The organism is Roseovarius sp. Pro17, assembly GCF_035599575.1.
GTDB lineage: Bacteria > Pseudomonadota > Alphaproteobacteria > Rhodobacterales > Rhodobacteraceae > Roseovarius.
Genome location: NZ_CP141179.1, coordinates 2,399,031 through 2,456,027, shown reverse-complemented (window position 1 = coordinate 2,456,027; position 56,997 = coordinate 2,399,031). Strand labels below are relative to the sequence as shown.

53 protein-coding genes (2 of these 53 running past the window's edge) are annotated in these 56,997 nt (G+C 63.0%); 37 read left to right on the top strand and 16 right to left on the bottom strand.

From position 1 onward, the window contains the following. Positions 1–251 carry the 5' end (the start) of a LysR family transcriptional regulator gene (locus U3654_RS11925; protein WP_324751771.1) on the bottom strand. The gene continues 712 nt to the left of window position 1, outside the view, so the window shows 251 of its 963 coding nt (coding positions 1–251); the start codon lies at positions 249–251; its stop codon lies beyond the left edge, outside the window. A gap of 88 nt (positions 252–339) precedes the next feature. Here U3654_RS11925 and U3654_RS11920 point away from each other — a divergent pair, with 88 nt between their 5' ends. The 5 genes from U3654_RS11920 to U3654_RS11900 all read left to right on the top strand — a co-directional run bounded on the left by U3654_RS11920 (position 340) and on the right by U3654_RS11900 (position 9,069). Then, complete coding sequence (locus tag U3654_RS11920) at positions 340–1,920, top strand: trimethylamine methyltransferase family protein (protein ID WP_324751770.1); 1,581 nt, start codon at positions 340–342, stop codon at positions 1,918–1,920. A gap of 1 nt (position 1,921) precedes the next feature. Further along, positions 1,922–4,321 carry a GcvT family protein gene (locus U3654_RS11915; RefSeq protein WP_324751769.1) on the top strand — a complete coding sequence of 800 codons (2,400 nt, stop codon included), beginning with the start codon at positions 1,922–1,924 and terminating at the stop codon, positions 4,319–4,321. Continuing rightward, on the top strand, positions 4,318–6,723 hold the full coding sequence (locus tag U3654_RS11910) for an FAD-dependent oxidoreductase (protein WP_324751768.1): 2,406 nt from the start codon (positions 4,318–4,320) through the stop codon (positions 6,721–6,723). Before U3654_RS11915 ends, U3654_RS11910 begins: the two co-directional genes overlap by 4 nt. A gap of 3 nt (positions 6,724–6,726) precedes the next feature. Then, positions 6,727–8,040, top strand: coding sequence for an aspartate aminotransferase family protein (locus U3654_RS11905; RefSeq protein ID WP_324751767.1), 1,314 nt, complete (start codon positions 6,727–6,729; stop codon positions 8,038–8,040). A gap of 90 nt (positions 8,041–8,130) precedes the next feature. Beyond that, positions 8,131–9,069, top strand: coding sequence for a helix-turn-helix transcriptional regulator (locus U3654_RS11900; protein ID WP_324751766.1), 939 nt, complete (start codon positions 8,131–8,133; stop codon positions 9,067–9,069). Between the two features lie 5 nt (positions 9,070–9,074). On the opposite strand, the gene U3654_RS11895 is transcribed toward U3654_RS11900, so the two are convergent. From U3654_RS11895 to U3654_RS11885, 3 genes are read right to left on the bottom strand one after another with little or no spacing between them, the layout of a single operon-like run. After that, positions 9,075–11,135, bottom strand: coding sequence for an ABC transporter permease (locus U3654_RS11895; protein ID WP_324751765.1), 2,061 nt, complete (start codon positions 11,133–11,135; stop codon positions 9,075–9,077). Beyond that, on the bottom strand, positions 11,132–12,202 hold the full coding sequence (locus tag U3654_RS11890; RefSeq protein WP_324751764.1) for a betaine/proline/choline family ABC transporter ATP-binding protein: 1,071 nt from the start codon (positions 12,200–12,202) through the stop codon (positions 11,132–11,134). The genes U3654_RS11895 and U3654_RS11890 overlap by 4 nt, the downstream gene beginning before the upstream one ends. A 58-nt stretch (positions 12,203–12,260) precedes the next feature. Next, positions 12,261–13,223 (bottom strand): ABC transporter substrate-binding protein, encoded by a 963-nt coding sequence (locus tag U3654_RS11885; RefSeq protein ID WP_324751763.1) that lies wholly within the window; start codon positions 13,221–13,223, stop codon positions 12,261–12,263. A 258-nt stretch (positions 13,224–13,481) separates the two neighbouring features. Here U3654_RS11885 and U3654_RS11880 point away from each other — a divergent pair, with 258 nt between their 5' ends. Genes U3654_RS11880 through U3654_RS11870 form a run of 3 tightly spaced genes read left to right on the top strand, consistent with a single transcriptional unit; the run spans position 13,482 to position 16,810 of the window. Then, the gene (locus U3654_RS11880; protein ID WP_324751762.1) at positions 13,482–14,237 is read left to right on the top strand and encodes a hypothetical protein; all 756 of its coding nucleotides are present in this window, start codon (positions 13,482–13,484) and stop codon (positions 14,235–14,237) included. A gap of 32 nt (positions 14,238–14,269) precedes the next feature. Then, positions 14,270–15,985: a bifunctional sulfate adenylyltransferase/adenylylsulfate kinase gene (locus U3654_RS11875; RefSeq protein ID WP_324751761.1), complete on the top strand. Its 1,716-nt coding sequence runs from the start codon at positions 14,270–14,272 to the stop codon at positions 15,983–15,985. A 36-nt stretch (positions 15,986–16,021) separates the two neighbouring features. After that, positions 16,022–16,810, top strand: a complete 789-nt coding sequence (locus U3654_RS11870; RefSeq protein ID WP_324751760.1) for an SDR family NAD(P)-dependent oxidoreductase — start codon at positions 16,022–16,024, stop codon at positions 16,808–16,810. A 158-nt stretch (positions 16,811–16,968) separates the two neighbouring features. Here U3654_RS11870 and U3654_RS11865 read toward each other — a convergent pair whose 3' ends face one another. Together U3654_RS11865 and U3654_RS11860 are read right to left on the bottom strand one after the other, a co-directional pair. Beyond that, the gene (locus tag U3654_RS11865; RefSeq protein WP_324751759.1) at positions 16,969–18,279 is read right to left on the bottom strand and encodes a glutamine synthetase family protein; all 1,311 of its coding nucleotides are present in this window, start codon (positions 18,277–18,279) and stop codon (positions 16,969–16,971) included. After that, positions 18,276–19,148, bottom strand: a complete 873-nt coding sequence (locus U3654_RS11860; RefSeq protein ID WP_324751758.1) for a MurR/RpiR family transcriptional regulator — start codon at positions 19,146–19,148, stop codon at positions 18,276–18,278. The genes U3654_RS11865 and U3654_RS11860 overlap by 4 nt, the downstream gene beginning before the upstream one ends. A 161-nt stretch (positions 19,149–19,309) precedes the next feature. On the opposite strand from U3654_RS11860, the gene U3654_RS11855 reads away from it, so the two are divergent. From U3654_RS11855 to U3654_RS11815, 9 genes are all read left to right on the top strand, one after another. Next, on the top strand, positions 19,310–20,119 hold the full coding sequence (locus U3654_RS11855) for an N-formylglutamate amidohydrolase (RefSeq protein WP_324751756.1): 810 nt from the start codon (positions 19,310–19,312) through the stop codon (positions 20,117–20,119). Continuing rightward, on the top strand, positions 20,116–20,766 hold the full coding sequence (locus U3654_RS11850) for an isochorismatase family cysteine hydrolase (protein ID WP_324751755.1): 651 nt from the start codon (positions 20,116–20,118) through the stop codon (positions 20,764–20,766). Before U3654_RS11855 ends, U3654_RS11850 begins: the two co-directional genes overlap by 4 nt. A 50-nt stretch (positions 20,767–20,816) precedes the next feature. Beyond that, positions 20,817–21,992, top strand: coding sequence for an ABC transporter substrate-binding protein (locus U3654_RS11845; protein ID WP_324751754.1), 1,176 nt, complete (start codon positions 20,817–20,819; stop codon positions 21,990–21,992). A gap of 62 nt (positions 21,993–22,054) precedes the next feature. Then, a complete protein-coding gene (locus tag U3654_RS11840; protein WP_324751753.1) occupies positions 22,055–22,801 on the top strand; it encodes an ABC transporter ATP-binding protein in 747 nt (248 codons plus the stop codon). Further along, positions 22,794–23,501 (top strand): ABC transporter ATP-binding protein, encoded by a 708-nt coding sequence (locus tag U3654_RS11835; protein WP_324751752.1) that lies wholly within the window; start codon positions 22,794–22,796, stop codon positions 23,499–23,501. The genes U3654_RS11840 and U3654_RS11835 overlap by 8 nt, the downstream gene beginning before the upstream one ends. 3 nt (positions 23,502–23,504) lie before the next feature. After that, positions 23,505–24,395, top strand: coding sequence for a branched-chain amino acid ABC transporter permease (locus tag U3654_RS11830; protein ID WP_324751751.1), 891 nt, complete (start codon positions 23,505–23,507; stop codon positions 24,393–24,395). Between the two features lie 4 nt (positions 24,396–24,399). Then, positions 24,400–25,425: a branched-chain amino acid ABC transporter permease gene (locus U3654_RS11825; RefSeq protein WP_324751750.1), complete on the top strand. Its 1,026-nt coding sequence runs from the start codon at positions 24,400–24,402 to the stop codon at positions 25,423–25,425. Further along, a complete protein-coding gene (locus tag U3654_RS11820) occupies positions 25,422–26,099 on the top strand; it encodes an isochorismatase family cysteine hydrolase (protein WP_324751749.1) in 678 nt (225 codons plus the stop codon). The genes U3654_RS11825 and U3654_RS11820 overlap by 4 nt, the downstream gene beginning before the upstream one ends. Further along, on the top strand, positions 26,099–27,412 hold the full coding sequence (locus U3654_RS11815; RefSeq protein WP_324751748.1) for an aspartate aminotransferase family protein: 1,314 nt from the start codon (positions 26,099–26,101) through the stop codon (positions 27,410–27,412). Before U3654_RS11820 ends, U3654_RS11815 begins: the two co-directional genes overlap by 1 nt. Positions 27,413–27,758: 346 nt before the next feature. Here the strand turns inward: U3654_RS11815 and U3654_RS11810 are convergent, their stop codons facing one another. The 4 genes from U3654_RS11810 to U3654_RS11795 form a co-directional block, all read right to left on the bottom strand. Next, on the bottom strand, positions 27,759–28,496 hold the full coding sequence (locus tag U3654_RS11810) for an SDR family oxidoreductase (RefSeq protein WP_324751747.1): 738 nt from the start codon (positions 28,494–28,496) through the stop codon (positions 27,759–27,761). A gap of 341 nt (positions 28,497–28,837) precedes the next feature. Then, the gene (locus U3654_RS11805) at positions 28,838–30,085 is read right to left on the bottom strand and encodes a TRAP transporter large permease (RefSeq protein WP_324751746.1); all 1,248 of its coding nucleotides are present in this window, start codon (positions 30,083–30,085) and stop codon (positions 28,838–28,840) included. A 1-nt stretch (position 30,086) separates the two neighbouring features. Continuing rightward, positions 30,087–30,599, bottom strand: a complete 513-nt coding sequence (locus U3654_RS11800) for a TRAP transporter small permease (RefSeq protein ID WP_324751745.1) — start codon at positions 30,597–30,599, stop codon at positions 30,087–30,089. A 1-nt stretch (position 30,600) separates the two neighbouring features. Further along, positions 30,601–31,584, bottom strand: a complete 984-nt coding sequence (locus tag U3654_RS11795; RefSeq protein WP_324751744.1) for a TRAP transporter substrate-binding protein — start codon at positions 31,582–31,584, stop codon at positions 30,601–30,603. A gap of 271 nt (positions 31,585–31,855) precedes the next feature. Here U3654_RS11795 and U3654_RS11790 point away from each other — a divergent pair, with 271 nt between their 5' ends. Together U3654_RS11790 and U3654_RS11785 are read left to right on the top strand one after the other, a co-directional pair. Continuing rightward, complete coding sequence (locus U3654_RS11790; protein WP_324751743.1) at positions 31,856–32,560, top strand: GntR family transcriptional regulator; 705 nt, start codon at positions 31,856–31,858, stop codon at positions 32,558–32,560. 149 nt (positions 32,561–32,709) lie between these two features. Beyond that, positions 32,710–33,672: a dihydrodipicolinate synthase family protein gene (locus U3654_RS11785; RefSeq protein ID WP_324751742.1), complete on the top strand. Its 963-nt coding sequence runs from the start codon at positions 32,710–32,712 to the stop codon at positions 33,670–33,672. Between the two features lie 58 nt (positions 33,673–33,730). Here the strand turns inward: U3654_RS11785 and U3654_RS11780 are convergent, their stop codons facing one another. Further along, complete coding sequence (locus U3654_RS11780; protein ID WP_324751741.1) at positions 33,731–34,762, bottom strand: Ldh family oxidoreductase; 1,032 nt, start codon at positions 34,760–34,762, stop codon at positions 33,731–33,733. Positions 34,763–34,875: 113 nt separating this feature from the next. On the opposite strand from U3654_RS11780, the gene U3654_RS11775 reads away from it, so the two are divergent. From U3654_RS11775 to U3654_RS11720, 12 genes are all read left to right on the top strand, one after another. Further along, on the top strand, positions 34,876–36,393 hold the full coding sequence (locus U3654_RS11775; RefSeq protein WP_324751740.1) for an aldehyde dehydrogenase (NADP(+)): 1,518 nt from the start codon (positions 34,876–34,878) through the stop codon (positions 36,391–36,393). A 236-nt stretch (positions 36,394–36,629) separates the two neighbouring features. Further along, complete coding sequence (gene dctP, locus U3654_RS11770; protein ID WP_324751739.1) at positions 36,630–37,691, top strand: TRAP transporter substrate-binding protein DctP; 1,062 nt, start codon at positions 36,630–36,632, stop codon at positions 37,689–37,691. 16 nt (positions 37,692–37,707) lie between these two features. Next, positions 37,708–38,229 carry a TRAP transporter small permease subunit gene (locus U3654_RS11765; RefSeq protein WP_324751738.1) on the top strand — a complete coding sequence of 174 codons (522 nt, stop codon included), beginning with the start codon at positions 37,708–37,710 and terminating at the stop codon, positions 38,227–38,229. A gap of 1 nt (position 38,230) precedes the next feature. Beyond that, complete coding sequence (locus tag U3654_RS11760) at positions 38,231–39,544, top strand: TRAP transporter large permease subunit (RefSeq protein ID WP_324751737.1); 1,314 nt, start codon at positions 38,231–38,233, stop codon at positions 39,542–39,544. A gap of 137 nt (positions 39,545–39,681) precedes the next feature. Then, the gene (locus tag U3654_RS11755) at positions 39,682–40,491 is read left to right on the top strand and encodes a transporter substrate-binding domain-containing protein (protein WP_324751736.1); all 810 of its coding nucleotides are present in this window, start codon (positions 39,682–39,684) and stop codon (positions 40,489–40,491) included. 78 nt (positions 40,492–40,569) lie between these two features. Beyond that, positions 40,570–41,235 carry an amino acid ABC transporter permease gene (locus U3654_RS11750; RefSeq protein ID WP_324751735.1) on the top strand — a complete coding sequence of 222 codons (666 nt, stop codon included), beginning with the start codon at positions 40,570–40,572 and terminating at the stop codon, positions 41,233–41,235. A 10-nt stretch (positions 41,236–41,245) separates the two neighbouring features. Beyond that, entirely contained in the window at positions 41,246–41,899 is a 654-nt protein-coding gene (locus U3654_RS11745; RefSeq protein ID WP_324751734.1) for an amino acid ABC transporter permease, read from the top strand. Then, positions 41,892–42,614, top strand: coding sequence for an amino acid ABC transporter ATP-binding protein (locus tag U3654_RS11740; RefSeq protein WP_324751733.1), 723 nt, complete (start codon positions 41,892–41,894; stop codon positions 42,612–42,614). The genes U3654_RS11745 and U3654_RS11740 overlap by 8 nt, the downstream gene beginning before the upstream one ends. Continuing rightward, positions 42,614–43,849, top strand: a complete 1,236-nt coding sequence (locus U3654_RS11735) for an FAD-binding oxidoreductase (RefSeq protein WP_324751732.1) — start codon at positions 42,614–42,616, stop codon at positions 43,847–43,849. The genes U3654_RS11740 and U3654_RS11735 overlap by 1 nt, the downstream gene beginning before the upstream one ends. After that, positions 43,846–44,847, top strand: coding sequence for a 4-hydroxyproline epimerase (locus tag U3654_RS11730; protein ID WP_324751731.1), 1,002 nt, complete (start codon positions 43,846–43,848; stop codon positions 44,845–44,847). The genes U3654_RS11735 and U3654_RS11730 overlap by 4 nt, the downstream gene beginning before the upstream one ends. A 12-nt stretch (positions 44,848–44,859) precedes the next feature. Next, entirely contained in the window at positions 44,860–46,539 is a 1,680-nt protein-coding gene (locus U3654_RS11725) for an aconitase family protein (RefSeq protein WP_324751730.1), read from the top strand. A 13-nt stretch (positions 46,540–46,552) separates the two neighbouring features. Further along, the gene (locus tag U3654_RS11720) at positions 46,553–47,581 is read left to right on the top strand and encodes a trans-3-hydroxy-L-proline dehydratase (RefSeq protein ID WP_324751729.1); all 1,029 of its coding nucleotides are present in this window, start codon (positions 46,553–46,555) and stop codon (positions 47,579–47,581) included. Here the strand turns inward: U3654_RS11720 and glp are convergent. The 4 genes from glp to U3654_RS11700 are packed head-to-tail and all read right to left on the bottom strand — an operon-like array spanning position 47,578 to position 51,663. Further along, positions 47,578–49,674, bottom strand: a complete 2,097-nt coding sequence (gene glp / locus U3654_RS11715; protein ID WP_324751728.1) for a gephyrin-like molybdotransferase Glp — start codon at positions 49,672–49,674, stop codon at positions 47,578–47,580. The two genes, U3654_RS11720 and glp, sit on opposite strands and share 4 nt — an antisense overlap. Next, the gene (gene mobB / locus U3654_RS11710) at positions 49,671–50,162 is read right to left on the bottom strand and encodes a molybdopterin-guanine dinucleotide biosynthesis protein B (protein WP_324751727.1); all 492 of its coding nucleotides are present in this window, start codon (positions 50,160–50,162) and stop codon (positions 49,671–49,673) included. Before mobB ends, glp begins: the two co-directional genes overlap by 4 nt. After that, entirely contained in the window at positions 50,159–50,761 is a 603-nt protein-coding gene (gene mobA / locus U3654_RS11705; RefSeq protein WP_324751726.1) for a molybdenum cofactor guanylyltransferase MobA, read from the bottom strand. The genes mobB and mobA overlap by 4 nt, the downstream gene beginning before the upstream one ends. After that, positions 50,758–51,663 (bottom strand): formate dehydrogenase accessory sulfurtransferase FdhD, encoded by a 906-nt coding sequence (locus U3654_RS11700; RefSeq protein WP_324751725.1) that lies wholly within the window; start codon positions 51,661–51,663, stop codon positions 50,758–50,760. The genes mobA and U3654_RS11700 overlap by 4 nt, the downstream gene beginning before the upstream one ends. A gap of 60 nt (positions 51,664–51,723) precedes the next feature. Here U3654_RS11700 and U3654_RS11695 point away from each other — a divergent pair, with 60 nt between their 5' ends. The 3 genes from U3654_RS11695 (at position 51,724) to U3654_RS11685 (ending at position 53,723) form a co-directional block, all read left to right on the top strand. Next, complete coding sequence (locus tag U3654_RS11695; protein WP_324751724.1) at positions 51,724–52,440, top strand: AzlC family ABC transporter permease; 717 nt, start codon at positions 51,724–51,726, stop codon at positions 52,438–52,440. Next, positions 52,437–52,769 carry an AzlD domain-containing protein gene (locus tag U3654_RS11690; protein ID WP_324751723.1) on the top strand — a complete coding sequence of 111 codons (333 nt, stop codon included), beginning with the start codon at positions 52,437–52,439 and terminating at the stop codon, positions 52,767–52,769. The genes U3654_RS11695 and U3654_RS11690 overlap by 4 nt, the downstream gene beginning before the upstream one ends. A gap of 237 nt (positions 52,770–53,006) precedes the next feature. Further along, positions 53,007–53,723 carry a Crp/Fnr family transcriptional regulator gene (locus tag U3654_RS11685; protein ID WP_324751722.1) on the top strand — a complete coding sequence of 239 codons (717 nt, stop codon included), beginning with the start codon at positions 53,007–53,009 and terminating at the stop codon, positions 53,721–53,723. A gap of 3 nt (positions 53,724–53,726) precedes the next feature. On the opposite strand, the gene U3654_RS11680 is transcribed toward U3654_RS11685, so the two are convergent. After that, complete coding sequence (locus U3654_RS11680) at positions 53,727–54,176, bottom strand: hemerythrin domain-containing protein (RefSeq protein ID WP_324751721.1); 450 nt, start codon at positions 54,174–54,176, stop codon at positions 53,727–53,729. A gap of 168 nt (positions 54,177–54,344) precedes the next feature. Here U3654_RS11680 and U3654_RS11675 point away from each other — a divergent pair, with 168 nt between their 5' ends. The 3 genes in view from U3654_RS11675 to ccoN are tightly spaced (each overlapping or abutting the next) and all read left to right on the top strand, a layout consistent with a single transcriptional unit that may run on beyond the window. Then, positions 54,345–56,636 carry a heavy metal translocating P-type ATPase gene (locus U3654_RS11675; RefSeq protein ID WP_324751720.1) on the top strand — a complete coding sequence of 764 codons (2,292 nt, stop codon included), beginning with the start codon at positions 54,345–54,347 and terminating at the stop codon, positions 56,634–56,636. After that, positions 56,633–56,833 carry a cbb3-type cytochrome oxidase assembly protein CcoS gene (ccoS, locus tag U3654_RS11670; RefSeq protein ID WP_324751719.1) on the top strand — a complete coding sequence of 67 codons (201 nt, stop codon included), beginning with the start codon at positions 56,633–56,635 and terminating at the stop codon, positions 56,831–56,833. Before U3654_RS11675 ends, ccoS begins: the two co-directional genes overlap by 4 nt. Beyond that, positions 56,830–56,997, top strand: the beginning of a protein-coding gene (gene ccoN, locus U3654_RS11665) for a cytochrome-c oxidase, cbb3-type subunit I (RefSeq protein ID WP_324751718.1). 1,485 nt of this gene lie beyond the right edge of the window; only the first 168 of its 1,653 coding nucleotides appear in the window; it begins with the start codon at positions 56,830–56,832; its stop codon lies beyond the right edge, outside the window. Before ccoS ends, ccoN begins: the two co-directional genes overlap by 4 nt.

Below are 56,997 nucleotides of genomic sequence, written 5' to 3'. Positions count from 1 at the left end.
ACCAGATCCTCGACCCCGCCAAGGATGCGCAGCGCGTGCCGGTGCAAAAGCGTGCCTGCAGGGGTCAGTTGCAGCGGGCGAACCGAGCGATCAAAGATCGTCACGTCGAACGTACGCTCCAGCAGGCTTAGGTGCTGCGAGACCGCCGATTGGCTAAGGCCCATCACCTCGGCTGCAACCGTCGTCTTGCCCGTTTCAACCAACGCGACAAAGATCTCGATTGATTTGATGATGTTGGTGTCGAAGGACAATGCGCGCGCCTCTCTGAAAATTCCCTGAACTATTAGTTATACTGATACTGATCGAATTAATTTGCAATTATGCCAAGCGCGCCCAAGCATGATCGCTGTCTTGGAGGGATTGCAGGTGACCATTTCGGAACCGATAGAGCGCCGCAAACGCAGCGGAGGGCGCGAGGGCCGCAGCGCGCGCCGCGCCGGCGAGGCACCCCCTCGCATCCCGTATATCCAACGCAAGGTCGGCTGCATGGAAATCCTGTCCCAAGAGGGGCTGGAACTGATTGAGCATAACGCAGATCTGATCCTGCGCGATACAGGGATGGAATTTCACGACGATCCCGAGCTGTTACAGATCTTTCGCGATGCCGGGTGCGATGTGCAGGGCACCCGCGTGCGGTTCGATCCCGGTTTCTGCCGCCAGACCATTCAGGCGACCGCCCCGGCGGAATTCACCCAAGCGGCGCGCAACCCCGAAAATTCAGTGCGGATCGGCGGGCGCAATACGGTGCTTTGCCCGTCATGGGGTCCGCCTTTCGTGCATGATCTGGACAACGGGCGACGCTATGCGACATTCGGCGATTTCACGCGACTGGTAAAGCTGCACCAGATGATCCCGCATCTGCACCATTCCGGCGGCGTGGTGTGCGAGCCTGTCGATCTGCCCGCGAACAAGCGGCATCTGGACATGCTCTATGCCCATATTCGCTGGTCCGACCGCCCCTTTATGGGCGCGTTCATCGGGGCCGAGCGGGCGGGCCACGCCATAGACATGGCGCGTATTTTGTTTGGCGAGGATTACGTGGCCAATAACGCGGTGCTTTATTGCGTGTCAAACACCAACGCGCCGCTGGTGATGGATAGCCACATGTCTGGCGCGCTCAAAACCTATGCCCGAGCGGGTCAGCCAGTCGCTTGCACCCCTTGGGTGCTATCGGGTGCGATGAGCCCCTGCACAGTCGCCGGCACCATGACGCAGGTTCTGGCCGAGGCGCTGGCGACGCTGGCGCTGGTCCAGCTGATCGCGCCCGGCGCACCGTGCCTTATGGGCAGTTTCGCGTCGACCTTGTCGATGCAGAACGGCGCGCCCACCTTTGGCACGCCCGAGGCGGGGCAGATGGTGCTGGCGGCGGGTCAACTCGCGCGCCGGTTGGGCGTGCCGCTGCACACGGTCGGCACGCTGTCGGCCAGCAAGCTGCCAGATGGCCAGAGCCAGCAGGAGGGCACATGGGGGCTGATGATGTCGATGTTCGCAGGTGCCAACGTTATCAACCACGCGACCGGCTGGCTGGAGGGCGGGCTGGTGACGGGGTTCGAGAAAACCATGCTGGACGCCGATGTCTGCGGCAAGGTTGCGCGCTTTTTCGACGGCATCGATCTGAGCGAGAATGCGCAGGCGATGGATGCGATTGCGCAAACCGGACCGGGCAAGCATTTCCTAGGGGCCGATCACACGCAGGCCAACTTCCTTAATGCGTTTTTCCGTCCCGATACGCCGGACAACAACTCGTTTGAGCAATGGAGCGTCGATGGTGGTCTGGATTCCGCACAGCGGGCCAACATCCTATGGAAGGACCGGCTGGAGAATTACGTCGACCCCGGCCTCGATCCGGCCATAGACGAGGCCTTGCAAGCCTATATCGCCCGCCGCAAGGCCGAGAAACCCGACGCGAATTACTACTGACATGAGCCGCACGATCATTATCGGCGGCGGTGTCATCGGCCTCAGCCTTGCCTATCATCTGGCCCAGCGGGGCGAGGCGGACGTGACGCTGTTGGAACGCGGCGCGCTGACTTCGGGCACCAGCTGGCACGCCGCTGGTATCGTCGGGCCGTTGCGTGCAACGCCCAATATGACGCGACTGGCGATGTATGCGACCGAGCTTTTCCCCGCGCTCGAGGGGCTGACGGGGCAGGCGACCGGCTACCGGCGCACCGGCGGTTACTGGCTTGCCCGCGCGCCCGAGCGGATGGACGAGCTGCACCGCATCGCATCGCTTGGTCGCCATTTCGGCCTGACGCCTGAAATCATCACGCCTGCCGCGCTGGCCGGGCTGATGCAGGATTTGGCGACCGGCGGCATAGTCGGTGCGATGTCGGTGGTCGAAGACGCCAGCGTGAACCCCGTCGATCTGTGCATGGCCTATGCGCGCGGCGCCCGCGCGAAAGGTGCGCAAATCCGTGAGAACGTGAGCGTGGCCGCGATCCTGACCGAGGGCGCGCTTGTCACCGGCGTGCGTCTGGTGGACGGCACTGAAATCGACGCCACGCGCGTCGCGATCTGCGCCGGGGCATGGTCAAAACCGCTGGCGGATACGGCGGGCGTTCCACTGCCCCTGCAAGCGGTCGAGCATATGTATGTCGTGACCGAGCCCATGCCGGACCTCATGCAACCCTTCCCTGTGGTGCGCGATCTGGATCGCGGCATCTATATCAAGGGCGACGCGGGCAAGCTGGTGATCGGCGGGTTTGAGGCTGACGCGAAATGCTGGGACGCCTTCGGCCCCGAAGGTGATCGCCCCTTTTTGGAGCTGGCCGAAGATTGGGACCAGTTCACCCCCTTCATGGAGGCCGCGCTGGCCCTGATCCCGGCACTGGAAACCGCCGGGATCGCGCATTTCATGAACGGCCCCGAAAGCTTTACCGCCGACACCCGCCCGCTTATCGGGCAAACGCCACAGGTCGACGGGCTATTCGTCGCCGCCGGAATGAGTTCGGTCGGAATCATGTCCTCGGCCGGGGTGGGCCGCGCATTGGCCGATTGGATGATTGAGGGCGAGGCGCCGATGGATCTGTGGGAGGTCGACATCGCCCGCGTCGATCCTGCCACCGCCGCGCCCGATCACATGCAAGCCCGCATGGCCGAGGCTGTCGCTGATCAGTTCACCCTGCACTGGCCCTATAAGCAGCCCAAGGCAGGACGTGGCCTGCGCAAGTCTGCATTGCATGCGCAATGGGCAGAGGCAGGCGCGGTCTTTGGTCTCACCGCCGGATGGGAGCGGGGGCTGTGGTACGCGCGGGACGGGTCCGAGCGGGATCTGCCCTATTCGGTCGGCCTGCAGGCATGGCAGTCCATAGCCGAACGCGAAGCGGCGGTGATGGCTGAGGGCGCCGTGCTGCTGGACTTGTCGCCTTTCGGCAAGTTCGACGTTGAGGGGCCGGATGCTCTGCCATTTCTCAATCGCATCGCCGCGGCGCAGATGGATGTCGCGATTGGCCGCGCTGTCTATACGCCGCTGATGAACGCCAAGGGCGGTATCGAGGGCGACGTGACGGTGACGCGAGCCGGTGCGCAGGCATTCCGCGTGACCTCGGGCGCCGCGACGCGCACCCGCGATGCGGCTTATCTGCGCCGCCATGCCGTGAGCCGCGATGTGACCATCACCGACCGGACCGAGGACGAGGTCGTCATCGGGGTCATGGGCGCAAGCAGCCGCAGCGTTTTAGCCGCGCTATCGCCGGACAACTTCGCGGATTTCGCCTTTTCCACCTCGCGCGAGGTCACTGTCACCGGGCAGTTCTGCCGTGCCACACGCGTCAGTTTCGTCGGTGAGCTGGGCTGGGAACTGGGCATTCCTGCCGCAAGCGGGGCCGTCGTTTTCGACGCGCTGCGCGGCGGCGGGGCGCAGCCAATGGGTCATTATGCGCTGGACGCCTGCCGTATCGAAAAGGGATTCAAGCATTGGGGCCATGATCTGGGTCCCGAGGTGACGCCGCTGGAGGCGGGGCTGGGTTTTGCCATTGATTGGTCCAAGGACTTCCTCGGCAAGCCAGCGCTGGAGGCACAACGCGCCGCTGGCCTCACGCGGCGCATGGTGCTGATGCAAGTGGAAAACGCGCCGCTGATCCTGCATGATGAGCCGGTGTGGGAGGGGAGCCGCATTGTCGGCCTGACCACTTCGGGGGCCAAAGGCGCGCGCACGGGTCTGGCGCTGGCCTTTGCGATGATCGACATCGACGTGGGTGAAGAGCCGGGCCAGACAGCGACTAGAGAGTTCGGGATTGAGGTGGCGGGGCGCATGTATCCGGCAAGGGCGCTGAGCGCGCCGCCGTTCGATCCCAAGGGCGAAAGGATGCGCGGATGAGCGATGCCCAGGTTCTGATCATCGGCGGCGGCGTCATGGGCGTATCGCTGGCCTACCACCTGACCAAGGCGGGGTGGAGCGATGTTGTGCTGGTCGAGAAAAACGACCTTACCCACGGCTCTACCTGGCATGCGGCTGGCCTCTGCACGCATTTCGCGCATAACGCCACGGTGCAGGAATTGCGTGCGACGTCGGTGCGGCTCTACCGCGATATCCTGCCCCAGGAGACGGGTCAGAATGTCGGCTTTCACCCCTCGGGCGCGATGCGGATCACGCGCAATCCCGACCGTATGGACGAATTCGCCCATGTCGCCGGCCTGTCGAAATTCACCGGCTATCCGCTGGAAATCCTGACGCCCGAGCGTGTGGCGGAACTCTATCCGCTGGCGACGCTCGACGGTCTGCTGGGCGGCATCTACGAACCGGATGATGGCCATGTCGATCCGACTATGGCGACGAACGCAATGGCACAGGTAGCCGTGCGCGGCGGCGCGACGTTCCAGCGCTATAACCCCGTGCAGGCGATCCGTCGCGAGGGCGCACAGTGGATCGTCCAGACCGCAAAGGGCGAAATCCGCGCGCGCCATATCGTCAATGCCGCAGGCACGTGGGGCTGGGAGATCGGACAGATGATGGGGCTGAACATCCCCTCCGTGCCGATGCTGCACCAGTATCTGGTGACCGACACGGTGCCTGAGGTTGCTGCCCGCATTGCGGCCGGCGCGGCAGAGCTACCCATTATCCGCGACCCCGAAGAAAGCTGGTATGTGAGGCAAGAGCGCGACGGCCTCATCCTCGGCCCCTATGAAAAGGCCGCGCAGCCGTGGTCAATCGACGGCGTCCCGCCCGAATTCGGCGCGGACCTCATGCCGCCCGATCTGGACCGGGTCGAGCATATTATCGAGGCCGCGATGGCGCGCATTCCCGCGCTTGGGAGTGGCGGCGTCAAGTCCGTGGTCAACGGACCGATTACCTTCACCCCCGACGCCAATCCGCTGATCGGCCCGGCGCATGGGCTGCCAAACGCGTGGCTGCTGACCGGCTCGTCCATGGGAGTAATGGAGGGCGGCGGCGCGGGCTGGTTCCTCGCGCATTGGATGACGCATGGCGCGCCGCCAATGGACGCACTGGCCATCGACAGCCGCCGGTTCGGAAAATGGGCCGACCGCGATTATCGCGTGGACAAGGCTGTCGAGTGTTTCGGCCTTCAATTTGGCGTGCACTACCCGTTCGAGGAACGCCCCGCCGCGCGCGGCAAGCGCCTGTCGCCGCTGCACCACGAGATGTTGTCGCGTGGCGCGGTCATGGGCGCCGCCTACGGATGGGAGCGGCCCAATTGGTTCTCGGGTGCGCCCGGCGATGTGGCGACGCACAGCTTTCGCCGCCCGAACTGGTTCGCTGCCGTGGCGCGCGAGGTCGAGGTGGTCAGTAGCCGCGTCGCGCTGGCTGACCTGTCAGTGTTTTCCAAATTCGACGTGATTGGCCCTGACGCGCGCGCCTTTGTTGACAGCTTGGGCGCAAACCGCGCGCCGCGCACGGGCCGCATTGGCCTGACCCATGCCCTGACCCCGGCGGGCGGCACGCAGGCCGAATTCACCGTTACCATTCTGGGCGATGATCACGCCTATCTGACCTCGGCCGCCGCGGCCGAAGAGATGGATTTCGATCTGCTCAGCGCCCGTGCAAACGGTCTGGACGTGAAGCTGCGCAACGTGACCGAGGCATTTGGCGTGATCGGCCTGATGGGGCCGAAATCGCGCGATGTGCTGGCGCAGGTGACGGACGCCGACCTCAGTCAATTTCCGTGGCTAAGCGCGCAGACCATCCAGATCGCAGGCCGCCCGGCGCGAGCGCTGCGTGTGTCCTATATAGGCGAGCTGGGATGGGAGCTGCACATCGCCGCCGAGGATATGCGCCATGTTTTCCTCGCACTGGAAGAGGCGGGTCAGGCGCATGCCATCGGATATTACGGCGCATTCGCCGCCAATTCGATGCGGCTGGAAAAGGGCTATCGCGGCTGGGGCAGCGACCTGACGACTGAGCGGACTCCGGCAGAAAGCGGAATGGGCGCGATAATTAAGAGTGGTCACACCTTTGTGGGGCAGGAGGCGCTGACACGGCGAATGGACGATCCTGCCCGTTGGGATATGGTGCTGCTTGAGATTGAAACCCAAGGCTTTGATCCCTTCTACGCGCATCCCGTCCACCGAAATGGCCGCGTTGTCGGCGTCGTCACCTCGGGCGCGCATGGCCACCGCACGGGCAAGACGCTGGCGCTGGCCTATCTGCGCGACCGCGAGGCGCGCCGCGACCTCAGCGTCGAAATTCTGGGCCGTGATTGCGCCGCGCATGTGCTGAACCGCCCCCCGTTTGATCCCGATAACACTAGACTGAAAGGCTGAGTGATGATGAAGACTGACTGGACCACCGGCGCCACCGCCGCCCGCCGCGATGCTTATTACGCGGCGTCGCTGAGCAAATTCGTGCCATTCCGCGAGCCATTGGTATTCAAAAAGGGCCAGATGCAATACCTCTGGGACGTGGAGGGGCGCAAATATACCGACCTTCTGGGCATGAACCTGTGCATTTCAGTTGGCCACTCACACCCTCGTGTCGTCGCCGCCGCGATGGAGCAGGCGCAGGAACTGACCCACTGCACCACAATGTTCTACCACCCCGTCCCGGCCCATTTCGCCGAAGAGTTGGCCGCGACCATGCCCAAGGGGCCGAAGGGCGATATCGAATGGGTCGTGCATTTCACCAACTCAGGCTCCGAGGCCATTGATCTGGCGATGACAATGGCGCGGACCTATACCGGCAATCTGGACCTCTTGTCGCTGCGCACGGCCTATCACGGGCCAACCGCAGCCGCGCAATCGATCACCGGCATCGCAGGCTGGCGCCATCCCGGCATGCCCGGCAATGTCGCGTTTGTGGCCGAGCCGAACCAGTATCGCGGTATCTTTGGCTCCGGCACGCAGCCCTACCTCGACGAGATCGAGCGCACGATCCAGACCGCCACGACGGGGCGCATCGCGGGCATGTTCATTGAGCCGGTGCAGGGCTATGGCGGCATCGTTGAAATGCCACCGGGCTATCTCAGTGGCGCGGCCGAGAGGGTGCGCGCGGCAGGCGGGCTATACATCGCTGATGAGGTGCAGTCAGGCTTTGGCCGCACCGGCGACCATATGTGGGGCTTTGAGGCAGACGATGCGATCCCCGATATCGTGGTGATGGCCAAGGGTATCGGCAACGGCTTCCCGCTTGGCGCGGTCGTCGCGCGCAAGCAGGTGGCGGCACCGATGGCCGAGAAATTCATGTTCCACACTTACGGCGCAAATCCGACCTGCTGCGCAGCTGGGCGAGCGGTGTTGCAGGTTATCGCCGAGGACAAACTGCAGCAAAACGCCAAAGACGTCGGCGGCGCGCTGCTGGAACGGCTGCGGGACCTGCAGCAGAAACACCCCGCCATCGGTGATGTGCGCGGGCGCGGCCTGATGCAGGCGATCGAGATCGTCAGCGACCGCAAGACTAAAGCGCCGGACAAGGCCGCGACTGCCACCATTTTTGAGGCGTGCCGCGACGCTGGTTTGATCTTGTCGAAATCCGGCCCCCACCAGTCGGTGCTACGTATGGTCCCGCCGATGTGTCTGTCGATGGAGGATGTCGGGCCTATCGCCGACGGCCTGGATGCGGCGTTCGCATCACTGACCCGCTGACGTCGCAGGCGCTGTGAAAAAGCGGCAGCGCAACTGGGCAGGGCGCGCTACACACGGCGCGTCCTATTTGCCCGCCCAGGAGGTCCGTCGATGAGCGATTCCGGTTTTCTGGATGCCCTGCCTGCTGCAATGGACGCGGTCGGCACGGCCCGCTTTGAAAAGCATCTGGCTGATGCGATCGGCAGCGAGCTGGACTATGACTTTATCACGATGGCGCGCTATTCGGTCGAGGGTAAACCGTGCTTTTTGATTCATTCGCACACCTTTCCGTCGCATATGGCCGAGCTGTACCTGTCGCAGTTCGTCGATGCCGACCCTTATGTCGAGCATTGGCGCACCGCCGAAGAGCCGGGGGTCGTCTGGCTTCAGGACATTGCGTTCGCGCGCAAGCGGTATGCGACATACACAGACGTCTTTCTGCCCCAGATCGGCGTCAAGGACGAGATTGGGGTTTTCCTGCCCGCCGTCGGGCGCGATTCCGTCGCGCTATTTTATAATAACCGGCGGGGGCTGTTTTCGCCCGGTGATGTGCGGAACCTGCGGCAGATATTTGACGTGGGCGCGGCGCTCTACCGTGTGCATATCCGCGCACTTCTGCAGCACGAGGAAAGCAGCGTGACAGACGGCTCGCCCTCGCTGGGCAGTCCGCCGCGCCTGACCAGCGACACTGGCGGAACGATCTGGTTCACCAATGAATGGAGCGCGCAGCAAAGGCCCGAAATAGCGCTGGTGGAGGGCGGCGATTCCGGCGGGGAAACACCAGACGCCTACCGCTCGACCCTGACCGCGCAGCATACGGCGCGGCGTCTTTGCCACCGCCAGTGGATCGCCGGGCTGGGCCTGACCCCACGCGAGCGCGACATCGTGGAACTGACCCTCAATGGCCATGCAAGCGCCAGCATCGCCGAGGTTCTGGCACTGTCGGTCGGCAACGTCAAAAATCACAAGCGCCGTATCTATGGCAAACTCGACATCATGAGCGAGCGTGACCTTTTTGTGCGGTATATTCAGGCGATCTCGTTGAACTGAGGCCGCTACATCCGCCGCATGACCGCCTGTAATATCCGGTCCACCATCATTGCCAGCAGCGCCATGCCAAGGCCTGCGACCAGTCCCGCGCCCGCGTCGGCCCGCCCCAGCGCCAGAAATATCAGCTGTCCCAGCCCCGTCGTGCCGACCAGTGCTGCGATGACCAGCATCCCCAGCGCGTAGAGCACCGTTTGGTTCACCCCAATCAGGATCTGCGGCAGCGCTTGCGGCAGGCGCACCTGCCAGAATAGCTGCCAGGGTGAGCAGCCGCTGGAAATGCCCGCGTCGATCAATGTGGGCGATACGCCGCGCAGGCCAAATTCCGTATAGCGGACCATCGGCACGATGGCATAGGCGACGATCGCCAAAAGTGCGGTGAAATCGCCCACCTGAAACAGCATCAGCGCGGGGATCAGCAGCACGAATTGCGGCAGGGTCTGTAGCACGTCGTTGACGGGACGGATCACGTTCGAGGCCAGTTTTGATGACGCGCCCCAGACGCCCAGCAGGCCGCCGAACACGATGCAGATCAGCACCGCGACCGAGCAGAGGTAAACCGACAGCATCGCTTGCGGCCAGATGCCGTTGACGAGCAGAAACGCCGTTCCGCCCCCGACGAACGCGGACAGGTGCCAGCCGCCCAGTTGCCACGACAACAGCACGGCAAAGCCCAGCACCGACAACCACGGCAGACCCGTCGCGCCGAAATAGAGGAACGCCAGCCCAACGACCACCGCGATACCGCCGCGCCACGCCCCGTTGGCGAAGGCGACGAGGCAGGAGAGCCCTGCAATGGCCCAGTAGGCTGCCTTGGCCGCAGGCACGAAGGTCACGCCCCAAGTGAAGGGCACGATGGCCTTTTCCAGCCCGATCTTTACCGGTAGCAGCACATAATAGAGCGCCGCGTTCTTGAGCGCGTCCATCGCGCCGCCGTAGCGGATGAGAAAGGATTCGGTCCATCTGTTGATGTCCTGTGCAGGCGACCAGACCGCCCATTCCGGCCAGCGCCAGAGGCCGGGCAGGGCATAGCCGGCGGCAACGCTTAGCCCGGCTACCACTGCCAGCAGGCCGAAAAAACGGATCGCCGGCAATCCGACGAAACTGGCCGTTGGCAATTGCCGCGCCGCAAAGGCCGCCGTGATGCGGTCCAGCAGGATTGCCATGACGACGATCACGAGGCCCGACATCAGGCTTTGCCCGAACTGGGCCTTGCGCATACTCGACAGGACCGCCCAGCCGATATCGTCAAAGCCGCCGATGATGGCGGCGATAATGACCATCGACAGCGTCGCCATCGTCGTCTGGTTGATCCCGATCAGCATCTGGCGCCATGCGGTTGGCATCTCGGCCCAGAGGAACCTTTGCCAGCCAGTGCAGCCCGACATGCGCGCGCTTTCCAGTATCGCGGGCGGGATCGACTGGAACCCCAGCACCGTGTTGCGCACCATCGGCGGCGCGGCAAAGATCACGCTGGCCACCAGCCCCACCACCGGGCCAAAGCCAAAAAGCAGCAGGATCGGGATCAGATAGGCGAAGGCGGGGATCGTCTGCATCAGGTCCAGCACGGGCATGATGACCCAGCGCGCGCGCTGCGACCTATAGCCGATATATCCAAAGACAAAGCCCAGCATCACCGCCAAGGGCAGCGCGACGAACACCAGCGACAGGGTGTTCATCGCCTGAATCCAGTAGCCGGAGATCAGGATATAAAGCAGCCCGGCCACCGACAGCGCGGCCAGCCTGATCCCGCCGCCCTGCCATGCTGCAGCGGCGACGATCAGGGCAACGGTCAACCAAGGCAGCCCGATCAGAATGTCCTGCATCAGCGAAAACGCGATATCAAGGCCGTGCGCAATGGCGCGGAAAAACGATTGCGCCCGCTCGACGAACCAGTCGGCGGCGACGTTGATCCAGTCGGCCAGCGGGATCGTCCAGCCCTCGGGATAGGCCAGAATCTGCGGATAGCTCTGCCGCAGCAGCACCAGCACGGTGGTCCCCGCGATCAGCGCCAACCAGGGCCAGGCCATGCCGACAGAGCGCAGCGTGCGTTTGGCGGCGCGGCTCATATGTCGGCGACAATGTCGTCGTGATAGAGTGAGCGGATCACCGTCAGCGGATGTAGCGAGCCGACGACGCGCCCACCATCGTCCACCACATCGACCGTCACGGTATGATCGTCGAACAGCTTGATCGCCTCGTCCAGTATCGTGCGGCGCGGCACTTGCGGATGCTCCTTGCCGTCGTCATGCGCGGGGCCCATCACGTCCTCGGCGGCCAGCACGTTGGCCAGCGGCACGTCGCCGATGAATTCGCGCACATAGGCGTCGGCGGGGCGCAGCACGATTTCGGCGGGTGTGCCGATCTGCACGATCTGCCCGTCCTTCATGATACAGATCCGGTCGGCCAGTTTCAGCGCCTCTAGAAAGTCGTGCGTGACAAAGACAATGGTTTTCAAAAGCTGCTTTTGCAGGCGCAGAAATTCGTCCTGCATCTGGCTGCGGATCAGCGGGTCAAGCGCCGAGAACGGTTCGTCCAGAAACCACAGTTCGGGGCCTGCGGCGAGGCTGCGGGCGATGCCGACACGCTGTTGCTGGCCGCCGGATAGTTCGTGTGGATACGCACTCTCCTTGCCCTTGAGGCCGACCAGTTCGATCATCTCGCGGGCAAGTGCGCGCCGCTCTTCGCGCGGGCGGCGCTGCGCCTTGAGGGGGAATGCCACGTTCTGCACCACGTCCAGATGCGGCAGTAGGCCGAAATCCTGAAATACCATGCCCATCTTGTGGCGGCGCAGCTCAATCAGCGCGCGCCCGTTCGCCTTGAGCAGGTCGTCACCGTCCAGAAAAACCTCGCCCAGCGTCGGCTCGACCAGCCGCGAGATACAGCGCAGCACGGTGGATTTGCCGGACCCCGACAGGCCCATGATGACGAAAATCTCGCCCTCTGCTACGTCAAAGCTGACATCGGCGGCAGCGACAAAGTGATCGGCACCGCGCACATGGCTCAGTTTTTGCTCCAGCGGCATCTGCGCAAAATCGCCTGAGGTGACGCCGTCCGGATCAGGGCCATAGACCTTCCAGAGGTTCCGCACGGACAGCTTCGCGTCCTTTTGAGGGGCGTCAGAGGATGTCGTCATCTAGCGCTCCGGCTATGGGGTATGCGGCCCACGCCCGGCGCGGGCCGCATTGGTTGGCCTATTGCTTAGCCGCTTCGACCCACGGGGTCCAAGTGTCTTTGCTCTCTTCGACATAGGCCGCGACGACATCGTCAATCTTTTCGCCGTCCTGATCGATCGCTTTCATCATGCGTTCCTGTTCCGGCGTGTCCATCTGAAACGCCTTGAGGAACTCCCAAGCGGCGGGCCATTTCTCCTCAAAACCGGACCATGCGACCTTCATCGTAACCGGCTGCTCGACGCTGCAATCGCCTGTCGCATCGGGGTTCGGACCCCAGGCTGGATCGGTATCGCACGCAGGCTCGTAGGCGGGTGTTTCGACCCAACCGGCGTCCACTTCGGCGAACACCCAGTGCGGTGCCCAGAACATCATCACCAGCGGCGTCTTGCGCGCGTCTGCTGATTTCAACTCGGCCACCAGCGCGCCTTCGGACCCGGCAGGCACGGCTTTGTAGTCCAGCGCCAAGGCCTCGATCATGTCGGCCGAACGCGTGCCCCAGTCGGCGGGATAGGACAGGATGCGGCCCTGCGGAAACGTCTCGGCAGTGACCAGCGCCTCTTGGCAGGCCTTTAGCGCCTCCCAGTCGGGAAGGCCGGGGCAGGTTTCCTCCATATGCTTGGGATACATCCACCCCTCGCGGGTTTCGAGGCCCAGTGGACCGATATCGACGGTTTTGCCCGCCTCTTTCATCTTGGGATAAATCTCTCCGGCGTTGTTCAGCCACACCTCAAGCGAGGCTGACAGATCGCCATCCCCTAGCGCGGTGAATTGCGGATAGTTTCCGGCGGTCACATATTCGACAGTGTATCCCATACTCTCAAGGATATCGCCCGCGATATGGGTCGAGATATGCTGCCCGGTCCATTCATTGATCGCCAGTTTAATCGGCTCGTCCACCGCGCCCATCTCGGCGGCACTTGCCATGCCGAGTGTTGACGCGCCGGCCAGTAATGCAGCCGAAAGGTTCTGGATCAGTTTCATTTTGTCCTCCTGGTTGGATAGTTCATATTTTCCGGGGCCTGTTGTCGACCCCTTGCCCCTCAGCCGCTCCGATAGGTTCGGATTCGGCGAAAGATGACCATTGGCACCGGCAGTCTAGCGCGCTGTGCGCCATTCGGTTAGTGCCTAAAGGCACCATGACGTTTACCCCTGTGTTGAAATAGTCTGCAATGGTGGCCGGGTCCCGGGCACAACGTTCAAGTCCCTTCAAAAAACGGCCCAAGGGTCGCGGATAAAAACATGCATCCCATCTATGCTCTCTGGTCCCACCCCCGTTCGATGTCGACCGCGATGGAGCGGGTCATGCGCGAGCGCGGCGACCTCGACTGTCATCATGAGCCGTTCATGTATGACTATTACTTGCACAGACAGGTGCGCGAGATGCCGCATTTCGAGGCCGAGGTGGATCGCCCGGTGTCCTATGAGGATGTCCGCGCCATGCTGCTAAAGCAGGCCGAGAGCGGCCCGGTCTTTATCAAGGACATGAGCTATTATGTCATGCCGCGCATCATGGACGATGCGGCGCTGTCCGACCGGCTGGTTAACTGTTTTCTCATCCGTGATCCGGTCGCGTCGATCACGTCCTATTTCAAGCTGGACCCCAACGCGAGCCTAGAGGAAATCGGGCTGGAGGCGCAGGCGCGCCATTTCAAGGCGCTGGCCGATGTGGGCATTGACGCCCCGGTGATCCGGGCCGAGGACGTTCGCCGCGACACCGCAGGGGCCATCGGCGCGCTATGGCGTGCGATCGGCTTGCCGCCCGCCGATCACGCGTTTTCCTGGCAGGACGAACAGCCCGAAGATTGGAAGCAGGTCGGAGAATGGCACGGCAAAGTCAGCGCCTCCAAGGGAATCGCACCCATCACCGACGAAGAGATTGCGGCCCAGAAACGGAACTTTGCCGCGTTGGTCCAACAGCATCCCCGCGCGCAAGAATATCTGGATCACCACCTGCCGCATTACGAAATGCTAAAAGAACACGCCCTCAAAATTTGACACGCAGCCACGGCCCGCCAGAAGGAAAGACAATGCTCCCTCTCACGAACCTCACGCCGATCCCGGAACTTTATGTCAGCCACGAGTCGGCTCAGAAGCTGAAGGTCGAGGCGGCCGATCTGGTCAGCCATGATCTGACGCCACGCCAGATCTGCGATCTGGAGCTGCTGATGAATGGCGGCTTCAACCCGCTCAAGGGGTTCATGAGCGAGGCGGATTACGATGGCGTCGTCGAGGAGATGCGCCTGAGCAGCGGCGCGCTCTGGCCGATGCCGATCACGCTGGACGTGGGCGACACATTCGCCGACGCGCTGGAACTGGGGCAGGATATCGCCCTGCGCGATCAGGAGGGCGTGATCCTCGCCACCATGACCGTCACCGACCGCTGGAGCCCGGACAAATCCAACGAGGCGGCCAAGGTCTTTGGCGCCGATGACAGCGCCCATCCGGCCGTCAACTACCTGCATAACACCGCCGGCGCGGTCTATCTCGGCGGTCCCGTCACCGGCATCCAGCAGCCGGTGCATTATGATTTCCGCGGTCGCCGCGACACCCCGAACGAACTGCGCGCCTACTTTCGCAAGCTGGGCTGGCGCAAGATCGTGGCCTTTCAGACGCGCAACCCGCTGCACCGCGCGCATCAGGAACTGACGTTCCGCGCCGCCAAGGAGGCGCAGGCCAACCTGCTGATCCACCCTGTCGTCGGCATGACAAAGCCGGGCGATGTCGATCACTTTACCCGCGTGCGCTGCTACGAGGCGGTGCTGGACAAATACCCAAGTTCGACCACCACGATGAGCCTGCTCAACCTGGCCATGCGCATGGGCGGCCCGCGCGAGGCGGTCTGGCACGGGCTGATCCGGGCCAATCACGGCTGCACGCATTTCATCGTCGGGCGCGATCACGCCGGCCCCGGCAAGAATTCGGCCGGCGAGGATTTCTACGGCCCCTACGATGCGCAGGACCTGTTCCGCAAGTATCAGGACGAGATCGGCGTCGAAATGCTGGACTTCAAACACATGGTCTATGTGCAGGAGCGCGCCCAATACGAGCCGATGGACGAGATCGAGGACAAGGACGACGTCACGATCCTGAACATCTCCGGGACCGAGCTGCGCCGCCGTCTGCAAGAGGGCCTCGAGATCCCGGAATGGTTCAGCTTTCCCGAAGTGGTCAAGGAGCTGCGCCGCACCCGCCCGCCACGGGCCAATCAGGGATTCACCGTGTTTTTCACCGGCTATTCCGGGTCGGGCAAATCCACCATCGCCAACGCGCTGATGGTCAAGCTGATGGAAATGGGCGGGCGCCCCGTGACGCTGCTGGACGGCGATATCGTGCGCAAGAATCTCTCCTCCGAGCTGGGATTCAGCAAGGAGCACCGCGATCTGAACATTCGCCGCATCGGCTATGTCGCCAGTGAAATCACCAAGAACGGCGGCATCGCCATCTGCGCCCCGATCGCGCCCTATGCCACCACGCGGCGCGCGGTGCGCGAGGACGTCGAAGAGTTCGGCGCGTTCATTGAGGTCCACGTCGCCACCAGCATCGAGGAATGCGAGCGCCGCGACCGCAAGGGCCTCTACAAACTGGCGCGCGCGGGCAAGATCAAGGAGTTCACCGGCATCTCGGACCCCTACGACATTCCCGAAACCCCCGAACTACGCGTCGAGACCGAAAACGTCGACGTCGACAACTGCGCCCATCAGGTCGTGCTGAAACTGGAACAGATGGGGCTGATAAAGGGTTGAGGATGCGCAACCACCCAACTGCCAAAGGATGAACCGATGTCGAATGACACCGCGACCGATACGTTCCTGACCGGCAAGGTCGCCTTCGTCAGCGGGGGGCTGTCCGGTGTGGGACTGGCCATTGCCAAGTCGTTGGCAGTGCATGGCGCGCGCGTTGCCGTCGGCTCACGCAGGGCCGGGCAGGGCGACGGGGCTGACCTTAACCAACAATTCCATGTCGTTGCGCTGGACGTGCAGGACGGCCTCAGCGTGAGCAAGGCGACCGAGAGCGTCGAGGCCAAGCTTGGCCCTGTCGATATCCTTGTGAATGCCGCCGGCATCACCGCCGAGCAGGGCGTTGTCGGCCATTCGGACGCGTTGTGGCACCAGATACTGGACACCAACCTGAGCGGCGCCTTTCGCCTGACCCGGGCGGTTTTGCCGGGCATGATCGGGCGAGGCTGGGGGCGGATCATCAACATCGGCTCGACCGCCGCAACTGTCGGCTGGATGGATAATCCCGCCTATTGCGCGTCCAAGGCAGGCCTTCTGGGCCTGACGCGTTGCGTCGCGCTGGAAGGCGCTCCGCACGGGGTAGGCTGCACCATGATCAGCCCGACATGGGTCGAGACGGATCTGCTGCACTCCAACACCGCCGAAGTGGCCGAGCGCGAAGGCAAGGGCCGCACCAGCGCCGATATCGTTCAGGATATCCGTGCGCAGAACCCGCAGAAACGTATCATTCAGCCCGGCGAAGTGGCCGCTCTGGCCACGTTCCTGTGCCGTGACGAGGCGTTCGGGCTCTCGATGGATAATATCCAGATCACCGGCGGGGCGCTCTGGTAGCAGACGACGACGGTCGAGGGTGGCCGCTGCTCGCGCTCTTTCGCTGGCGATTGTTGGCGTGTTCAGGGTCCACCGTGATGGATAAACCTGGTGGCGCAATGGTCGTGGCAGAGGGCTAACAGCATCATGAGCGGCGGGTGTTTTCAGCGCTACTGGCCTCAGTAGACTTCCTCGTAGCGGCGGCATTGATCTTCGGGGTCGAGACCGGCGACAATCGCCGCCTCGCCCTGCTTATGCTTGACATAGAGATCCGTGAAACCTTCGGGAAACCAGCTGGCTACGGTGTCATTGGCCGCAAAGGCATCAAGCGCCTTTTCCAAGGTCTGTGGCAGGCGCTTGTGACCGCTGGCGGCCAGATCCTGTGGCGAGAGCAGCGATAGATCCTGCTGCATGGCCTCCGGCACGTCCAGCTCTTCTTCGATACCTTGGGCACCGGCATGAACCAGCGCGGCCAGCAGAAGATAGGGGCTGGCGGCGGCGTCGGCGGCGCGGAATTCGAAATGAAATTGGCGCGCGCGGGCAAGGTCGGAAATGTCCGAGACAGGACAGATGCGCAGGGCGGCCTCGCGATCGCGAAAGCCGAGGTTGTTGAACGCCGCGCTCCAGCGATGCGGGGTGAGGCGCAGATAGGACACGACGCTGGGCGCGGTGATGGCGGTGAAAGCGTCGAGATATTTCAGGATACCGGCGACAAATTGCCCGGCGTGGCGTGACAGTTCGTGCTTGCCCTCGGGGTCATGGGTGGCCGGATTGCCGTCGGAATCCATGAGGCTCATGTGGACATGCACGCCGTTGCCGACCGCATCAGGGCTGCGGATCGGCACGAAGGTCGCGCCCTTGCCAAAGCGCGCGGCGACGGCATGAACCAGTTCGCGCAGGATGACGGCCTGATCGGCGATGGCGATGCCTTGGCTGGGGTCCATCGTCACTTCGAACTGGCCCGGACCGAATTCGCGCAGAAAGGTATCAGGCGCGATCCCGTTGTCGCGCATTGCCGCGATCAGCGTCTCGCCGAAGGCGCGCCATTCGCGAAAGCCTGCGGACGAAAAGGCGGTACCGGGACGTGCCTCTTCGCCCCGGATCTGGAATTCGTGCTCGAACGTGCCGTTCAGGGTCAGGCCCGCGACATATTCCAGCCGGGCCAGCGCATCGCGCAGGATCGAGCGGGTGCAAAACTCCCACGGTTTGCCATCGGTATGGCGGATATCGCCCAGCATCAGCACCTCGCTCGGCGCGCCCTCTTCGGGCAGGCGCATCGTCGCGGCGACGTCGGGGATCAACACCAGATCGCCGAACGATCCAAAGGGTGTTTCGGCAATGTTGTCAAAGCATGTGATCTGGACGTTGGTCGGCGTCCAGCCGATGCCGCGTTTCAACCGCTTTTCCAGCTGCGATGCGGGAAAGGATTTGCCGCGCACCTTGCCGGCAATGTCGCATGTGCAAGCCATGATGAGTTCTTCGCGCGTCATGAGGTTTCCTGATCTTTGTTGCTGTCTTTGCCTTGCAGGTCGGCACGTAGCGCGTCCCAGCATTCGATGCGGGTTTCGGTGCTGGTCCAGTCGTGCTCGGACACGGTGACGATCAGCGCCTCGATCAGGGCCAGCGCGGCGGCGGCGGTGTCCCAGGCGGTGCCGATCTCGATGGGAAGTGCGACGACATGGCTGCAATGGCGGGCCGCGGGTGACTGCCATTTATCGGTTATCAGCACGATCTGCGCGCGGCGCTGCGCGTGAATTGCGGCTGCCAGACGCTCGACCGAGGGCTGGTAGCGCCGGAAATCAAACAGGACCACGACATCCCCGCGGCGCATTTCCAGCAACGAATCTGCCCACAGCTCGGGGTCGTCGGCCATATGATGAACGCCCTGCCGGATCTGGCGCAGATGCATAGACAGGAACCGTGCCAGCGTGTCGCTGATCCGCCCGCCGCGCAGAAAAATGCTGCGTCCCGGATCGGCCAGCAACGCCGCGACAGTTCCCAACTGCTGTTGCGTGATGGTTTCGGGCAACCGTCGGGCCAGATCGGCAAATCGCTGGGCGTAGGTCGCCAGAAAGCACGAATCGTCCGCCTCGGCAGACAGGGCCCGCAGATCGCGGGGCGAACGGCTGCTCTCACGTAGCTCCTCGATCAGCCGATGCTGGAACTCGCTGAAACCGGCAAAGCCCAGACGGTTGACGAAACGCGAGATGGATGGAGGGCTGACGCCGGTGGAGTCGGCCAGTTGCTGGATTGGTTGCAAGCCCGCAAACGGATAATCCGCCAGCAGCGCGTTCGCGAGCTTGGTCTGCCCGGCGGTAAGCTCGGATAGGTTTTCGCGCACCGCATCCTGAACCGTCATCGTTATCCCTTCAAAGCATGCACCGCACACAAGCCGCACTGGTCGGCGCGAGTCGGTCCCCATTGGAGCACATGAAATTATTTTCTCAAAGCATAAATATTACTTGCTAAATGATGCCTGATTTTCTTTAATTTCTTTAACGAGGGAGTCTGCCAACCAATATGTCCCAAGCCGTGAACACCGACGCGCCTCTTATGCGCGCGCTACTTGCGCCGGATGATCCGCCTGCGGTGGAGATCGTCAACCGGGATGGTGCGTCCCGCGCCCTGCTGCTGTGCGAGCATGCCGGCCGTGCCGTGCCACGGGGCCTGAACGGGCTGGGGTTGGATGCGGCCGACATGGGCAAACATATCGCATGGGACATCGGGGCCGAGGGCGTGGCGCGGTGTTTGTCTAAGCGGATAAATGCGCCATTGGTGCTCCAGCGATACAGCCGCCTTGTGATCGACACGAACCGGCCGCCGGAGTCGCCAGAGTGCATCCCGGAAACCAGCGATGGCGTCACTATTCCGGGCAACGCTGCATTGGACGACGCGGCGCGCAGGCAGCGCTATGATGAAATTCACAAGCCCTTGCACGACACCGTCGCCGAACTGCTTGACCAGCGCGCCGAGTCGGGTTGCGCGGGCGTTCTGCTGACCATTCACTCTTTCACGCCAGTCTTTGGCGGGCAGAAGCGTGGCATGTCGATTGGCCTCTTGTTCAATCGCGACCGCAGGCTGGCGGACGCGCTAAAGGCAGCGCTGATGCGGGTTGCACCGGATGACGATATCGCGCTCAATGCGCCTTACAGTGTGGACGACGACAGCGACTATGCGATCCCGGTCCATGGTGAGCGGCGCGGGATTCCGCATGTCCTGATTGAGCTGCGCAACGATCTGATCCGCGATGACGCCGGGCAGAATCTTTGGGCGGAACGTCTGAGCGACGCGCTCAGCATTGCATTCGATACCTTGGAGAATTCCCAGTGACCCATCCCCAAACCCGTCAGATTGCACTTGATCCAGACCGCTCGGGCCTGTTGTTCATCGACGTTCAGAACTTTTCGGTGCGCCGCGATGGCGGTGAATTCGCAGAGGTGTCCGACGCGGATATTGCGGGCAAATACGGCCATTACTTTGACCGCATCAAAACCACCGCGATGCCGAACATGCAAAAGTTGCAGAAGGGGTTTCGCGCGGCAGGGATTGAGGTGATGTACACGACGATCGAGTCGCTGACTCTGGACGGGCGCGACCGTAGCCTCGACTATAAAATCACCGGCTTCAACGTGCCGAAGGGATCGCATGACGGCAAGGTCGTGGATGAAATCGCGCCAGAGGGCGACGAGATCGTATTTCCCAAATCGTCGTCATCGGTCTTTGTGTCGACCCATATCGATTATGTGCTGCGCAATCTGGGCATCTGCCAGATCGTGCTGTGTGGCCTTCTGACCGACCAATGCGTCGAGTCGGCCGTGCGCGATGCCTGCGATCTGAACTACCTCGTGACCCTCGTGCCCGACGCCTGCGCGACTTACAGTCAGGAGCGGCACGACAATTCGCTGAAAACCATTGCCGGCTATTGCCGCCAGATGAATACCGACGACCTTCTGGCCGAGATTGCTCGGACCGGATGACTTCGAAGCGCCGCAAAACAGGCGTGCAACCAACTGGAGGAGGAAAACCCATGAGTATCAAGAAAACGGCAGCCGTAATCGCGTCCGGCGCGATAATGACGGCAGGCGCCGCAACGGCGCAGGACGACAAGGAGTTGCTGATTGGCGGCGCGCTGTCACTGACGGGCATTCAGGCGCCGCTGGACACGCCCGGATTTTTGGGTGCCGAAGTGGCCGTGGATTACCTGAACGAGAATGGCGGCATTCTGGGTCGGCAGGTCAAATTCGTGAACATCGACGGCAAGTCCGATCCGGTGACGGTCGGCAACGTCGCGGTCGAGCTGATTGACCGGGGGGCCGAACTGATGGTCGCGCCCTGCGACTTTGACTTTGGCGGACCGGCGGGTCGCGAGGCGCAAGAGGCGGGTATCGTCGGCATTTCGACCTGCGCGTCCGATCCGCTCTATTCCTCGTGGTCGCTGGGCGACAAGCAGTTCACCCTGTCGATGTGGAACACCACGATGGGCGCCGTCGCAGCCGACTTTGCCTGCGAGGAAAAGGGCTGGAAAAAGGCATATGTCGTTACCGATCAGTTCATCGCATATACCAAGTCGCTGTCCAAATATTTCGTTGAGCATTACAAGGATATTGGCTGCGAAGTGATCCTTGAGGACACCTATACAAACGGCGACAATGACTTCTCGGCACAGTTGTCGCGGCTTCAGGCGTTGGATGAGAAACCCGACGTGATCTTCCTGTCGTCCTACGGTCAGGATATTGGCGTCATCATCCGCGCGCTGCGTGAGGCAGGTATCGACGCGCCGGTTCTGGGCGGTGATGCCTATGACGATCCGGCCATGCATGAGGGCCTCGGCGAAAAGCTGGGCAATGACGTCTATTTCGTCACCCACGCCTGGATGGGACCGGAATCGCATGACGAGATGCCGAACTTCATCGAGCTTTACAAAGCCAAGCACGGCGAAGATCCCGAAAGCTCGTTTGTTGCGACCGGCTGGGACACGATTATGCTGATGGCCGCCGCAGTAGAGGCCGCAGGCACCACCGATGGCGCAGCAGTCGCCAAGGCGCTGGAGGAGGGCGAGTTCGATCTGCTGACCGGCAAACTGTCCTATTCTTCGGCCGAAGAAGGCCACGAGCCCGACAAGGCCGCAGTTCTGACCGAGCTGGTCAAGGGCAAGCCCAGCTTCATGGGCTGGCGCCGCCCCGAGACTCTGCCCAAGCCCTGATTGAAGGCATACGGGCGGCGGCCATCAGTCGCCGCCCGATTTCTTTGCAAGGAACGTCAAAGATGCTGGACGATGGAAATTCCCGCCCCCGGCTGGTCGTGAACGATGCCTCGGTCGAGTTCGCCGGTCTCAAGGCGCTCGACAAGGTATCGCTAAGCCTTGAGGCGGGCGAGATCCTGGGCCTGATCGGCCCGAACGGGTCGGGCAAGACGACGACGATCAACGCGATCACCGGGCAAGTGCCGCTGGCAGGCGGCGATGTGCGCATTGGCGAACGGGTCATTTCCGGCCTCAAGCCGCAGAAAATTGCGCTGTTGGGCGTCGCGCGGTCGTTCCAGATCGTGCGGCTGTTCAACAATATGACGGTGCTTGAAAATGTCGAAACGGCAGCGTTGGCGCGCGGCGACAGCCGCCGCGAGGCGCGAGCCAAGGCGCTTGCACTCTTGCACGATTTTGGGCTGGAGCGTCATACCGACCTGCTTTGCAGCACGCTCAGCTACGGTGACAAGCGACGGGTCGAGATCGCGCGCGCATTGGCCGCCGAGCCGTCGTTCCTGTTTCTGGATGAGCCTGCGGCGGGTATGAATCAGGCCGAAACCGACGCGCTGCTGGATATCCTGCGCGCGCTGCCCGCCGAGCGTGGGCTGGGCCTGCTAATCATCGATCATGACATGAGCCTGATCATGAGGCTGTGTGATCGCCTGCAGGTGATCTCATCCGGGCGCACGATAGCCGAGGGATCCGCCGACGAGGTGCGCAAAAACCGTGACGTGATCGAGGCCTATCTAGGAAGCGGCGCAGATGATTGACGTCAAGGATCTCCACGTGCGTTATGGCGCCGTCCATGCCGTGCGCGGTGTGTCGTTCAGCGTCGCCGATGGCGAGTTGGTGACGCTGCTGGGCGCGAACGGCGCGGGCAAATCGTCGTCCATCCTCTGCGTTGCGGGCGCGATCAAGGCCGCAGGCGGCAGCGTCACGCTGGACGGCAAGGACATGACGTCGGCCAGCCCCGAGGCGATGTGCCGCGCAGGCGTGGCGACGGTGCCTGAAACGCGCGATGTTTTTCCCGACCTTACGGTCGATCAGAATCTTACCCTTGGCGCCTATGTGCGCCGCAGCGCGCGCAAGGCTGTGGCCGAGGACCGCGCGCGCATGTTCGAGATGTTTCCGCGCCTCGCTGAGCGGCGCGAGCAGGCGGCAGGCACGCTGTCGGGCGGCGAGCAGCAGATGTTGGTCGTCGCGCGCGCGTTGATGTCGCGCCCCCGCGTGCTGCTGCTGGACGAGCCGTCGCTTGGTCTTGCCCCGGCCATCGTGGATCAGATTTTCGAGATGATCGCCGAGCTGAAGGCGCAAAAGCTGACGATCCTGCTGGTCGAGCAGAACGCGCGCAAGGCGCTACAGGTTGCCGACCGCGCCTATGTGCTGCGCCTTGGCGAAATCGCGGGCAGCGGCACCGCGCAAGAGATCGCGTCGTCGACCGATCTCGATGCACTCTATCTGGGGGGCTGAGGCATGGATTTCGCGATACAGTTCATCATCAACGTGCTTAGCCTCGGTGGGGCCTACGCGCTGATGGCGCTGGGGCTGGTGCTGGTTTACGGCATTCTGAAACTGGTTAACTTCGCATACGGCGAACTGATCATGGTGGCGGGCTATACCATGCATCTGGTGGGCGGCTCGCCCCTGCCGTGGCTGGTGATGGCGGCGGTCGGCGTGGTGATGGCGATGGTCGCCGGACTAGCCACCGACTACGTCGCCTTTCGCCCCGTGCGCGCCAAGTCTGTGACGGCGGTTCTGATCACATCCTTCGCGTTCTCGACCCTGCTCCAGAACGCCGCGCTGCTGTTCATTTCGCCGCGTCCGCGCAGCGTGCCGCTGCCCGAGATATTCTCGCAAAGCGTGATGATCGCAGGCGTGTCGACACCGATGCGCGATATCATCACCATCGTTGCGGCAGTTGTGCTGCTGGGTCTGTTCGCGTGGCTCATGCAGAAGACCGTCCTTGGCATTGCGATGCGCGCGGCGGCGACAAATTTCACCATGGCGCGGATGCTGGGCGTGCCGGCGAACCTCATCATCTCGTCCGCCTTCGCGATCAGCGGGTTCCTTGCAGGTGTGGTTGGCATCCTCTGGATCGGGCGGATCGGCACCGTGGCGCCGGGCATCGGGCTGGAGCCGCTGCTGATCGCTTTTATCGCCTGCGTGATTGGCGGCATGCGGTCGCTGCAGGGCGCAGTTCTGGGCGGTTTCATCCTCGCCTTTATTGACACGACGCTGAACTACACGCTGTCGCAGGATCTGCTGAAGTTCCGCGATGCATTCACCTTTAGCCTCGTTATCCTGATCCTTCTGTGGCGCCCTGATGGGCTTATGAAGGGTCCGGCCAGCGGACAGCGGACCTGAGATCATGCAAAGAAACATCCTGACCCTTTTGATCCTTGGCGCGCTGATCGTGGCGGCGGCGCTGCTGGCGCAATTCATGGGCATCCGCCTCTATGAGAGGATCGCAACGACGATGTTCGTGTCGATGATCCTTGTGCTGGGCCTTCAGGTTTTCATGGGCAATTCGGGCATCCTCTCGTTCGCGCATATCGGCTTCATGGGGGTGGGGGCGTACACTTCTGCGGTCCTGTCGATCCCTGACCGGATGAAGGGCATGGCGCTGCCCGATCTCTATCCGATCCTCGAAAACGTGCAGCTTAGCCCGTACCTCACTATCCTCATCGGCGGGCTGGTGGCGGCGCTGGTGGCGGCGGTGCTGTCCTATCCGCTGATGCGGCTGTCGGATGCGGCTGCGGTCATCACGTCATTCGCGCTGCTGGTCGTGCTGCACACCATCCTGACGCATTGGAGCGCGGTCACCAATGGCCCACGCACCCTGTTTGGCATCCCCGAGGCGACCAGCCTGTGGCTGGCCTGCGGCGCTGCCGTCGCGGCGTTGTTGGGCGCGCTCTTCTTCAAGGAATCGCGCACCGGGCAATTGCTGCGCGCCAGCCGCGATGATGAGGTCGCAGCCGCCGCCATCGGCGTCAAGATCGTCAAGTTGAGATGGCTGGCCTTTATCCTTGCCGCGCTCTTTGCCGGGATCGGCGGCGCGCTTTGGGGGCATTTCGTGACCTCGTTTTCGCCGCGTGCGTTCTACCTCAAGGAAACGTTTCTGATCCTGTCCATGCTGGTGATCGGCGGCGCGAATACCGTGACGGGCGCTGTCATCGGCACGCTGATCGTGACCTTCGCCTATGAGGCGCTGCGCACATTGGAGGCGACGATAAACGAGGCGGGTATCATGGCTGACCAAGTGATCGGCCTGACCGAAATCGTGCTGGCCCTCGCCATGATCGCCGTTCTGTCTCTGCGCCCCGGTGGGCTGTTCCCGGCACGCGAGATCGGGACATTGCTAACTCTGAAACGACGCACTGGAGAAAAACCATGAACTGGAAAACCGCATATCGTTCGTTCTATTACGAAACCGCCGACGCGCCCGAGGATATCGTGCTGGACCCCAAGCGCACCGCGCTGCTGATGATCGACGTGCAAAAAACCTACCTCGAGGACAAGGATACGCCCGAGGAAACCGCCCGTTGGCAGCCATTTTACACCCGGATGAACGACACGGTGATCCCGAACTGCGCCAAGCTGATCGAGAGTTGCCGCGCCAAGGGGATCGAGGTGATCCACGCCCGCATCGCCTGTCACAAGGAGGACGGGCGCGACCGCTCGCTCAGTCAGAAAAAGCCCGGCTTCAACTATCTGCTGTTGCCCAAAAATCTGGAGGAGGCGCAGATCGTCGATGAACTGGCCCCTAAGGGCGACGAAATCACGGTGGAAAAGACGACCGATAGCGCGCTAACCGGCACCAACCTGCGGCTGATCCTGCGCAACATGGACATCACCGATGTCATCGTCGCGGGTATTTTTACCGATCAATGCGTGTCCTCGACCGTGCGCAGCCTTGCGGACGAAAGCTTTGGCGTCGTCGTTGTCGACGATTGCTGCGCCGCCGCCACGATGGAGCTGCACGAGGCTGAGTTGCGCATCATCAATATGATCTATTGCCACGTTGCCAAACGCGGCGAAGTAGAGGGCTTTGTTCAAGGGGCCGCGTGATGGTGGACCTCTATGCGCGCGATGCGGCGGCCTTGTCATGCATGTCGCATCTGCGGTTCTTTCCGCAGGCGGTGACGGGAGGGCAGGGGTGCTGGCTGACATCGGATGACGGGCGCGAGCTGCTGGATTTCTCCGGCTCCTGGGGTGCGGTTGGTCTGGGCCATGCGCACCCTGCGATCCGCGAGGCAGTGACGCGTGCGCTGACTTCGCAGGCGGGGGCAAGCCTGCTATCATCGGCGACTGAGCCTGCGGTCGAGTTGGCCGAACAATTGCTGTCCCTTGTGCCCGAGCGGGCGGGGGGCCGTGTCTGGCTGGGTCATTCCGGTTCGGACGCGAATGAGACGGTCGCGCGCGCTGTGCTGGCGGCGACGGGTCGCTCGCGCATCATTGCCTTTGAGGGCGGCTATCACGGTGGCACGACCGGATCAGTCGCCGTGTCCGGACATCCGGTGCAGGACGCAGTCGCGCGGTTGCCGGGCCTGTCGCTGATCCCGTTTCCGAACCCGTTTCGGGATGGCGGGCCCGAGGCCGCCGCCGAGCGTAGCCTTGGACGCCTGCGCGCGCTGCTGGACGGCGAAATCCCGGCCAGCGACGTCGCCGCGATGTTCATCGAGCCGATCCAGTCGGATGGTGGCATGCTGGTCGCGCCCGACGGGTTCTTTGCTGAGGTTCAGACGCTTTGCCGCCAGCACGGCATCCTTCTGGTCTGTGACGAGGTCAAGGTAGGGCTGGGGCGCACCGGGCTGCTGCATTGTTTCCAGCATCTGGACATCGAGCCGGATATCGTCGTCTTTGGCAAGGCGCTGGGCGGCGGCCTGCCCATATCGGCGGCGGTCGGGCCTGAGGCGGTGATGAACCACGCCTCTGCCTTTTCGTTCCAGACGCTGCATGGCAATCCGGTCTGTGCATCGGCGGCTTTGGCCGTTCTGGACACGATTGAGCGTGAGGGGCTGACTGAAAACGCCGCTGACGTTGGCACCCATCTGGCGAGCGGCCTCAAGCGATTGGCACGGCAGCATCCATGGATCGGCGAGGTGCGCGGCAAAGGTCTGGCACTGGGCGCCGAACTGACAAAGGGCGACGACATGGCACCCGCGTCGCTGGAAACAGCGCTTACGGTCTATCGTGCCCATCAACTGGGGCTGGTACTTTACTATGTCGGCGTCGACTCGAACGTGTTGGAGTTCACTCCGCCACTGACGCTGACCAGGTCCGAGGCAGATCGCGGGCTCTCAATTCTGGATCAGGCGCTGTCGGACGTGGCGCGCGGAGTCATCGGTGCGGACGATATCACCGGGTTCGAGGGCTGGTAGGTTTGCGGCGCGCTTGGGGTCCAGCACGATATCCTCGGGCGCGTCGGGAGTTTCGTAATAGAACGAGCGATATGCGGTTTTCCAACGCATGCTTTTATAGTTGCTCGCGCATCTTTCGCTTTTCGTCTTCGACCTAGGTATAGCGTCCGGCCTCATGAAGCAGAAAATTGCGAAGTGAGACGGCAGCCTTAACCGTTCCCATCGGCAGGGCATTCTTTTCGATATTGTCCATGCCGAAAAAGTTGCTTTTGGGTCCGGTTGAAATCACCAGACGTTCTGCCCAGTTCCGAAATCAGGCTGGGCACAAACGCGTCTGGCCTGATGAAAAATGCGATGTCGGTCCCTACTACCTGAGCATGATTTTACCGCCGTCTGCCATCAGCGTCTGCCCGGTCATGTATTGACTGTCCTCGCCCAGAAGGAACGCAACGACTGGTGCGATATCCTTTTGCGGGTTGCCGAACCGGCCAAGCGGGATACCCTCTGCAACCTCGTCGTATTGGTCGCGGTGGGTTTCTTTCCATTTCGCGACGCCTTCGGTCAGGGCCAGTGGGCACACGATGTTTACGCGAATGCCGTCCTCGGCCCATTCGTTGGCCGCAACACGGCTAAGGCCACGAATTGCCTCTTTGGCCGCTGCATAGCTGGCCTGATTTTTCTGCCCATTCAGGCCCGCGCCGGACCCAAAATTCACGATGGAGCCGCCGTTTTTGGCTAGCTCTGGATGCGCCGCCTTCATGAAATTCAGCGTCCCGTTCAGGCCGGTGCCAATGGACAGCGCCCAGTCATCCTGAGTGAGGTCAAGCAACGGCTTTTGCCTTGAGGCGTGGGCGTTGTTGACCAGACCTGTAAGCTTTCCAAATTTAGAAAGCGCCAGTTCGAGCGCCTCCTTGGCTACAGATTCCTCTGAGATATCGCCTTTCAGAAACGCAATGCGGTCGGGGTTGATTTTGGCGATCTCTTTGCCCGCCTCATCGTTGGTATCGACGGCGACAACCGATGCGCCGCGCTGCACCAGTTCGATAGTGATCGCCCCACCAATGCCAGCCGCGCCGCCTGTAACGATGACAACCTGATTTTTCATTGTGATAGTCCTCTTAAATTATTGCACTCAATCTACGCGGTGCGTGAATTTCGAAGATCGACAACAGTGCATCAATTGGCGTTGATCGCCTGATGCATGCCCTTGGCCCTTCTTGGTCGGGATGCAAAATTTCGCGGTCCATGATTGTGACCTGACCGGCGGCTGGATTTGCTTGCGCTGACTTCAAGCCGTTTCTGTTAACAAAACTCACAGATCAAATCAGAAGTTCCGGCATGCCGGGTTTGCGGCCCGCGCATGGGTCCGTGGGACGGATGGATCTATAGTGGCTGTCACTGTCCGTTCTTGGCAATCGAACGCCCGGTCATCGGGTTCGGTCCGTCTCAGAACATTAGCGGGCCGAAGCCGATGACCAGATAAACCACGATCAGGATGCCGAGATAGGGCAGCACTGCGCGAGCAATCTTTTCTATTGGGAGGTCAGCGGTGGTGGATGCAACAAACAGGTTAATCGCGACGGGCGGCGTAACCATTCCGATGGCGAGTCCAACGACGATGACGATGCCGAAATGCACTGTTCCAAGGCCCAGTTGCAATGCCAGCGGCAGCAGCATCGGCGTCAGGATGACGAGGGCTGAGGCGGTCTCGAGGAAAACGCCAGTGATGAGGATGATCATCATGATGACCAGTAGCAGCATGTAAAGGTTGCTGGTCAGCGACAGCGCATAATCGGCGATGGCGCCGGGCACCTGCCAACTGCTGAGCGCCCAGCTAAGAACGGATGAGGCCGAGATGACGAACATGATGACCGCCGTCGTCACGCCAGCGCGCACGACGATGCGGTAAAGCTGGGTAAAATTCAGGTCGCGGTAGATGAACAGCGACACGAGGATCGCGTAGTTCACCGCGACGACTGCGGCCTCTGAGGGTGTAAAGATGCCGGAAAAGATGCCGCCGAGAATGATCAGCGGCGCGAACAGCCCCCACATCGCCGATAGCAGCGTGCGCCCGATGGTGGCGATATTGAACGGAGTGCCGCGCGGATAGGCGCGCCGATGCCCTTGGATCAGCGCGACGACGATCAGGCCGAGGCCCATCGCGACACCGGGTATAAAGCCGTTGAGAAAAAGTTTGGACACCGATTCCTGCGCGATGACGGCGTAGATGATCATCGGCACCGACGGCGGAATGACAACGCCGATGGTGCCCGATGCCGCGATCAGCGATGCGGCGGCGGCGGGGTCGTATCCCTTGCGCTTGAGTTCGGGCACGAGGCTGGCGCCGACGGCGGCGGTCGTCGCCGCGCCTGAGCCGGATATCGCGGCAAAGAACATGCCCGCGAGCACCGACACGATCGACAACCCGCCCTTGATAAATCCGAACATCGCGTCGGCGAACGCGACGAGGCGTTTCGAAATCTCGCCCTGTGCCATTACGTCGCCCGCCAGCACGAACATCGGCACGGCGACAAGGGCAAAGCTGTTGATGCCTGAAAACATCTGCTGCGGCACGACCATCAGCGGGATGCCGGACAGGCCTAGCGCGCCCGTGGTCGCTGCCCCGATCACAACGGCGATGGGGATGCCCATGAGCAGGAAGAGGATGAACAGACCGGCGAGGACGAGGCTCATGTCAGTCCACCTCTGGCAGGTCGCGCGCCACATCGCGCGGGGCGCGGCCCGCGATCAGGCGGACGAGGTCGATGGCCGACAGCGCGGCCATCAGCCCTGCGGCGAGGGGCATGACGGCATAGACATAGCTCATCGAGACACGCAGCGACGGCGATTTCTGAAAGCTCTGCACGTTCATGTAACGGATGCCGATGATCGTTAGCGCGACCATGAACGCGATGCTGACGAGGATCGCGGCGCCGGTAACAATACGGCGCGGGCCAATCGGCAGGCTGTCGCGCAGCAGCGCAACCGCCAGATGCCGCCCCTGCTGCCACGCCAGCGCGGCGCCCAGAAAGGTGATCCAGATCAGCAGGAAACGCGCGACTTCTTCGGTCCACGATACCGAGGTGAAGAACACGCGCGAGACGATTTGCAGCGTAATGACGCAGGTCAGCCCCGCCATCCCGGCAAAGACGACGGGCCTCAGGACATCGCCCAGAATTCGGTCGATCCGCTCAAGGCCCGCCAGCATCTTACTTCAGCGCGTCTTGGATACGCGGCAGGTAGTCGCCGAACTTCTTGCCGTACTTTTCATAGACCGGCTTTACCGCTTCGGCAAAGACGGTCAGATCTGCGCTGTCGTTGATTATCATGCCGGCATCGCGCAGCTCTTGCAGTTGCTCTTCCTGCTGGCTGGCGTTCAGCGCGCGCTCGTATTCGGCGGCCTCCTGTGCGGCGTCGTCGATGATCGTCTGCGCCTCTTCGCTCAGCTTGTCCCAGACGGGCAGACCCATGACAAAGATCGCCGGCGCATAGGCGTGGCGCGTCATGGTCATATTGGTTTGCGTCTCGTTCAGCTTGAAGGAATGGACGACGTTCACCGGGTTTTCCTGCCCGTCGATTGTGCCCTGCTGCATCGCTGTCAGCGCCTCGGTCCAGGCCATAGGGATGGCGTCGGCGCCCAGTTCGCGGAAGGTGTCGATGTAGACGGGGTTTTCCATCACGCGGATGCGCATTCCGGCCATGTCGGCGGGCGTGTTCACCGCGCGCTCGGAGTTGGTCAGGTTGCGAAAGCCGCGCTCGGCATAGGCCAGACCCTTTAGATTGACCTCCGACAAGCGATCCAGCAGTTCCTGCCCGATCTCGCCGTCCAGCACCTTGTAGGCCGCCTCAGATGACGGAAAAAGGAAAGGCAGTTCGAACACGGCCATGTCTTCGAGAAAGTTTGAAACGGGGCCATTGGTGATCACACCCATGTCGACGGTGCCGATCTGCATCCCCTCCAGCAAAGTGCGCTCGTCGCCCAGGGTGGCGTTGGGAAACACCTCGATTTGGATCGCGCCGTTTGAGCGTTCGGCGACCAGTTCCTTGAACTTGAGGGCGGCGGCGTGGAAACCGTCCTGCTCATTCACGACATGCGCGAGGCGCAGCGTGACCGGTTCAATTTCGGCCGTGGCGGGCAGGGCGACCGCGAGGGCCGTCATCGCCAGAGCGGCGGCTTTGATAAGGGTTTTCATCGTAATCCTCCCAATTGAGCGTGTGACGGGGGCATATGGCGCCAACGGCAGGTCGGATGCAAGGGGATGGCCAAGCCGATATTTTAGAGCCATGCCAAGGAGGTGCGCGACGTGACTGCAATCAACGCAACAGGCGGTTTCGGGCAACGCGACATTGCGTGAACAGGGGCGAATTTTTTGGTGACGACGGCCGATGATGCCCTGCCATGCGCTTAACGCTTGAACGCGGGGCCGTGGCCTGTAATTTGCCGAGTGGACAACAGGAGGCGTCATGGCCGGCATTCCATCCCGCAAACCGACCGAGCGCAAGCGGGGGTCAGGCGTTCAGTTCATCTATGGCGTGCTGCGCGATGAGATCCTCAACCTGACGCTCGCCCCCGGCAGCCCCATCGACGAGGTGCAGTTGTCCGAGAGGCTGTCGATGTCGCGCACGCCCATTCGCGAGGCACTGGTGCGGTTGGCTGCCGAGGGTCTGGTGACGACATTGCCGAACCGCTCGACGGTGGTGGCCAATATCGACTTTCTGAACCTGCATACGTTCTTTGACGCAATCACGCTGATGTACCGCGTCACGACGCGCCTTGCGGCGGAGCATCACACAGACGCGGACCTCGTGACGATCCGCGCGCGGCAGGACGAATTCGCGCAGGCCGTCGCGGCGCAAGATGCGCTGGCGATGATCGGCACCAATCGCGAATTCCACGCGGCCATCGCCGCTGCCGGGCGCAACCCCTATTACGAGAGTCTGTTTCTGCGCCTGTTGGACGAAGGGCGGCGGTTGTTGCGTCTCTACTATTCTTCCTTCGATGACCAGTTACCCGAACGCTACGTGACCGAGCATGAGGAAATCATCACGGCGATCGAGGCGGGCGACATTGAAGCCTGCGACCGTCTGGCCAAGGGCCATGCCGACCAGATCACCGCGCAGATCCGAAAAATGATCGCAATGGACCGGCGGCAGAATATCACTCTGTGAGATGAGAACGGGCTGTGACCGCGTAGCCTGATTGCGCGCCATAATTTGTGTCGACAAAAAATATACAAGTGGTATCTTTGGGTCGATTCCACATCCCGCGCGCAGTCAGTCCGCGGCTCAGCCTGATCCAGACCCAGAAGGAGACCACCATGACCGCCAGCATTTTCTCGGGCACCATTCCCGCCCTGATGACGCCTTGCAAGGCCGACCGCAGCCCGGATTTCGATGCGCTGGTGCGCAAGGGACGCGAGCTTATTGATCTGGGAATGCGCGCTGTCGTCTATTGCGGCTCGATGGGCGATTGGCCCCTGCTGACGGATGAGCAGCGCATGGAGGGCGTGCAGCGTCTGGTCGAGGCGGGCGTGCCTGTTATCGTCGGCACCGGCGCCGTCAACACGGCCAAGGCGGTGGAACATGCAGCGCATGCGCAAAAGGTCGGCGCGCACGGCCTGATGGTCATCCCGCGCGTTCTGTCACGCGGCAACTCGCCAACCGCGCAGCGCAACCACTTCAAGGCGATCCTCGCCGCCGCGCCTAACCTGCCTGCGGTCATCTACAACAGCCCCTATTACGGTTTCGCCACCCGCGCCGATCTGTTCTTTGCGCTGCGCGCCGAGCACAAGAACCTCGTCGGGTTCAAGGAATTCGGCGGCGCCGCCGATCTGACCTATGCCGCCGAGAGCATCACCAGCGGGGATGACGACATCCTGCTGATGATCGGTGTCGACACGACCGTTTTCCACGGTTTCGTCAATTGCGGCGCGGCGGGCGCGATTACCGGCATCGGTAACGTGCTGCCAAAGGAGGTTCTGCACCTCGTCGCTCTCAGCGAGGCCGCTGCAACGGGCGACATTGACGCACGCCAGCGCGCGCAGGAACTGGACGCCGCATTGGCGGTCCTATCGTCCTTTGACGAAGGCCCTGATCTGGTGCTCTATTACAAGCATATGATGGTCCTGAACGGCGACAAAGAATACACGCTGCACTTTAACTCAGACGACGCGCTCAGCGACAGCCAGCGCGGCTATGCCGAGGCGCAGCTCAAGCTGTTCCGCACATGGTATTCCGAGTGGAGCCGTCAGCCCGGTGCCGTCAGCAAATACGCCGCCTAATCCGGCCCGCAGTTAAAGTGTCACGGCCCTTCCGGCGACGGGAGGGCCGTGTTGCGTTTTACTCGACGGCGTCCAGACCATGCTGTTGCAATTGATCAAGCCGTGCCATTTCCTCGCCGCTCAGCGTGATGCCGTCCGCCATCGCCGCCTTGCGCGCAGCAAAGCGCCGCTGTGAGGGCAGGCGCGCGCCTTGGCCGAGGATGGCCTCGAACAGCGTTTCGGCCCGCGCCATCGGATCGCCGTCGCGCCCGGCGGCAAAGCGTGTGGGATCGAACGCGAGGATCAACTCGCCATGACCGGGCAGCAAGGCAAAGCTGCCGAGCCGGTCCAGCGCATCGCGGCTGGTCAGATCGCCGATCATCACACCTGCCAGCAATTCAATCATCGTCGCGATCGCCGATCCCTTGTGCCCGCCAAAAGGCAGCATCGCGCCGTCCAGCGCCGCTGCTGCATCGGTTGTGGGCGCGCCGCTGGAATCAACGGCCCAGCCTTCGGGCAGGGGGGTGCCGGCGCGCCGGTGCAGCTCAATCTCGCCGCGCGCGGCGACGCTGGTGGCAAAGTCGAACACATAAGGGTCGGTCTGCTCGCGCGGCCAACCGAAGGCGAACGGGTTGGTGCCCATCAGCGGCTCATGCCCGCCCGAGGGCGCCACGCTGGAGTAGCTGGGGCACATCGCCATCGCGGCAAGGCCGTGCCCGGTGATCGCCTCGATTTCGGGCCAGAGGGCGGCGAAATGCGTGCAGTCGTTGATGACCAGCGCGGCGAGGCCCAGCTGTTTCGCGCGCTCGGCCAGCACCGGCGCGCCCAACTCGAACGCGGCATTGGAAAACCCGCCGTTTGCCGCGACGCGCACAATTGCCCCGTCCTCGGGCGCCAGCTCAGGCACCGCGTCCAGCGTGACCATGCCCGCCTTCATTGTGCGCAGGCAGCCGTCGATGCGATAGATGCCATGCGATTTGCACGCGTCCCGCTCACCCGCCGCGATAGTGCGCGCCACGGCGTCCGCCTGTTGCGGCACAAGGCCCGCGTTCTGGAAAATCTGCGAAACACGCGCGCTCAGCTCTGCAAATGTCAGGATGGTGTCGGTCATGGAGGGCCTCATTCACTGCGATGGTTGTTTTCTTGCATACACACTGTATGCATATAGATATCAAAGCAAGGGGGCCACCGCCTGCCCTGCCATTCGGATTCAAGGAGTATGATATGTCTTTCACCCCTCACGGAAAACACCTGATCGCAGGCGACTGGGTTGCAAGCGACGCTACCTTTAAATCGTCACCCGCCCACGGCGCGGCACATGAGTATTCTGTCGGCACGCCCGATCTGGTCGACCGCGCGGCCAAGGCCGCCGAGGATGCGTTCGACGCCTATGCCGCGACGACGCGCGCCGCCCGCGCCGAATTCCTTGACGCTATCGCAGAAGAGATCGAAGCGCGCGGTGCGCAGATTACCGAGATCGGCACGCAGGAAACCGGCCTACCCGAGGGGCGGCTGGAGGGCGAGCGGGGCCGCACCGCTGGCCAGATGCGCCTCTTTGCCAACCATATCCGCGAGGGAGCTTATCTGGACCGCCGCCATGATGTCGCGATGCCGGACCGCGCGCCCGCGCCGCGTCCCGATCTGGTGATGATGCAGCGCCCCATCGGCCCGGTTGCCGTCTTTGGCGCGTCGAACTTCCCGCTGGCCTTTTCGGTAGCTGGCGGTGACACGGCCGCCGCGCTGGCCGCCGGCTGTCCGGTGGTGGTCAAGGGCCATTCCGCCCATCCCGGCACGGGCGAAATCGTCGCCGAAGCGATCAAGGCTGCGGTCGAGCGCACAGGTATGCCGGCTGGCGTTTTTTCCCTCATCCAAGGCGGTGATCGCAAGGTTGGGCAGGCCATCGTGCAGCACCCGCTGATCAAGGCCGTCGGCTTTACCGGTAGCCTCGCGGGCGGTCGTGCGCTGTTTGATCTGTGCGCGCAGCGTCCCGAGCCGATCCCGTTCTTTGGTGAGTTGGGGTCGGTCAACCCGATGTTCGTGCTGGATCAGGCCGCCGAGGCGCGCGCCGAGGAAATGGGGGCAGGCTGGGCCGGATCTCTGGTGATGGGGGCAGGGCAGTTCTGCACGAATCCCGGCATCGCTGTGATCAATGATGGAGATGCAGCAGACCGCTTTGTCGCTGCTGCCGCCGAAGCGCTGGAGGGCGTCGCGCCACAGGTCATGCTGACCGACGGCATCGCCGAGGCCTATGGCGACGGTCGTGCCCGCATCGCCGGCGCGCAGGATGTGCAGCCGGTCAAGGTGGCCGAGGCCGAGGGCCGCAGCGCCGCGCCCGCGCTATACCAGACCAGTGCGCAGGCGTTTCTGGCTAACCCGGATTTGCATCACGAGGTCTTTGGCCCTCTGGGACTGGTCGTGCGGGCGTCGTCGCAGGACGAGGCGTTGCAAATCGCGCGCGGGTTGGAGGGGCAGTTGACCGTAACGCTGCACATGGATGACGGCGACATGGACGCCGCGCGCGCCCTGCGCCCGGTGCTGGAACGCAAGGCCGGGCGCCTGTTGGTCAACGGCTTTCCCACCGGGGTCGAGGTGGTCGATTCGATGGTGCATGGCGGGCCATATCCGGCCAGCACAAATTTTGGCGCGACCAGTGTCGGCACCTTGTCGATCCGCCGCTTCCTGCGCCCGGTTTGCTATCAGAACATGCCAGCAGGATTGCTGCCCGAGAGCGCCGAGGGCTGATCGCCCATCAGGCACCGATTCTATCCCGGCAGACGCGGCGCGCATCCCCATGCGCGCCGTTTTCCGTTGGCGCGCCCTTGGTCAGAGGCTAGTGATAACAACGGCTTATATCGTCAATTTCCATAGCTGGTCATTTTTGTATTTTATTTGTCGACACGATTATCATCTGTCTTGTAGTCTCATTCCCAAGCTGCGGCGATCCTGACCGCGGCGCGATCCAACAGCAGGAGTGATACATGACCCTTTCGATCAAATCCGTGGCCTTCGCCGGTGCGCTATCGCTGGCAGCGACCAGCGCCATGGCGCAGGACGTGACGTGGCGCGTGCCAACATCCGTGCCCGAAGGCTCGCCCTTTTACGTCAACTTCCTCGAGCGTTTCGCGGATAACACCGAGATGCTGACCGACGGCGCAGTTGAAATTCAGCCCTTCGGCGCGGGCATCCTCGTGCCGGCCTTGCAGGTCTATGACGGCGTGCGCGACGGCATCACCGAGGCGGGCCATTCCACGCCCAGCTATCTGGTCAATCAGAACCCGATCAACGCCATATTCTCGGGCTTTCCGGGCGGCATGGGCCCCGAGGCCTATGTCACTTGGATCTATGAGGGCGGCGGCAAAGAGCTGCTTCAGGAAATCCGCAGCGAGGACGGCTTTAAATCCCTCGTCGTCGGCATCGGCGCATCCGAAATCATGGCCCACGCCAACAAGCCGATCCGCACCGCCGAAGACCTGAAGGGTCTGAAATATCGCACCTCCGGCCCATGGGCGGAAGTGATGAAGGATTACTTCGGCGCCGTTCCAACGGTCGTCCCGCCCGGCGAGATCTATACCTTGCTGGAGCGTAAGGGCGTCGACGCGATCGAGTGGGCCACCCCCTCGGCCAACCTGCCCGAAGGCTTTCACGAGGCCGCGCCCTACATCATCACCCCCGGCGTGCACCAGCCCACGTTCCTCTGGGAAGTCGTGGTCAAGCAAGAGACATGGGATGCGCTGGACGACGCGCTAAAGCCCAAGCTGGAGGCAGCCGCCGAGCTGACGACGCTGCAATCGCTGATGAGCTTCTACGACAAGGACATGAAGGCGATGGAGACGTTCCGCGCCTCCAAGGCCGAAGTGATCGAGCTGGACCCGGCATTTGCCGACGAGCTTGAGGCCGCTGGCGTCGACTGGATAAAAAAGAAGGCCGAGGCCGAAAAGGGTGAGGGACGCGCGCGCATGTCCGAGATGCTGGCCGAATACCTCGCCTACGAGGATCGCTGGGCCGCTCAAAGCGGATACCTGATCCGCAACGGCGACTGAGCGCGTGGGGGCGATCATGAAACGGACACTGCTGGCGGTGGCCGATGGAATTTCAGTCACTCTGGGATATGTCGCGCAGGCGATGGTCCTGATCCTGATCGCCTCGATGCTCTACGAAGTGGTGGCGCGCTATGCCTTTGGCGCGCCAACGCTCTGGGCGTTCGATATCGCCTATATGAGCACCGGTGTGCTGTTCGTCCTTGGCGCGGCGCAGGCGCTGCGCGAGGACGCGCATGTGCGCATTGATTTCCTGTCGTCAAAAATGCCGCGCCGGGTGCGCGGCGCGATAGACGGCATCGCGTTTCTATTCATTCTATGCCCCATCTTCGCCCGGCTGGCCTGGATCGGGGCGGAGCGTGCGCTGCGCGCCTTCAACACCGGAGAGGTCGAGCATGTCAGCCCGTGGGCACCGCTGATGTGGCCGTTCTATACGGCGCTGACCATCGGCCTTGCCGCGCTGGCGCTGCAATTGGCGGCAGAGGGCATTCGCGCCTTGGTGGCCCCACGGGTCGATGACAGCTTCAAGTTAGAGACCTGACATGGAAATCGCAGCACTGATGTTTCCCGCGCTGTTCGCGCTGATCCTGCTGGGCTTGCCCGTTGCATTTTCGCTGGTGATTGTCGCAGTCGGTGCGGGACTGATGGCCTTTGGCGACGTGGCGTTCAATCAGCTTTATGGCTCGTTCTATTCGGCCTCGACCAATTTCATTCTGTCCGCGATTCCGATGTTCATTCTGATGGGCGCACTGCTTGAGCGTTCCGGTATCGCCGAACGGCTATTTCACGTCATGAACATGTGGCTGGGGCGTCTGCCCGGTGGCCTTGCGCTGGCCACGATCGCGATGGGCGCTGTATTCGCCGCCGCTGCTGGTGTGGTCGGCGCGGTCGAGGTGATGATCGGCATGATGGCGATCCCGGCTATGCAGCGCGCGCGCTACGACAATTCGCTGATCGCCGGAACGATCTGTGCGGGCGGGTCACTGGGCACGATGATCCCACCCTCGGTGATTGCGGTGATGTATGCCTCATTGGCGCAGATTTCGGTGGGCAAGCTGCTGGCAGGCATGATGCTGCCCGGTCTGCTGATGGTCGTGCTGTTCCTCGGCTATATCTATATGCACGGGCGGCTCTATCCGGTCGAGCCGCATCCCCACGACCCCGAGCCGGACGATATCCCCTTGCGTGAAAAGCTGATCGCGACGGCGACCGTCATGGTGCCGGTCTTTGCGCTGATCTTTGCCGTGCTCGGCTCGATCCTCGCTGGCATCGCCTCACCGACCGAGGCGGCGGCAGTAGGCGCGGCAGGCGCATTGATCCTGTGCATCGTTAACCGTCGGTTCAGCTTGTCGATGTTGCAGGAATCGCTGGCGATCACGGTGCGGATTTCCGCGATGATCCTGCTGATTGTGGCGGCCGGTACGATGTTCATGGGCGCGTTTGCGGCCAATGGTGGCGCGCGGTTGATCCGCGATATCGTCGAGGGCGCGGGGCTGGGGCCGACCGGCATGATCGTCTTCTTTCTCGCGGTCGTGTTCATCCTCGGCTTTGTTCTGGACTGGACGGCGAACGTGCTGATTTGCGTGCCGCTGTTCACGCCGTTCATCCGCGCGGCGGGTATCGACCCGGTGTGGTTCGCAACGCTGGTCCTGATCGTAATTCAGACTGGATACCTCACGCCGCCCATGGCCTCGTCGATCTTCTACCTCAAATCCATCGCGCCGCCCGACATGACCTACGCCCAGATGTGCCGCGGCGTGTTGCCCTTCATCGCGCTGCAACTGCTGACGCTGGTGCTGCTGGTCATGTTCCCGGCGCTGGCGACGTGGCTGCCGGACCGCATCGTCGGTTTCTAGAGCGGGCAGGGCGACTTTTTCAGGGCTTTCCCAGTATACAACTTGTATTCAAAACAGAAGTGGTGTTCGCTTAAAATCGTTCCCGACTCGCTGCCATCGCGGCGGGGATCGTTGGGGGCGCAACAGGGAGAACAAAAATGAAATTCATGAACTTTGCAGGCGCGCTGGTCGCCGCGGCGCTGGTGTCACCCGCTGCTCAGGCGGACAAGCTGGACGATATCATTTCCTCGGGTACATTGCGCTGTGCCGTGGTGCTGGACTTTCCGCCCATGGGCTCGCGCGATGCAAACAACGAGCCGGTCGGCTTTGACGTCGATTACTGCAACGATCTGGCCAAGGCGCTGGATGTTAAGGCCGAGATCGTCGAAACGCCGTTCCCGGACCGTATCCCCGCGCTGGTGTCGGGTCGCGCGGATGTGGGCATCGCATCCACCTCGGACACGTTGGAGCGGGCGCGCACAGTTGGCTTTACCATCCCCTATTTCGCGTTCACCTTTAACGTGGTGACGAATGCAGATGCAAATCTTCAGAGCTACGAGGATCTGGCTGATCGCACTGTCGGTTCGGTCGCGGGCACCTATGAGGCGATCCGTCTGGAGGAGGACATCAAGAAGTGGGACAAAGGCGGTAGCTTCCGCTCGTATCAGAGCCAGGCAGACGTGTTTCTGGCGCTGTCGCAGGGCCAGATCGACGCGACGACCGTGACCTCGACCGTCGCATCCGCCATTGTGCAGGGTGGCAAATACGATGGCCTAAGCATGACCGGCGAGGCACCCTATGACGTTGATTATGTCGGGTTGATTGCGCTGCGTCAGGAATATGGCCTGCTGAACTACCTTGACCTGTTTGTGAACCAGCAGGTTCGCACAGGCCGCTACCAAGAGTTGTATGAGCAGTATATCGGCGGCGACGCGCCCCGCCTGACCGTCGACAAGGTCTATTACTGACCCCACCCCGAGGCGGGCGAAGGGCCGTGCGCCCCCCGCCCGCCTCGCTGACTAGCTTGGCCCCTGACCGGAGCGCGCATGTTCGAATACACATTCCAATGGCGACAAGCCTTTCGCGCCCTTCCGCAGATGCTGGAGGGCGCATTGGTCACGATGCAGATCTCCCTTCTGTCGATGGTGCTGGGCATCACCATCGCGGTGCTACTGGCGGTTGGGCGCAACTCAAAATCGCGCTGGCTACGCGCGCCTGCGACCGCATGGGTCGAGGTGGCGCGCAATACGCCCGCGTTGTTCCAGATCTACATGGCGCATTTCGGTCTCGGATCGTTTGGCATCTACCTCAGCCCGTTCGTCGCATTGCTGGCGGGGATCACGTTCAACAACGCCGGATATCTCTGCGAGACGTTCCGTGGCGCGCTGCGTGCCATCCCCGATACGCAGGCACGGGCAGGCCGCTCGCTGGGCATGGGCCCGGCCAAGGCGTTTCGTTTGATCATTGCGCCACAGATGTTTCGCATCGCATTCCTGCCGACGACGAACCAGATGGTCTGGGCGATCCTGATGACGTCGCTGGGCGTCACCGTGGGCATGAACACCGACCTCACCGGCGTCACGCAGGCGATGAATTCCCGCACCTTCCGCACGTTTGAATTGTTCGCGCTGGCGGGCGTCATTTATTACTGCATTGCCAAGGCGGTGATGCTGGGCGCGCGTCTGCTCGCCTGGCGTCTCTTCCGGTATTGAGGGGCTGAGTATGTTCGATACAGGCCTTACCCTCAGCGATCTGTGGTTCATGATGAAGGGCGCTGGCGTTACGCTGGCGATCACATTCTTCGCCGTCACGGGTGGCACGCTGATGGGCGTCGCGTTCGGCGTGCTGCGCAGCCATGTCAGCCCTTGGGCGACGCTGCCACTGGTGTTCGTGCTGGATATCTTTCGCTCGGTCCCGCTGCTGATCCAGTTGATCCTGGCCAACGCGTTTCAGGCCATCGCAGGGTTACAGATATCGCCGTTCACCACGTCCTGCATCGTGCTGGCGCTCTATACCTCGGCCTATTGCACCGAGATCGTGCGCGGCGCGATCGACGCCGTTCCACCAGTGACGCGCCGCGCAGCACGCTCGCTGGGGATGACTTGGGGGCAGGACCTGACGCAGATCGTGTTTCCCATGGCGCTGCGCGTGGGTCTTCCCAGCTGGATTGGCCTGACGCTGGGCGTGATGAAGGACAGCGCGCTGGTGCTGTGGCTGGGTATCATCGAGTTGTTGCGGGCCAGCCAGATCATCGTCACGCGCCTGCAAGAGCCGATGCTGATCCTCATGATCGCCGGCGCGATCTATTTCGCCCTCAGCTTTCCTATTGCGCGGCTGGGCGGACGCCTTGAAAGAAAGTGGAAAGAGAATGATTGAGATTGAGGACGTCCACAAATCGTTTGGCGCATTGAAGGTGCTGAAGGGGATCGACCTGACCGTGGCCAAGGGCGAGGTCGTGTCGGTGATTGGCGGCTCAGGGTCCGGCAAATCGACGCTGCTGACCTGCATCAACGGGCTGGAGCCGATCGACAGCGGCCGCATCACCGTCGACGGCACGGTCGTTCATGCGCGCAGCACCGACATCAACAAACTGCGCCAGCGCATCGGCATCGTGTTTCAGCAGTTCAACGCGTTCCCGCATCTGACCGTGCTGGAAAACGTCACGCTCGCCCCGCGCAAGGTCAAGGGCATGGGCCGCGCTGAGGCCGAGGAAATTGCGGTCAAACAGCTGACGCATGTCGGCCTCGCGGACAAGCTCAAGGTCTATCCCAGCCGCCTTTCGGGCGGGCAGCAGCAGCGTATGGCAATCGCCCGCGCGCTGGCGATGTCGCCTGATTACATGCTCTTTGACGAGGTGACATCGGCGCTCGATCCGCAACTGGTGGGGGAGGTTCTGGATACGCTCAAGCTGCTGGCGAGCGATGGGATGACTATGATCTGCGTCACGCACGAGATGGGTTTCGCGCGCGATGTATCGAACCGGGTCGCCTATTTTGAGAGCGGCGTCATGGCCGAGATCGGCCCACCCGAGCAGATTTTCGGCGATGCCAAGAACGAGGCAACCCGCAAATTCCTGTCGAGCGTGCGTTGATGGCGCAGCCGGACGTGTTGATCGTCGGGGCGGGCGTCGTTGGCCTGTCGATCGCGCTCGAGGCGCAGGTGCGCGGACTGTCTGTGCGCGTCGTCGACCGCACCGGCCCAGCGGCGGGTGCGTCGGCGGGCAATGCGGGCGCCTTTGCCTTTGCCGATATCCTGCCGCTGGCCTCGCCGCGTATCATCCGTCAGGCCCCGAAATGGCTGCTGGACCCGCTCGGACCGCTCAGCGTGCCGCTCACCTATGCGCCGCGCATCTTACCGTGGATGTGGCGCTTTTGGCGGGCCAGCCGCCCGGCGCAGGTGGCCGCATCGACCCGCGCGCAGGCGGCGTTGATGCACCTGTCGCAGGACACGCTCGACGGCTTTCTGGCGCGCGCGGGTGCGTCGAACATGCTGCGCCGCGAGGGTCAGTTGCAGGTCTATGAGGGCGCGCGCGAATTTAACGCATCCCTCGATGGTTGGCGCGCACGCGAGGCGGGCGGCGTCGAGTTCCGCCACCTTGAGGGTGATGACCTTGCCCAGATGCAACCGGGTCTGTCGCCGCGATTTACCCACGCGACCTTTACCCCCGGCTGGGCGACCATCGACGATCCCATGGCCTATGTGCTGGCGCTGGCCGACAAGGTCCGCGCGGGCGGCGGCGAGATTGTCATCGCTAACGCCGAGACGCTGACGCCGGATGGCCTGCGCACGAGCGCCGGCGACATGACGGGCCGCGTCGTCATCGCAGCGGGTGCACACTCGCATCATCTGACCCGCACTGCTGGCGTGCGTATCCCGCTGGAGACCGAGCGGGGTTATAATACCACGCTGCCGAATGGCGGCTTTGATCTGCGCCAACATATCACGTTTCCCAACCACGGTTTCGTCGTGTCGAAACTGGCGGGGCAACTGCGCGTTGGCGGCGCGGTGGAGCTGGGCGGGCTGAACGCCCCGCCGAACTATGCCCGCGCCGATGCCATGCTGCACAAGGCTGCCCAGTTTCTGCCCGGCCTCGATACCACTGGCGGCACGCAGTGGATGGGGTTTCGCCCGTCGCTGCCCGATAGCCTGCCTGCCATTGGCGTGCTGCCCGGTCACCCGAACGCGGTCTGCGCCTTTGGTCATGGGCATCTGGGCCTCACCCAATCGACCGCGACGGCGGCCATTGTCGCTGATATCTTGACAGGGCAAGCACCGGGGATTGACATGACCCCATTCTCACCTGCGCGTTTCACGAGGCATTCATGATGCAATACACCTTTCCCTGCATCGACGGTCACACCTGCGGCAACCCTGTGCGCCTCGTCACCGGCGGCGCACCCCTGCTGCGCGGCGCGACCATGCTGGAGAAACGCGCGCATTTTCTGGCCGAATATGATTGGATCCGCACCGGCCTGATGTTTGAGCCGCGGGGGCATGATCAGATGTCGGGTGCGATCCTCTATCCGCCGACGCGCGCCGATTGTGATATTGCCGTTCTGTTTATCGAGACGTCCGGCTGCCTGCCCATGTGTGGACATGGCACCATCGGGACCGTCACCATCGCGCTGGAAAACGGATTGGTGAAACCCGCTGTGCCGGGCCAACTGGCGTTAGAGACACCGGCGGGCCGGGTCGATGTGACCTACCGCCAAGAGGGGCGATTTGTCGAAGAAGTGCGCCTGACCAACGTGCCGGGGTTCCTGCACTCCGAAGGGCTAACCGCCCATGTCGAAGGTCTGGGTGAGGTGGTCGTCGACGTCGCCTATGGTGGCAATTTCTACGCTATCGTCGAACCTCAGGCGAATTTTCAGGATATCGCCGATTTCACCGCCTCGCAGTTGATCGGTCTCAGCCCGAAACTACGCGCGGCGCTGAATGCGAAATACGAGTTTATCCACCCCGAACACCCCGCAATCAATGGCCTCAGCCACATCCTGTGGACCGGCGCGCCTCGCAGGCCCGAGGCCCATGCGCGCAACGCGGTGTTCTACGGCGACAAAGCGATTGACCGCTCGCCCTGCGGCACCGGCACCTCGGCGCGCATGGCACAGCGCGCGGCCAAGGGGCTGCTGAAACCGGGCGATGAGTTCGTCCACGAGAGTATAATTGGCTCGCTATTTTCGGGCCGCGTCGAGGCGGCGACCGAGGTCGCGGGCCGCCCCGCCATCATCCCCTCCATCGCCGGGTGGGCGCGCGTGACGGGCTTCAACACCATCTTTATCGACGAGCGTGATCCGTTCGCGCATGGCTTTGTGGTTATCTGAAAAGGGACGCATATGGCGCAGATCATCGTCGAGGCCGCCGCCCAAGGGCCGGTCATGGCCAGCCCTGATGGCCTCAGCTTCTGGGGCGGTGTCGATGCTGCGACAGGCATAGTGATCGACGCGCATCACCCGCTGCATGGCCGTTCGCTGGCCGGGGCGGTGCTGCTGATACCCACGAGCCGCGGCTCCTGCACCGGCAGCGGCGTGGTGCTGGAACTGGCGCTGGGCGGCAACGCGCCCGCAGCGCTGGTTTTTCGTGAGGAGGAGGACATCCTGACGCTGGGCGCGCTGATCGCCGGGCGCATGTTCGCCAAGCCGTTGGCGGTGCTACGTTTGGGCGCTGATAACTGGGACCGACTGGCACAGGCTGAGCACGCGATGATTGAACGCGGGCGGTTGGTCGCAGATGACTGGACGCTGGACATCGCCCCGCCGCCGACTGCCGCGCTGGACCTGACCGAGAGCGACCGCGCCATGCTGGGCGGTGCCGAAGGTGAGGCGTCAAAACTGGCACTCGAAGTGATCTGCACCATGGCCGCAGGGCAGGGGGCGTCACGCCTGACGGACGTCACCCGCGCGCATATTGATGGCTGCATCTACGCCAGCCCGGCGAACCTGACCTTTGCCCGCGCGATGGCCGATATGGGTGCGCGGGTGCGCGTGCCGACGACGATGAACGCGATTTCCGTCGATCATGCGCATTGGCGCGATCAGGGTGTCCCGCCCAGTTTCGGCGGCCCCGCGCAGCGCCTGGCCGACGCCTATGTCGAGATGGGCGCGCGCCCCAGTTTCACTTGCGCGCCTTACCTCTTGCAGGATGCGCCGGGCTTGGGCGAAATGATCGGCTGGTCGGAATCGAACGCCGTCATCTACGCCAATTCCGTGCTGGGCGCGCGCACGGTCAAGCACCCGGATTTCATGGACCTGTTTATTGCCATCACCGGGCGCGCGCCACTGTCGGGCGTCTATCTGGATGAAGGCCGCGCCGCGCTGCGGGCGGTTCATGTGGATCTGCCCGATGGCCACGATGACGCGCTCTGGCCTTTGCTGGGGTGGCTGGCGGGGCGCGCCGCACCGGATCGCATTCCGTTGCTGACAGGCCTTGAGAATACGTCGCCGACGCCCGATGACCTAAAGGCGCTGTGCGCCGCCTTCGGCACCACCTCGGCTGCACCGATGCTGCATGTCGCAGGCGTCACGCCCGAGGCCGTGGGCGCATTGATCCCAGATGCCGATGCAGTTCGCATCACGCCAGCTGATCTGGCCGAGGCGTGGCGGCAGTTCAACGCAGGCCCCGCGCAGGTCGATCTGATCGCGTTTGGCAGCCCGCATTTCTCGCTGTCTGAATGCTACGCGCTGGACGCGGCCCTCGCGGGGCGCGCGCGGCACGCGGATACGGCGGTGATTGTCACCGTCGGCCAGCAAGTGCTGGATGCGCTCGCGGTCGAAGGTCTCCTGACCCGGCTCGAGGCATCCGGCGTGCAGGTTGTCCCAGACATCTGCTGGTGCTCGATCTCGGAGCCGGTGTTTCCGCCCTCAGCCAAGGTATTGATGACCAATTCCGGTAAATACGCCCATTACGCGCCGGGCCTGTCGGGGCGAGAGGTGCGTTTCGGCAGCCTCGCTGATTGCGCCGATGCGGCTGTGACAGGGCAGGCCCGCAACGAGCCGCCCCATTGGCTGACTATTTAGAAAGGCGATTCCAATGCGCAGCACCAAGACAATCCACGTCATTTCCGCCCATGCCGAGGGCGAGGTGGGCGACGTCATCGTTGGCGGCGTCGCGCCGCCCCCCGGCGATACGATATGGGAGCAGAGCCGCTGGATCGCGCGCGACAACACCTTGCGCAATTTCGTGCTGAACGAGCCGCGCGGCGGTGTCTTTCGCCATGTCAATCTGCTGGTCCCGCCCAAGGATCCGCGCGCCGATGCGGCGTTCATCATCATGGAGCCTGAGGATACGCCGCCCATGTCCGGTTCGAACTCGATCTGCGTCGCGACGGTGCTGCTGGACAGCGGTATCGTGCCCGTGAGTGAGCCCGTAACCGAGATGTTGCTGGAGGCACCCGGCGGTCTGGTGAAGGTCCGCGCGGAATGCCGAAACGGCAAGGCCGAGCGCATATTTGTGCAGAACTTGCCCAGTTTTGCCGCGCAGTTGGACACCACGCTCGAGGTCGAAGGTCTGGGCACGCTGAGCGTCGATACTGCCTATGGGGGCGACAGTTTCGTCTTTGTCGATGCCGCGGCTCTGGGGTTTTCGCTGGTGCCGGACGAGGCGCATGATCTGGCCCGCCTCGGCGTGCGCATCACTGCGGCAGCGAATGAGGTGCTGGGATTTCACCATCCCGAGAACCCGGATTGGCGCCATATTTCGTTCTGCCTTTTTGCCGGACCGGTCGTGCGCGACGGCCATCAGTTGCGCGCTGGCGCTGCCGTGGCCGTGCGCCCTGGCAAAATCGACCGCTCGCCCACCGGCACGGCGCTGAGCGCGCGGATGGCGGTGCTGGCGGCGCGCGGTCAGATGACGCCCGAGGACACCCTGACCGCTGTGTCGCTGATCGGCTCGACCTTTACGGGACGCATCGTGAGCGAGACTACGGTGGGCGGCAGGCCCGCGATTATCCCCGAGATTTCAGGGCGCGGCTGGATCACCGGCACGCATCAGCACATGCTGGACCCCGACGATCCTTGGCCGGGGGGCTACCGACTGTCGGATACGTGGGGCGCGCGCTAAAGGGCGAAACTGCCGAACGGGATGTAGCGCACCGGATCGCCTATTGCGATCTGCGCCGCGCCATCGGGCAGTTCGACCAGCCCCTCGGCCCAGCTAAGGCTGCTGACGCGGCCCGATCCTTCGGACGCAAACACTTCGGCGCGGCCATCCCGGATGCGCGCGCGCAGATATTCGCGGCGGCCCGGTTTCTTCGACTTCTCGAAGCCCGCCGACACGTTAAAGCCTTGCGGCTCTGTCCACCCCGCACCGGCCAGCAATCCCAACGCGGGGCGCGCAAAGATCAGCGTGCAGACCAGTGCGGCCACCGGATTGCCCGGCAGGCCGAACACCGGCGCGCCGTTCCATAGCCCCAGCGCCAGCGGCCGGCCAGGTTTCAGCGCGATGCGCCACTGTTGCATCGCGCCCGCCTCGGTGAGAAGGGCCGACACGTGGTCCTCGTCCCCCGCCGACGCCCCGCCTGAGGTGAGGATGACGTCGGCGCGCGAGGCCGCGTCGTCTAACGCCGCGCGCAAGGCTGCGCGATCATCACTGACGCGGCCCATGTCGATAGCTTCCATCCCCCACGCCGCGATCTGCGCCAGCAGCATCGGGCGGTTCGCGTCGAATATCTGGCCCTTGGTCGCGTCGCCACCCGCCTCGATCAGTTCGTCCCCGGTCGAAATGACGGCGACGCGCAGCCGCCGATAAACCGACACCTCGCCGATGCCGACCGAGGCCAGCAGCGCCAGATCGGCGGGGGTCATGACGCGGCCCTTGGGCAGTGCTTTGTCGCCTGCGCTCATGTCCTCACCCGCCTTGCGGGTATTTGCGCCACGCTTGATTCCCGCGCGAAAGGCGATCTGGCCTGCGCTTTGTCGCGTGTCCTCTTCCAGCACGATGGTATCGACGCCCTCGGGCACCGTGGCGCCCGTCAGGATGCGCAGCGCATGGCCGCGCGGCACGTTGCCCTCATAAGGCGCCCCGGCGGCAGAGCGGCCCGGCGCAATAGGCAACACCGGATCGCCCGGCGGCAGGCTGTCATAGGCAAAGCCGTAGCCGTCGATAGCCGAATTCGCGTGCGGCGGGCTGGCGCGCAGGGCTGTCGCGGGTTCGGCCAGCACACGACCGCAGGCATCTGCAACTTTGCATCGCTCCGCCTGCACAATCGGATGCAGCCCGGCGCGCAGCGCTGCAAGCGCGTCATCGACCGGCGTCCATTCCACGCCTGCGGGCATGGCAAAGCAATCGTCGCGCAGAGGCGGTGGGGCTGGCGGCGCACTCAGCGCGTCCTCATGCCCGAGGCCGAGGATCCAGCCCTCTTCTGCATTGCCTTCGCGCAGCATCGTTTCCAGCGCGCCGCCCATGGCGTGCAGCGCTTCGGCCAAGACGCGCACCTGCGCGCGGTCCTTGATCTCATCCGGTTCGGCTGAGGCCGCGATGTGGTCGGCCAGTAGTGAGGGATAAACCTCGGCCAGCACGATGGGTGTGGTCGGCGACTGGAACGGCGCGACCGACAGCACATCGCCATAGCGCTGGCGCAAGTGGTGTAGGCGCGGCAGACCCAGCAGCGCCTGCGAACCGACCGAGCCTGTGGTGTATAGCTTCCAACAGCTTTGGGCACGGGGCAGGCGGGCCTCGCACTCGCGTTTTTCAGGCAGGCCATGACCTGTGCGCAAGTTGCCTTTGGCGGGCAGCACATCGTCAGCGACCGCGTCCGGGCAGCCCCAGAAGGGACCGATTCCGGGCAGGGCCGCATTGATAGCGCGCGCGACGTCAAAGCGGTTGTTGGCGTTGTCCTCACCGTCCTTGATCCGGGCCGCCAGCGCGCCCCAGACGGCCAGCGGATTGTCACCGCCGGTCAGCGCGCGGGCAAAGCCGCGTGGATAGCCAAAGGGGAAATCAAAGCCTGCCAGAACGCGCCGCCCCGCCGCCAATTCGGTGTCAAAAAGGGCGGTCAGCGCGCCCATCGCCGCGCTGCGGGTGCGGTGATAGCTGCACTCCGCTGCGCCACCGCGCGCGACGGCGATCCAGATCGCATCGGCGGTAGGTCTAGCGGGCGAGGGGGCTGAGCGCGCGGACCAGTCGACGATGACGACAGTATCGAAACCGCTCACAACCCCACCTCGCGCAGGATGAAATCGGCTATGGCGGCTGTGTCATCAAGGTCCAGCACGGGGCGATCCACCTCTAGTGCGCAATCGGCTGCGATGGCGCGGATCGTGGAATCGCCGGGCGCGATCAGCGGATTGCCCGCGTCCTTGCGATGGGCCTCGACCTTGGGGTGGCTGCCGCGCTTGTAACCTTCGATCAGGACCAGATCGACGGGATTGAGCCGTGCCAGAAGATCGTCCAGCTCAGGTTCGGGCGCGCCGCGCAGCTCCTGCATGATGGCGATGCGGGTACCAGAGGCCAGCAGCACCTCGCACGCCCCCGCCGCGCGGTGGCGATAGCTGTCGCGCCCCGGCTGATCGACGTCAAAGTTGTGGTGCGCATGTTTGACGGTGGACACGGTGAGGCCGCGCGCCGTGATCTCGGTCACGAGCCGCTCCATCAGGCCGGTTTTACCGGCGTTCTTCCAGCCGGTTACGCCATAAACCTTCATTGCTGTGCCTCCCATATTGCTTGCGCGTGGGCCAGATCTTCGGGCGTGTTGACGTTGAAGAAGGGATCGCCTTGGCTGGGAAACACTGCCGTGGCGGCGCCATGTGCGTCGGTCCATTGCACGACCTTGCGCAGCCCGCCCGCAAGCGCCGCGCGCAGATCGTCACGCAAGGCCACGGGCCAGAGGCCGAACGTCGGGTGCCGCCCGTCCGGTGTGGCGGCCAGTGCCAGCGGTGCCTCCATCCCCTCGGCTGCCAGCAGCAGACGGGCCACCAGATCGCAGGGAAAGAACGGCGTGTCGGCAGCGACGGAAACGACCGTGTCCGCGCCTTGGCTTGCCGCCCAGTCCATCCCTGCCAAAACGCCCGCCAGGGGGCCGACGAAGCCCTCGATGGGATCGGCCAGCACGGGCAGGCCGAACTGTTCGAGGCGCGCGGGATCGCCATTGGCGTTCAGCGCCGTTGCGGCCACCTGCGGCTCGATCCGCTCCAGCACATGGGCCAGCAGCGTGCTGTCGCCCAGCGGCAGGAGGCCCTTGTCGCCACCGCCCATGCGTGTGGCGCGGCCTCCGGCGAGGATGATGGCGAAGGGTTGTTTCATGTCTCGCGCTCCGCATCCCGTTGGGCGCTTTTGCGCCCGTGCTTGCGGCCCTCCTCGGCCACGCTTGCCGGATCGGCGTCCCTCACCAGCCGCTCTTCGCCCGCAAGGCACACAAAGCGCCGTCCGCGCATCCGCCCGATCAGCGTCAGGCCCACCGCTTGGGCGATTTCCACCCCCCACGCGGTAAAGCCCGAGCGTGAGGCCAGGATGGGAATACCCATCAGCGCCGTCTTGATCACCATTTCCGAGGTCAACCGCCCGGTGGTATAGAGCATCTTGCCCTCAGGTCCGACCCCCTCGGACAGCATCCATCCGGCGATCTTGTCAACGGCGTTGTGGCGTCCGACATCCTCCATATAAACCAGCGGGCGCGCGCCTTGGCACAGGACCGTGCCGTGGATCGCCCCGGCGGTGAGGTATAGCGACGGGGTCGTGTTGATCTGGTGCGCCAGGGCATAGAGATCCGAGGTGCGCACCTCTGCATCCGGCAATGTGACGCCCTCCAGCCCCTCCATCATGTCGCCAAAGACGGTGCCGACCGCGCAGCCGCTGGTGCGGGTCTTTTTCTTTAGCTTGTCCTCGTAGGTCGTCTTGCCGTCGGTGCGCACGACGACGGTTTCCAGCTCGTCGTCATAATCGACGCGCAGCACGGTCTCACCATCCTTCAGCATCCCCTGATTGCGCAGGAATCCCAGCGCCAGATATTCAGGATAGTCGCCGATTGTCATGGCGGTGACGATTTCCTGAGCGTTTAGGAAAATGGTCAACGGGCGCTCTTCGACGACCTCAATCGTCTGTTCGCGGCCCTCATGATCGGTGCCGGTGACGGCACGGGTGAGGCCGGGCGCATCCGGCGCAGGGGCGATGATGTAGCCTGTGTCGTCTGAGGGGGGCAATTGCATCTCCTTGGCGGGGCCGGTAAGCCCGGGAAAACGGCGATCTTTTCCCGAGGCGGGCGCGTCATGGCACCAGAAACCACCAAATCGACCTACTGGCAAGGTGTGCGCGCGGGCGCCCCCTTTATCCTCGTTCTGGTGCCTTTCGCGGTGCTCTTTGGCGTGGTGGCGACCGAGGCAGGTTTCACCTTGATCGAGACATTCGCCTATTCGGCCCTGGTCGTGGCGGGCGCGGCGCAGTTCACCGCGGTGCAGCTACTATCGGAACACGCGCCGACGCTGATCATCGTGGCGACGTCGCTGGCGGTGAATTTGCGCATGGCGATGTATTCGGCGTCGCTGACGCCGCATTTGGGGCGCGCGCCCTTGGGCAAGCGGGCGCTGGTGGCGTATCTTATGGTCGATCAGGCCTATGCCAGCGCGATCCTCGAATATGAGAAACACCCCGAGTGGAGCATCCCGCAAAAGCTGGCCTTTTACTTTGGCGCGGTCTCGCCGCTCTTTCCGTTGTGGCTGATCTTTACCATCGTCGGCGCGCTGGTAGGCCATGCGATTCCGCCAGAATTCGCATTGGATTTCGCGGTGCCGATCACCTTCCTCGCCATGATTGCGCCGATGCTGCGCACGGGTGCGCATGTCGCCGCGGCGCTGGTGTCGATTGCCGTCTCATTGGCGCTGGCCTTTGTCCCATATAGCCTCGGGCTGCTGGTCGCCGGCGCGGCGGGTATGATCGTCGGCGCGCAGGTCGAGCTGATGATGGAAAAACGGGGCGCACAGGCATGAGGGAGATCGCGACACTCGACATCTGGATCGTGCTGATTGGGCTTGGCGTCGGCAGTTTTGGCCTGCGTTTTGTGTTTCTGGGCCTGATTGGCGAGCGTCCTATGCCGCCTTGGGTCTTGCGACATCTGCGCTATACGGCCGTCGCGGTGTTGCCTGCCCTTGTTGCGCCGATGGTGGCCTGGCCACCTGCGACGGGCGGCACGCCCGATGCGCCGCGCCTGATCGCAGCCTTCGTCACCATCGCCGCCGGCCTTGCGACGCGCAATGTGCTGGTCGCGATCCTGTCGGGCGCGTCGACGCTCTATCTGATGCTCTATCTGTTGGGATGAGCGCTGGACCGGCGTCCAGCCGCGCGGAACGCACATTGCCATTTTAACACGGGTTAGCATGGTCTAGAGATGGTAAATGACAGATAATGGGTGGACCGCCGCCCGTGCACACGATTGCCATTGCCGTAACAAACGATACCTTAGTCATTGAAAAGGCTATCTGAAAAGCGTTCCAATATCCAAGTTGATCGACATCAGGCCTAAGAGGCATCGCACCCTTGCGTAAGGACATTTCATATGCGGCAGGATATTCACAACTCGGACGTACCAAAGCTTTGTCTGGCGTGTGAGGCGCGTCACCGCGGTATTTGCGGCGCGCTTGAGCCGCGGCAGTTGGTGCATCTGGGCCGTCGGGCCGGTCAGCGCGACGTTGAGCCGGGAACCGAACTGATCGCCGCGGGCGTTGCGACCGAAGGATACGCCAACATCCTCAGCGGTGTCGTAAAGCTGACGAAGTTGCTGCCGGATGGCCGCCAGCAGATCGTCGGTCTGCAATTCGCCCCTGATTTTCTGGGCCGTCCCTTTGCCGAGAGCAGCGATGTCAGCGCCGAGGCCGCAAGTGCGGTGCGTATTTGTGGCTTTCCCCGCTCCACGCTGGAAGAGATGGTGCGCCAGTCGCCCGGTCTGGAACAGCGGCTTCATGCGCAGTCGCTGCGAGAGTTGGACGATGCGCGCGAGTGGATGATGATCCTCGGACAAAAGACGGCATCCGAAAAAGTCGCCTCATTTCTGCTGCATCTAAGCAACCACATCGACCCTTATGTCGAGGGTCATTCGAATTGTTTCAACATTCCGCTCAAACGCGCCGACATCGCGGACTTTCTCGGGCTGACAATCGAAACGGTCAGCCGCCAGTTGTCCCATCTGCGCAAGGCGGGGGTCATTTCGATCTTGAAGAACCGTCGTGTCACCGTGGTGGACCTCAACGCGCTGCAAACCGCCGCCGGCTTGTAAGGATCAGGTTTCGCGGGTCCGAAAATACAGCGGCAGGATGTAGTCGTGGTCAAAGGCAAGGTGGCGGCGAAGCGACACGAAAAGACAACGCAGCATATATCCCAGCTCTGCGGCATTCTTTCGGTTCGTGTCGTCAACGAATGCCGTGACGGCGTCGCACACGTCGCTGGCGTGGTCCTCGTCCTCCAGATGCTCCTGTCGCAGCCTTTCAAGGATCGTCATTGTTCGCGGATCAGCCATCCGCAGCGCGGGAAAGATAATCGCCTCTTCCGTCCTGTGACAGCGCCACAAAACTGTCCGAAGTTGGTCGGTCAGCATCATCGCCGCGTGCGTGTCCAATTTCGACGGCAGCGAGTCGGCCAGCGCCTCAAGCTGCTGGCACAGATGAAGTTGCTGCTCCAGACACGCGTCGAATGTGTCTGGATTGGTGCAGTCGGTCTCTCTGCATGGCACGTGCAAGATTGTGATTCCTCAGATCATGGATGACATCTGTCAGAGATTTGAGCCTATGATCAGAATCCGCAGAAATTCTTGATCTGGGTCAAAAGCGCGCCTAGCCATTTATGGCACCCAAGGCGTTGCAAGCCGCAGTCCAACGCGTATGCTGGCTGGAAATAAAGAATGGGTGCGGGCAACGTGTCGGACATCGGGATAGATATGCGAGCGACAGAGGGAAAATCCCTCCGACTCGCGACCGGCCCGCTGGATCGTGCCCAAACTCGCGCGAGTGTGCGCGCGATCGCGGATGGCCTTGGCCTGTGTGTCCTGTCGCTGCCCGGAATTCGGTGCGGTGGGTGCGTCGCCACCATCGAGCGTGCGCTGAATGCGCGCGACGATGTCATGTCCGCGCGCGTCAATCTGACCTTGCGGCAGGCAAGCGTCACCCTTGCCGGACCGGATGCCGACCCGGTCCCTATTATCGAGGCGTTGGCCGAATTGGGTTATGCCGCCACCCCCGCTGAGATCGCCGGTGCGGGTGATGACGACACCGATGGCGCCAGCAAGGGTTTGCTGCGGGCGATGGCCGTCGCCGGATTCGGCGCCATGAACATCATGCTGTTGTCCGTCGGTGTCTGGTCGGGTGCCGAAGGTCAGACCCGCGAGACATTTCATCTGGTTTCGGCGTTGATTGCCGTGCCGGTGGTCGCCTATGCGGGGCAACCATTCTTTCGCTCGGCCCTCTCCGGTCTGCGGCATGGGCGACTTAACATGGACGTGCCGATTGCGCTGGCCGTTGTACTGGCCTTAGCGCTCAGCCTCTTTGAGACTGCTCGCGGTGGTGCGCATGTCTTTTTCGATGCTGCCGTCACCTTGCTGTTTTTCCTGCTGATTGGGCGGTATCTGGATCATCTGATGCGCGACCGCGCGCGCAGCGCCGTCACCGGTTTGGCCCGGTTGTCGCCGCGCGGTGCCATGGTTCGGCAGAATGACGGAACGTTTGCCTATGCATCTCTCGACGCCATGGCACCCGGTGCCATATTGTCGATCGCGCCGAATGAGCGCGTGCCAGTAGATGTGCGTATCGTATCGGGCGACACGGACCTCGACCGCTCGCTTGTCACCGGTGAGGCGATGCCGGTGCCCGCAGGGCCGGACGACACGCTTGAGGCCGGAACACTTAACCTCACAGGCGTGATCGAGGCCGAGGCGCTGCGCTCGGCTGACGAGTCGTTTCTGGCCCAGATGATGCGGATGCAGGCGGGCGCGGAATCCGGGCGTGGCAGCTATGTGCGCATCGCGGATCGCGCTGCGCGCCTATATGCGCCGGTGGTCCATATCATGGCGCTGGCGACCTTCATTGGCTGGGTTCTGGTGACCGGCGGCGACTGGCAGACCTCTGCCTTTGTCGCCATCAGCGTCCTGATTATCACCTGCCCCTGCGCGCTGGGCCTTGCCGTTCCGGTGGCCCACGTCGTTGCGGCAGGCCGTCTGATGCGGATGGGCGTTCTGATGAAGGACGGCTCTGCGCTGGAAAGAATGTCCGAGATCGACCGCGCGGTATTCGACAAGACCGGGACTCTGACAACCGGCACGCCGATGATTGGCAGCATACCGGACGATCCCGCGATGCGCTCGGGGGCCAAGGCCCTCGCGCAGCGCTCGATTCATCCGGCAGCGCGCGCGATCGCCCGGCGTTTGCCAGATGCATCTGCGCAGATCGTCGACGAGGTCGAAGTGCCCGGTTTCGGTATCCAAGGCGTGGTGGACGGACGCCGTGCGCGACTGGGACGCGCCGAATGGGTCGCAGAGATCGCAAATGTCGCGGATGGTGCCGCCAGCCCCGCATTTGCGTTCGAGGGTGGATCGTCGGTGTCGTTCGATCTGTCTGAAACCCTGCGCGACGGGGCGGGCGACGCTGTTGCAGCGCTGAAGGGTGCGGGGATTCCGGTCGCCATGTTATCGGGCGACATGGCCGAGCGCGCAGCGCGTGTTGGCGCAGACATCGGCATCGCCGATATTCGCCACGTCGCGACCCCGGCGGACAAGATCGACGCGCTGGACGCGTTGCGCAGCGCCGGGCATCGCGCGCTGATGGTCGGTGACGGGCTGAATGACGCGGCGGCGCTGGCGGCGGCGCATGTGTCCATGGCACCAGCCAGCGCATCCGACGCGGGGCGGACAGCGGCGGATTTCATCTTTCTGCGCGACAACCTCGATGCCGTTGCCGCCACATGGCAGGTCGCGCGCGATACGGCGCGGGTGGTGCGGCAGAACTTTGCCCTCGCCATCGCCTATAATTGCATCGCTATACCGCTGGCGGTTGCCGGACATGTCACACCGCTTATCGCGGCGCTGGCGATGTCTGGCTCTTCGATCCTTGTTATCGGCAACGCCCTGAGGCTAAACCGTGCCGGGACGGCAAGCCGGGCAGAGCCGACACGCCTTGCGGCAGGAGCGGAGATAGCGGCATGACAATCCTCACCATCCTCATCCCGGTCACGTTGTGCATGGGGGTCATCGGGCTCGCTGCCTTTTTCTGGAGCCTGCGCGGCGGCCAGTACGAAGACCTTACCGGGGATGCGGCCCGCATCCTCTATGACGAAGACGCACCGCTGCCGTCCGCGAAAACCGCGCGCCGGGCAGCGATGACAAAGGAGACCACCAAATGATGTCGAACCTGACCGGTGCCGAACGCACCAGTGCGATGACGATCACCGGTTTCGGTGCCCTGATCGGACTGATCATGGCCGCTGTCGGACATGGCGACCCGATGGGCGTCCACGGTTGGATCGTGCTGGCATTCTGCGGGGTGCTGTTCTTTGTGGTCGGCAAT

Bases quoted from the DNA above. Each gene is read 5' to 3' on its own strand.
- U3654_RS11875 (WP_324751761.1), top strand. From the start codon at position 14,270: ATGCTCCCTCTCACGAACCTCACGCCGATCCCGGAACTTTATGTCAGC.
- U3654_RS11915 (WP_324751769.1), top strand. From the start codon at position 1,922: ATGAGCCGCACGATCATTATCGGCGGCGGTGTCATCGGCCTCAGCCTT.
- U3654_RS11795 (WP_324751744.1), bottom strand. From the start codon at position 31,584: ATGAAAACCCTTATCAAAGCCGCCGCTCTGGCGATGACGGCCCTCGCG.
- U3654_RS11730 (WP_324751731.1), top strand. From the start codon at position 43,846: ATGATGCAATACACCTTTCCCTGCATCGACGGTCACACCTGCGGCAAC.
- U3654_RS11880 (WP_324751762.1), top strand. From the start codon at position 13,482: ATGCATCCCATCTATGCTCTCTGGTCCCACCCCCGTTCGATGTCGACC.
- U3654_RS11870 (WP_324751760.1), top strand. From the start codon at position 16,022: ATGTCGAATGACACCGCGACCGATACGTTCCTGACCGGCAAGGTCGCC.
- ccoS (WP_324751719.1), top strand. From the start codon at position 56,633: ATGACAATCCTCACCATCCTCATCCCGGTCACGTTGTGCATGGGGGTC.
- U3654_RS11745 (WP_324751734.1), top strand. From the start codon at position 41,246: ATGTTCGATACAGGCCTTACCCTCAGCGATCTGTGGTTCATGATGAAG.
- U3654_RS11865 (WP_324751759.1), bottom strand. From the start codon at position 18,279: ATGACGCGCGAAGAACTCATCATGGCTTGCACATGCGACATTGCCGGC.
- U3654_RS11885 (WP_324751763.1), bottom strand. From the start codon at position 13,223: ATGAAACTGATCCAGAACCTTTCGGCTGCATTACTGGCCGGCGCGTCA.
- U3654_RS11905 (WP_324751767.1), top strand. From the start codon at position 6,727: ATGATGAAGACTGACTGGACCACCGGCGCCACCGCCGCCCGCCGCGAT.
- U3654_RS11845 (WP_324751754.1), top strand. From the start codon at position 20,817: ATGAGTATCAAGAAAACGGCAGCCGTAATCGCGTCCGGCGCGATAATG.
- U3654_RS11675 (WP_324751720.1), top strand. From the start codon at position 54,345: ATGGGTGCGGGCAACGTGTCGGACATCGGGATAGATATGCGAGCGACA.
- U3654_RS11760 (WP_324751737.1), top strand. From the start codon at position 38,231: ATGGAAATCGCAGCACTGATGTTTCCCGCGCTGTTCGCGCTGATCCTG.
- mobA (WP_324751726.1), bottom strand. From the start codon at position 50,761: ATGAAACAACCCTTCGCCATCATCCTCGCCGGAGGCCGCGCCACACGC.
- U3654_RS11735 (WP_324751732.1), top strand. From the start codon at position 42,614: ATGGCGCAGCCGGACGTGTTGATCGTCGGGGCGGGCGTCGTTGGCCTG.
- U3654_RS11895 (WP_324751765.1), bottom strand. From the start codon at position 11,135: ATGAGCCGCGCCGCCAAACGCACGCTGCGCTCTGTCGGCATGGCCTGG.
- U3654_RS11830 (WP_324751751.1), top strand. From the start codon at position 23,505: ATGGATTTCGCGATACAGTTCATCATCAACGTGCTTAGCCTCGGTGGG.
- U3654_RS11755 (WP_324751736.1), top strand. From the start codon at position 39,682: ATGAAATTCATGAACTTTGCAGGCGCGCTGGTCGCCGCGGCGCTGGTG.
- U3654_RS11920 (WP_324751770.1), top strand. From the start codon at position 340: ATGATCGCTGTCTTGGAGGGATTGCAGGTGACCATTTCGGAACCGATA.
- U3654_RS11775 (WP_324751740.1), top strand. From the start codon at position 34,876: ATGTCTTTCACCCCTCACGGAAAACACCTGATCGCAGGCGACTGGGTT.
- U3654_RS11805 (WP_324751746.1), bottom strand. From the start codon at position 30,085: ATGAGCCTCGTCCTCGCCGGTCTGTTCATCCTCTTCCTGCTCATGGGC.
- U3654_RS11900 (WP_324751766.1), top strand. From the start codon at position 8,131: ATGAGCGATTCCGGTTTTCTGGATGCCCTGCCTGCTGCAATGGACGCG.
- U3654_RS11720 (WP_324751729.1), top strand. From the start codon at position 46,553: ATGCGCAGCACCAAGACAATCCACGTCATTTCCGCCCATGCCGAGGGC.
- U3654_RS11815 (WP_324751748.1), top strand. From the start codon at position 26,099: ATGGTGGACCTCTATGCGCGCGATGCGGCGGCCTTGTCATGCATGTCG.
- U3654_RS11740 (WP_324751733.1), top strand. From the start codon at position 41,892: ATGATTGAGATTGAGGACGTCCACAAATCGTTTGGCGCATTGAAGGTG.
- U3654_RS11780 (WP_324751741.1), bottom strand. From the start codon at position 34,762: ATGACCGACACCATCCTGACATTTGCAGAGCTGAGCGCGCGTGTTTCG.
- mobB (WP_324751727.1), bottom strand. From the start codon at position 50,162: ATGAAGGTTTATGGCGTAACCGGCTGGAAGAACGCCGGTAAAACCGGC.
- U3654_RS11890 (WP_324751764.1), bottom strand. From the start codon at position 12,202: ATGACGACATCCTCTGACGCCCCTCAAAAGGACGCGAAGCTGTCCGTG.
- U3654_RS11700 (WP_324751725.1), bottom strand. From the start codon at position 51,663: ATGCAATTGCCCCCCTCAGACGACACAGGCTACATCATCGCCCCTGCG.
- U3654_RS11695 (WP_324751724.1), top strand. From the start codon at position 51,724: ATGGCACCAGAAACCACCAAATCGACCTACTGGCAAGGTGTGCGCGCG.
- U3654_RS11840 (WP_324751753.1), top strand. From the start codon at position 22,055: ATGCTGGACGATGGAAATTCCCGCCCCCGGCTGGTCGTGAACGATGCC.
- U3654_RS11855 (WP_324751756.1), top strand. From the start codon at position 19,310: ATGTCCCAAGCCGTGAACACCGACGCGCCTCTTATGCGCGCGCTACTT.
- U3654_RS11810 (WP_324751747.1), bottom strand. From the start codon at position 28,496: ATGAAAAATCAGGTTGTCATCGTTACAGGCGGCGCGGCTGGCATTGGT.
- U3654_RS11820 (WP_324751749.1), top strand. From the start codon at position 25,422: ATGAACTGGAAAACCGCATATCGTTCGTTCTATTACGAAACCGCCGAC.
- U3654_RS11860 (WP_324751758.1), bottom strand. From the start codon at position 19,148: ATGACGGTTCAGGATGCGGTGCGCGAAAACCTATCCGAGCTTACCGCC.
- U3654_RS11785 (WP_324751742.1), top strand. From the start codon at position 32,710: ATGACCGCCAGCATTTTCTCGGGCACCATTCCCGCCCTGATGACGCCT.
- U3654_RS11910 (WP_324751768.1), top strand. From the start codon at position 4,318: ATGAGCGATGCCCAGGTTCTGATCATCGGCGGCGGCGTCATGGGCGTA.
- U3654_RS11790 (WP_324751743.1), top strand. From the start codon at position 31,856: ATGGCCGGCATTCCATCCCGCAAACCGACCGAGCGCAAGCGGGGGTCA.
- U3654_RS11835 (WP_324751752.1), top strand. From the start codon at position 22,794: ATGATTGACGTCAAGGATCTCCACGTGCGTTATGGCGCCGTCCATGCC.
- U3654_RS11750 (WP_324751735.1), top strand. From the start codon at position 40,570: ATGTTCGAATACACATTCCAATGGCGACAAGCCTTTCGCGCCCTTCCG.
- U3654_RS11685 (WP_324751722.1), top strand. From the start codon at position 53,007: ATGCGGCAGGATATTCACAACTCGGACGTACCAAAGCTTTGTCTGGCG.
- U3654_RS11825 (WP_324751750.1), top strand. From the start codon at position 24,400: ATGCAAAGAAACATCCTGACCCTTTTGATCCTTGGCGCGCTGATCGTG.
- U3654_RS11690 (WP_324751723.1), top strand. From the start codon at position 52,437: ATGAGGGAGATCGCGACACTCGACATCTGGATCGTGCTGATTGGGCTT.
- dctP (WP_324751739.1), top strand. From the start codon at position 36,630: ATGACCCTTTCGATCAAATCCGTGGCCTTCGCCGGTGCGCTATCGCTG.
- U3654_RS11765 (WP_324751738.1), top strand. From the start codon at position 37,708: ATGAAACGGACACTGCTGGCGGTGGCCGATGGAATTTCAGTCACTCTG.
- U3654_RS11725 (WP_324751730.1), top strand. From the start codon at position 44,860: ATGGCGCAGATCATCGTCGAGGCCGCCGCCCAAGGGCCGGTCATGGCC.
- U3654_RS11800 (WP_324751745.1), bottom strand. From the start codon at position 30,599: ATGCTGGCGGGCCTTGAGCGGATCGACCGAATTCTGGGCGATGTCCTG.